This window comes from Desulfovibrio sp. MES5, from assembly GCF_002237645.1.
Lineage (GTDB): Bacteria > Desulfobacterota > Desulfovibrionia > Desulfovibrionales > Desulfovibrionaceae > Desulfovibrio.
Genome location: NZ_MJUZ01000011.1, coordinates 172,852 through 230,522, shown reverse-complemented (window position 1 = coordinate 230,522; position 57,671 = coordinate 172,852). Strand labels below are relative to the sequence as shown.

Annotated in this window: 43 protein-coding genes and 1 riboswitch (2 of these 44 only partly in view); of the genes, 28 read left to right on the top strand and 15 right to left on the bottom strand. The window is 60.8% G+C overall.

Features of this window, described 5'->3' with window-relative positions; translation table 11 throughout:
• From BCS36_RS04325 to BCS36_RS04300, 6 genes are all read right to left on the bottom strand, one after another.
• On the bottom strand, positions 1-750 hold the 5' portion of the coding sequence (locus BCS36_RS04325; RefSeq protein WP_291301680.1) for a zinc metalloprotease HtpX. It extends 114 nt beyond the left edge of the window; 750 of the gene's 864 nt are visible here — the first part of the coding sequence; the start codon lies at positions 748-750; its stop codon lies beyond the left edge, outside the window.
• Between the two features lie 372 nt (positions 751-1,122).
• Entirely contained in the window at positions 1,123-3,048 is a 1,926-nt protein-coding gene (gene asnB / locus BCS36_RS04320) for an asparagine synthase (glutamine-hydrolyzing) (RefSeq protein WP_291301679.1), read from the bottom strand.
• Entirely contained in the window at positions 3,036-4,535 is a 1,500-nt protein-coding gene (locus BCS36_RS04315; protein ID WP_291301678.1) for a glycosyltransferase family 4 protein, read from the bottom strand. Before BCS36_RS04315 ends, asnB begins: the two co-directional genes overlap by 13 nt.
• Positions 4,536-4,627: 92 nt before the next feature.
• Complete coding sequence (locus BCS36_RS04310; RefSeq protein WP_291301677.1) at positions 4,628-5,665, bottom strand: glycosyl transferase family 1; 1,038 nt, start codon at positions 5,663-5,665, stop codon at positions 4,628-4,630.
• Positions 5,662-7,053: a glycosyltransferase gene (locus tag BCS36_RS04305; protein WP_291301676.1), complete on the bottom strand. Its 1,392-nt coding sequence runs from the start codon at positions 7,051-7,053 to the stop codon at positions 5,662-5,664. The genes BCS36_RS04310 and BCS36_RS04305 overlap by 4 nt, the downstream gene beginning before the upstream one ends.
• A gap of 57 nt (positions 7,054-7,110) precedes the next feature.
• Entirely contained in the window at positions 7,111-8,430 is a 1,320-nt protein-coding gene (locus tag BCS36_RS04300) for an aminotransferase class I/II-fold pyridoxal phosphate-dependent enzyme (protein WP_291301675.1), read from the bottom strand.
• 353 nt (positions 8,431-8,783) lie between these two features.
• Between BCS36_RS04300 and BCS36_RS04295 the strand changes: the two genes are divergently transcribed.
• The 10 genes from BCS36_RS04295 to BCS36_RS04250 all read left to right on the top strand — a co-directional run bounded on the left by BCS36_RS04295 (position 8,784) and on the right by BCS36_RS04250 (position 25,118).
• Entirely contained in the window at positions 8,784-13,223 is a 4,440-nt protein-coding gene (locus BCS36_RS04295; protein ID WP_291301674.1) for an acyltransferase domain-containing protein, read from the top strand.
• A gap of 123 nt (positions 13,224-13,346) precedes the next feature.
• The gene (locus BCS36_RS04290) at positions 13,347-14,753 is read left to right on the top strand and encodes a TolC family protein (RefSeq protein ID WP_291301673.1); all 1,407 of its coding nucleotides are present in this window, start codon (positions 13,347-13,349) and stop codon (positions 14,751-14,753) included.
• Positions 14,753-15,715 carry an efflux RND transporter periplasmic adaptor subunit gene (locus BCS36_RS04285; RefSeq protein ID WP_291301672.1) on the top strand — a complete coding sequence of 321 codons (963 nt, stop codon included), beginning with the start codon at positions 14,753-14,755 and terminating at the stop codon, positions 15,713-15,715. The genes BCS36_RS04290 and BCS36_RS04285 overlap by 1 nt, the downstream gene beginning before the upstream one ends.
• A gap of 9 nt (positions 15,716-15,724) precedes the next feature.
• The gene (locus BCS36_RS04280; protein WP_291301671.1) at positions 15,725-17,164 is read left to right on the top strand and encodes an oligosaccharide flippase family protein; all 1,440 of its coding nucleotides are present in this window, start codon (positions 15,725-15,727) and stop codon (positions 17,162-17,164) included.
• A 234-nt stretch (positions 17,165-17,398) separates the two neighbouring features.
• Positions 17,399-17,770 carry a 30S ribosomal protein S12 gene (rpsL, locus tag BCS36_RS04275; protein ID WP_012625691.1) on the top strand — a complete coding sequence of 124 codons (372 nt, stop codon included), beginning with the start codon at positions 17,399-17,401 and terminating at the stop codon, positions 17,768-17,770.
• A gap of 114 nt (positions 17,771-17,884) precedes the next feature.
• The gene (gene rpsG / locus BCS36_RS04270; protein ID WP_179980039.1) at positions 17,885-18,355 is read left to right on the top strand and encodes a 30S ribosomal protein S7; all 471 of its coding nucleotides are present in this window, start codon (positions 17,885-17,887) and stop codon (positions 18,353-18,355) included.
• Positions 18,356-18,458: 103 nt separating this feature from the next.
• Positions 18,459-20,537 (top strand): elongation factor G, encoded by a 2,079-nt coding sequence (fusA, locus tag BCS36_RS04265; protein WP_291301739.1) that lies wholly within the window; start codon positions 18,459-18,461, stop codon positions 20,535-20,537.
• A 471-nt stretch (positions 20,538-21,008) separates the two neighbouring features.
• Positions 21,009-22,196 carry a bifunctional glutamate N-acetyltransferase/amino-acid acetyltransferase ArgJ gene (gene argJ / locus BCS36_RS04260; RefSeq protein WP_291301670.1) on the top strand — a complete coding sequence of 396 codons (1,188 nt, stop codon included), beginning with the start codon at positions 21,009-21,011 and terminating at the stop codon, positions 22,194-22,196.
• A gap of 1,435 nt (positions 22,197-23,631) precedes the next feature.
• Positions 23,632-24,630, top strand: coding sequence for a 4Fe-4S dicluster domain-containing protein (locus tag BCS36_RS04255; RefSeq protein WP_291301669.1), 999 nt, complete (start codon positions 23,632-23,634; stop codon positions 24,628-24,630).
• Entirely contained in the window at positions 24,627-25,118 is a 492-nt protein-coding gene (locus BCS36_RS04250) for a FeS-binding protein (RefSeq protein WP_291301668.1), read from the top strand. The genes BCS36_RS04255 and BCS36_RS04250 overlap by 4 nt, the downstream gene beginning before the upstream one ends.
• Before the next feature lie 190 nt (positions 25,119-25,308).
• On the opposite strand, the gene BCS36_RS04245 is transcribed toward BCS36_RS04250, so the two are convergent.
• On the bottom strand, positions 25,309-25,653 hold the full coding sequence (locus tag BCS36_RS04245; protein WP_291301667.1) for a multidrug efflux SMR transporter: 345 nt from the start codon (positions 25,651-25,653) through the stop codon (positions 25,309-25,311).
• Positions 25,654-26,077: 424 nt separating this feature from the next.
• Positions 26,078-28,744, bottom strand: a complete 2,667-nt coding sequence (locus tag BCS36_RS04240) for a valine--tRNA ligase (protein WP_291301666.1) — start codon at positions 28,742-28,744, stop codon at positions 26,078-26,080.
• 38 nt (positions 28,745-28,782) lie between these two features.
• Between BCS36_RS04240 and BCS36_RS04235 the strand changes: the two genes are divergently transcribed.
• The 6 genes from BCS36_RS04235 (at position 28,783) to BCS36_RS04210 (ending at position 35,100) form a co-directional block, all read left to right on the top strand.
• Positions 28,783-30,372, top strand: coding sequence for a BPL-N domain-containing protein (locus tag BCS36_RS04235; protein WP_291301665.1), 1,590 nt, complete (start codon positions 28,783-28,785; stop codon positions 30,370-30,372).
• 465 nt (positions 30,373-30,837) lie between these two features.
• On the top strand, positions 30,838-31,530 hold the full coding sequence (lipB, locus tag BCS36_RS04230; RefSeq protein WP_291301664.1) for a lipoyl(octanoyl) transferase LipB: 693 nt from the start codon (positions 30,838-30,840) through the stop codon (positions 31,528-31,530).
• A gap of 11 nt (positions 31,531-31,541) precedes the next feature.
• The gene (lipA, locus tag BCS36_RS04225; RefSeq protein ID WP_291301663.1) at positions 31,542-32,429 is read left to right on the top strand and encodes a lipoyl synthase; all 888 of its coding nucleotides are present in this window, start codon (positions 31,542-31,544) and stop codon (positions 32,427-32,429) included.
• Positions 32,430-32,876: 447 nt separating this feature from the next.
• A riboswitch (Fluoride riboswitch) is annotated at positions 32,877-32,935 on the top strand.
• A 245-nt stretch (positions 32,936-33,180) separates the two neighbouring features.
• Entirely contained in the window at positions 33,181-33,570 is a 390-nt protein-coding gene (gene crcB, locus BCS36_RS04220; RefSeq protein ID WP_291301662.1) for a fluoride efflux transporter CrcB, read from the top strand.
• A gap of 9 nt (positions 33,571-33,579) precedes the next feature.
• A complete protein-coding gene (locus BCS36_RS04215) occupies positions 33,580-33,897 on the top strand; it encodes a DUF190 domain-containing protein (protein WP_291301661.1) in 318 nt (105 codons plus the stop codon).
• A gap of 27 nt (positions 33,898-33,924) precedes the next feature.
• Entirely contained in the window at positions 33,925-35,100 is a 1,176-nt protein-coding gene (locus tag BCS36_RS04210) for an MFS transporter (RefSeq protein WP_291301660.1), read from the top strand.
• Positions 35,101-35,305: 205 nt separating this feature from the next.
• Here BCS36_RS04210 and BCS36_RS04205 read toward each other — a convergent pair whose 3' ends face one another.
• Both BCS36_RS04205 and BCS36_RS04200 read right to left on the bottom strand, forming a co-directional pair.
• Positions 35,306-36,496, bottom strand: a complete 1,191-nt coding sequence (locus tag BCS36_RS04205) for a mandelate racemase/muconate lactonizing enzyme family protein (protein WP_291301659.1) — start codon at positions 36,494-36,496, stop codon at positions 35,306-35,308.
• Positions 36,497-36,517: 21 nt separating this feature from the next.
• The gene (locus BCS36_RS04200; RefSeq protein ID WP_291301658.1) at positions 36,518-37,726 is read right to left on the bottom strand and encodes an MFS transporter; all 1,209 of its coding nucleotides are present in this window, start codon (positions 37,724-37,726) and stop codon (positions 36,518-36,520) included.
• Positions 37,727-38,038: 312 nt separating this feature from the next.
• Here BCS36_RS04200 and BCS36_RS04195 point away from each other — a divergent pair, with 312 nt between their 5' ends.
• A complete protein-coding gene (locus tag BCS36_RS04195; RefSeq protein ID WP_291301657.1) occupies positions 38,039-38,998 on the top strand; it encodes a LysR family transcriptional regulator in 960 nt (319 codons plus the stop codon).
• A gap of 310 nt (positions 38,999-39,308) precedes the next feature.
• Here BCS36_RS04195 and BCS36_RS04190 read toward each other — a convergent pair whose 3' ends face one another.
• Positions 39,309-40,292, bottom strand: coding sequence for an AEC family transporter (locus BCS36_RS04190; protein WP_291301656.1), 984 nt, complete (start codon positions 40,290-40,292; stop codon positions 39,309-39,311).
• Here BCS36_RS04190 and BCS36_RS04185 point away from each other — a divergent pair.
• Positions 40,284-40,460, top strand: coding sequence for a hypothetical protein (locus BCS36_RS04185; RefSeq protein ID WP_291301655.1), 177 nt, complete (start codon positions 40,284-40,286; stop codon positions 40,458-40,460). The genes BCS36_RS04190 and BCS36_RS04185 overlap by 9 nt on opposite strands.
• A gap of 260 nt (positions 40,461-40,720) precedes the next feature.
• Here the strand turns inward: BCS36_RS04185 and BCS36_RS04180 are convergent, their stop codons facing one another.
• From BCS36_RS04180 to BCS36_RS04170, 3 genes are all read right to left on the bottom strand, one after another.
• Positions 40,721-40,873: a hypothetical protein gene (locus tag BCS36_RS04180; RefSeq protein WP_291301654.1), complete on the bottom strand. Its 153-nt coding sequence runs from the start codon at positions 40,871-40,873 to the stop codon at positions 40,721-40,723.
• 40 nt (positions 40,874-40,913) lie between these two features.
• A complete protein-coding gene (locus tag BCS36_RS04175; protein WP_291301653.1) occupies positions 40,914-41,516 on the bottom strand; it encodes an OmpH family outer membrane protein in 603 nt (200 codons plus the stop codon).
• A gap of 329 nt (positions 41,517-41,845) precedes the next feature.
• A complete protein-coding gene (locus BCS36_RS04170) occupies positions 41,846-42,919 on the bottom strand; it encodes a transglycosylase SLT domain-containing protein (RefSeq protein WP_291301652.1) in 1,074 nt (357 codons plus the stop codon).
• 462 nt (positions 42,920-43,381) lie between these two features.
• On the opposite strand from BCS36_RS04170, the gene BCS36_RS04165 reads away from it, so the two are divergent.
• The 7 genes from BCS36_RS04165 (at position 43,382) to BCS36_RS04135 (ending at position 54,546) form a co-directional block, all read left to right on the top strand.
• Entirely contained in the window at positions 43,382-44,533 is a 1,152-nt protein-coding gene (locus BCS36_RS04165) for a hypothetical protein (RefSeq protein ID WP_291301651.1), read from the top strand.
• A 1-nt stretch (position 44,534) separates the two neighbouring features.
• Positions 44,535-46,709 (top strand): SulP family inorganic anion transporter, encoded by a 2,175-nt coding sequence (locus tag BCS36_RS04160; protein WP_291301650.1) that lies wholly within the window; start codon positions 44,535-44,537, stop codon positions 46,707-46,709.
• Positions 46,710-47,144: 435 nt separating this feature from the next.
• Positions 47,145-48,140, top strand: a complete 996-nt coding sequence (locus BCS36_RS04155) for a tRNA-dihydrouridine synthase (protein WP_291301649.1) — start codon at positions 47,145-47,147, stop codon at positions 48,138-48,140.
• Positions 48,141-48,424: 284 nt separating this feature from the next.
• The gene (gene ispH / locus BCS36_RS04150; RefSeq protein ID WP_291301648.1) at positions 48,425-49,291 is read left to right on the top strand and encodes a 4-hydroxy-3-methylbut-2-enyl diphosphate reductase; all 867 of its coding nucleotides are present in this window, start codon (positions 48,425-48,427) and stop codon (positions 49,289-49,291) included.
• 36 nt (positions 49,292-49,327) lie between these two features.
• Positions 49,328-50,356, top strand: coding sequence for a chemotaxis protein (locus tag BCS36_RS04145; protein ID WP_291301647.1), 1,029 nt, complete (start codon positions 49,328-49,330; stop codon positions 50,354-50,356).
• 335 nt (positions 50,357-50,691) lie between these two features.
• Positions 50,692-52,665 carry a selenocysteine-specific translation elongation factor gene (selB, locus tag BCS36_RS04140; protein WP_291301646.1) on the top strand — a complete coding sequence of 658 codons (1,974 nt, stop codon included), beginning with the start codon at positions 50,692-50,694 and terminating at the stop codon, positions 52,663-52,665.
• Positions 52,666-52,836: 171 nt separating this feature from the next.
• Complete coding sequence (locus BCS36_RS04135) at positions 52,837-54,546, top strand: FAD-dependent oxidoreductase (RefSeq protein ID WP_291301645.1); 1,710 nt, start codon at positions 52,837-52,839, stop codon at positions 54,544-54,546.
• 451 nt (positions 54,547-54,997) lie between these two features.
• Here BCS36_RS04135 and BCS36_RS04130 read toward each other — a convergent pair whose 3' ends face one another.
• Positions 54,998-55,435 carry an MbtF gene (locus BCS36_RS04130; protein ID WP_291301644.1) on the bottom strand — a complete coding sequence of 146 codons (438 nt, stop codon included), beginning with the start codon at positions 55,433-55,435 and terminating at the stop codon, positions 54,998-55,000.
• A gap of 88 nt (positions 55,436-55,523) precedes the next feature.
• On the opposite strand from BCS36_RS04130, the gene BCS36_RS04125 reads away from it, so the two are divergent.
• From BCS36_RS04125 to BCS36_RS04115, 3 genes are all read left to right on the top strand, one after another.
• The gene (locus BCS36_RS04125) at positions 55,524-56,720 is read left to right on the top strand and encodes a pyridoxal phosphate-dependent aminotransferase (RefSeq protein WP_291301643.1); all 1,197 of its coding nucleotides are present in this window, start codon (positions 55,524-55,526) and stop codon (positions 56,718-56,720) included.
• Between the two features lie 329 nt (positions 56,721-57,049).
• The gene (locus tag BCS36_RS04120) at positions 57,050-57,457 is read left to right on the top strand and encodes a rhodanese-like domain-containing protein (protein WP_291301642.1); all 408 of its coding nucleotides are present in this window, start codon (positions 57,050-57,052) and stop codon (positions 57,455-57,457) included.
• A gap of 87 nt (positions 57,458-57,544) precedes the next feature.
• On the top strand, positions 57,545-57,671 hold the start of the coding sequence (locus tag BCS36_RS04115; RefSeq protein WP_291301641.1) for a flagellar hook protein FlgE. Its footprint extends 1,370 nt past the window's final position; only the first 127 of its 1,497 coding nucleotides appear in the window; it begins with the start codon at positions 57,545-57,547; its stop codon lies off the right edge, out of view.

The following is a 57,671-nucleotide window of genomic DNA, read 5'->3' as shown; positions in this document are numbered from 1 at the left end:
CATCTGCTCTGTGCTGGGGTTGCCCTCGCGCATGGGTATGCGCCCGCTGGCCGCCCCGAGTTTGGCCAGAGCGCCAGCCAGCGCCAAAGGCTGACCGCAAAGCTCTGCCCCGGTGTCGTCAGCCAGGTATTCCCGCGAGCGCGAAATGGCCATCTGCACAAGACCGGCCGCCATCGGGGCCAGCAAGGCCATGGCCAGCGCCGCGATGGGATTGACCCCGCCGCCTTCGCCGTCACGATTGCCGCCGCCGAATATGGCCGTGAACTGAAAAATATTGGCCATGGTCACAATGGCCGAAGCCATGACCCCGGCGATGGTCTGAATAAGAATGTCGCGGTTGACGATGTGCCCCATCTCATGGGCCACCACGCCGCGCAGTTCTTCGGGCGACAGAAGGCGCAAAATGCCCTCGGTCACGGCCACCACCGCATGTTCGGGATTGCGCCCGGTGGCAAAGGCATTGGGAGCCTCTTCGGGCACGACACAGACGCGGGGCTTGGGAACGCCTGCGTTGTGAGCCAATTCCTCAACAATTTTATGCAAATATGGAGCTTCTTCCGGCGCAAGCTCACGCGCACGGTACATAGAAAGCACGATTTTGTCCGAGTACCAATAGCTGCCCACGTTCATGAGCAGGGCCATGCCAAAGGCTATGATAACGCCCGTGCGCCCGCCAAGCAGGCCGCCAAGCACTATGATGATGCCCGAAAGCAAACCCAGAAGAAGAACTGTCTTGATCTGGCTGGTCATGCGTACTCCTCGATATGCGAATGTTGCGGGTCGTTAAGACCCTGCAGCATAATATAAGCATTGGCCCTGCAGCTGGCAAGAAGGCTTTGCCCTGTTTGCGCCTGCAGGCTTTTCCGCATCACGCTGCACGCACACGAAAAGTCCTTTCCGCGCACGCGTCAAGCCGTGCATGCCTTACCCGTGAATGCCCTTACTCGTGAATGCCCTGCGAAAAGCAGCGCGGCCCAGGCGCGGGCTACCGCTTCGAACACGCTTTCAGTGGTTGCAGCAGCAAGCCTTGGCGCGCAACAGCACGGGTGCGCCACGCATAGTCTTGCACGGCCAAGGCCCGTTCACGAGGCCGCAGGGGCAATGCCCCGTTGCAATGGTCCATTACGCAGCGGGACGCTGGCGCGCCTGCCGCCACAACTGAAAGACCAGCAGGGTCCACAAAGGTTTGCGCAAATCGGCTCTGCCGGAAATGTGCTCGTCCATGAGGGCGCGCACGGCGGCAGGATTGAAGATGCCCTGGGCCTTGAGGCTGTCCGGGCTGAGCAGGTCTTCCATGAGGGGACGCATGCGCCCGCGCAACCACTCCGCCACGGGGATCTGAAACCCCCGCTTGTTGCGGTACAGTATCTCGCGGGGCAAAAGATTTGCAAAGGCCCGCTTGAGCAGCCACTTGCGCTTGAATCCGTGCAGCTTGCGATCCACGGGCAGGCGCGCGGCGAATTCGGCCACGTCCTTGTCCAAAAAGGGCGCGCGCACTTCAAGGCCGTGCAGCATGGAGCAGCGGTCCACCTTGACCAAAATGTCGTCCAGCATGAACTGGTGCGCGTAGACGTAGAACGCCCGCGCCAAAGGCGTGGCCGCGCTGTAAGGCTGCCAGTGCTCAAAGTGCTCGCGCGTGGGCGCGAAGAGGCGCTCCGGCGAAAGAAAGCCCGGCGCTTGCGCCTTGAAGGCTCCGGTCAGAATTTCGGCCTGCATATCGGGGGTAAAGGCGGTGAGCATGGTCTGCACCCGCTGCCAGGCCGGGGCCTGGGCCGCCCGCAGAAACGTGGCCACAGCCAGACGCGGATTGATATACCCTGCCGAGGAAGGCAGGCGGCGGGCCAGGGGCTCCACAACCTTGCGCCGCACCAGCGCGGGCAGGGCGTTGTACCATTCCGCCACCTTGAAGCCGATGTAGTGCTCGTATCCGGCCCACAGTTCGTCCGCGCCGTCGCCGCCAAGGGCCACGGTGACTTTTTCCCGCGTCACGCCCGAAAGCAGCCAGGTGGGCGCTACCGAGGCATCGGCCATGGGCACGTCCATTTTGCTGACAATGCCGGGCAGGTTGTCGGCGCACTCTTCGGCGGAAAGCACGCGCTCATGGTGGTCAGTGCCAAAAGCTTCGGCCACTATGCGGGCATAGCGCGATTCGTCATAGCTGGCTTCGCTGAAGCCGATGGAAAACGTCTTTATGGGCGTGGGGGACTGCCGCGCCATAAGCCCGGCCACAATGGACGAATCAATGCCGCCCGAAAGAAAAACGCCCAGGGGCACGTCGCTGACCATGCGCCGACGCACAGCGCGCGCCATCAGAAACTGCAATTCCTCGCCAAGCTGATCCGGGTTGCGCCTGTCGCTCTCGTCGGGCATGGGCATGTCCCAGTAGCGGCCCGTACGCAGGACGCCGCCCTCCAGCAGCAGCCAGTGCGCGGGAGGCAGGCTTTCCACCTCGCCATAGATGGTCTGCGGCGTGGGCACATATTCATAGGCCAGGTAGCGCATGACAGCTTCGGGCTGCATGGTCAGGCTCAGGCCGGGAATTTTTTCAAGCGCCGTCAGTTCAGAGGCAAAATGCAGCCTGCCCTGCTGCACGGTATAGAAAAAGGGCTTTTTGCCAAAAGGATCGCGCGCGCAGAAAAGGCGCTGCTTGTGGGCATCCCACAGAGCAAAGGCGAACATGCCGTTGAAGCGGGACAGGCACTCCACGCCCCACTGGCGGTAGCCTTCCAGTATGACCTCGGTGTCGGAGCTGGTGCAAAAGCGCGCGCCATTGGCGGCAAGTTCCTGCTTGAGTTCCGCGAAATTATAGATCTCTCCGTTGAATACGACCGTATAGCGCCCGTCGACGCTGTGCATGGGCTGGCCGCCCGTGCCGAGGTCAATGATGGAAAGACGCCGGTGCCCCAGGCAGACAGGGCCTTGCAACCACTGCCCCTCGCCGTCCGGCCCCCGGTGGGCGATGCAATCGGTCATGGCCTTGACCCAGTGCTGAGCCTGAGGGTCAAGAGGCGAAGCGTCCAGTTGGCAAATACCGGCTATTCCACACATGTTTCTTTCCAACACCTGTAATTATTGGTGAAAATACGCGCCAAACGGTCATTGTTGGCTTCAGGGTCAAACATCCGGGCCGCCAGCAGCCTGCCGTTGCGGGCAAGGCCAGCCGCCAGGGCCGAATCATTGGCCAGCATTTCGACAGCGCCAGCCAGGGCTTCGGCATCGTGCTGCGGTACAGCAAGCCCCGTCTTGCCGTGCCGGACTACCTCGGGCAGCGCGTTGACCGTGGTGCTGACCACGGGCAGGCCGTAGGCCAGAGCCTCGATGACGGTGTTGGGGATGCCGTCGCGACGGCCCGAAGCGTGCACCACGCAGGGCGCTACAAAAATATCGTGGTCTTTGAGCAGCCGGGGCAGTTCATTGTGAGAAATGAGGCCGGGCATGCTCACACGGGCTTCAAGCCCCAGATCCTTACGCAAGCGCGTCAGTTCGGCCTGCATGCAGCCAAGCCCCATCACGGTGCCGCCGCCCCCCGCCAGAGTCAGGGTGAAGTCCAGCCCCCTGTCCTGCAGCAAGCCGCACGCCTGGAGCAGCACGTCAAAACCCTTGGTGACGTCAAACCTGCCCAGAGCCAGCAGACGCACTGGCCGCGCCATGGGCACAGGCGATGGCGAGGGAGAAACCACCTCCAACTGCGGGAAGGAATGGGCAACGTCGCTGAAATCGCAGGAGGCCGGAGAAGCCTGCCCCGCCAAAGATGCCCCGCGCTCTTCCTGCCCAGCCTGCCTTGGCTGTTCTGTCTGCCCTGCCTGCCCTGTCTGGTCAGCCTGGTCAGCCTGGTCAGCCACGGATACGTCTTCAAGAGGCGGCAGGGTCAGGCCGTTGTAAACGAGTTCCACCTTACCCTTGGCCTGGCCCCGGTCAAAGCTTTCAATACGCGCCTTGTCCGCGCCGTTGTTGGCGCGCACCAAAAAGGCCGCATCGAGTTTTGCGCCCAGATCCGGGTCTGCCGGTTCAAGATTGTCGCCCCGTGCGCAGGTGGCGAACGGCAATCCGGCAATACTGCCCGCAACCCAGGCGGCGGTGGCCGTGCCGCGCGGCCAGGGCGCGTAGATCATGTCAATGCCGGCTTCAGTGAATTGCCGCGCCAGGTAGACTCCCGCGCAAAAAGCCCAGAGGTTCTCGCCCATGGTTTCAATGCAGCGCCAGCGGCGAAACATGGTGCGCCTGAAAAGACGCCCCAGACGCAGAGGGTGGGTAAACAACTGACGCATCACTTCGGCCAGAATGGTGAAGATGGCCCGCGAGCCCAAAGTGTGGGTCCGCCGCGCCGCCATCCGCATTTCTGTGGAACAGTGCCGCAGGTTGGCTCCATACAAACTGTAGACAGAGACGGGAAGACGCTTTCTGAGCCCCTGTACCTCACGAAAAATAAAGGGCTGCGTGAACAGAGGGTACCACAATAGTACGCAGGCTACGTGTGGCAGACCGGGTTCAAATGGCTGCTGGGTGACCGGCTCACTCGTCTTGCTTTCTGTCATTGCTCACTCCTGAGCGTCCGCGAAGGGGCAAACCCACCGATTATACCTTGAATTACCAATAGTTGACCGGACAGTACTATAAAAGATGCCGGCTATGGAGCTTCTTGGGGCGGGTACGCCCAATCGCCGCGCCCCGCAGTGTTGCCGCGCAGCAGCTCTGCACTGTCGGGAGCCCGAGGCCCCAGCGTTTCCCGCAACTGGTCCATGGTCAGACTGCGCACCTCCCAGCGGGATGTGAGCCAGTCCGTCCATGCCAAAATCTTGTTCATGAGCCTGTCCACAGCTGCTGCGTCAGGCAGATGGGGCGCGCCGCCCGGCATCATTTCCGACGAGTGCCAGGTAAGCGACAATACCTGCCCGCCCCTGGCGGCAAAAAGTCTGGTAACAGCCTGCATGGCCCACAGGGGATGATAGACGGGCAGCAGGCTCAGCGCGCCCCAGTTCTTGAATCCCGGACGCAAGCCGGGAGCCGCCCGACGCACCAGGCCCGGCAAGGGGCGCACAAGAGGCGTTACGCTGAGCGGAACCTCGAAAATGCGCTCCTGCCCGACAGTCACCCAGTAGGGGTTGCGGGGAGCGTCGAAATGATCCGGCCCGGCCAGGGGCGTGGCCCCGCAGTGCAGAGGGCGCACCGAGGCGTCCACCCGTATTCCGGCCTGCGCCAGTATGGGCCAGAGGTTTTTGTGCAGATCCCAGCGGCCCATGCGAAACGACGTCAGCGGCGCGGACTGAAAATCCCTGCCCGCGGCCATAAGGCTTGCAAGCTTGGCGGCCATGAGCGGCGCTGGCACGGCGGCGGCGGGCACGCTTGCGGCATTGTCGGCCAGATCGGCGTCGGCCCCAGGGCCGTCAAGCGTCAGGGGGGGCGTATTCCAGTGATGCAGGTGCGCGCCTATTTCTGCCCCGTGCCTGTCGCGCATCTGCGCCAGCACATGCCGGGAAGCCGTATCGGACAAAACGCTGTGCGCGCAGAACAGTGTGGGCCGTATCCCCCGCTCGCACAGGGGGGCAAGCCGTTCCAGGCTGGCGGTATTGGCCGTCGAGAAGCCCCGGCGCGCGTACCGGCCGCCAAATAGCCCCTCTTCCTCCACGTCCAGGCTGACGGCAAGGTAGAGCACAGGGCGGCTCATACTTCCTCTTTTTCCGCGTCTGCGCCGGCCATGCCGGGGATTTTTTGCTGTTGGCCCCCGGCGGCACCGGCGGTATCGGCAACACTGGCGGCTTCGGCAGAACCCGCAGCCCCGGCGCATTGGTCCACATACAGCTCATAGACTGTCGTGATATTGCGCGTGGGATCAAAAAGTTTTTCAACGTGAACCCGCCCCGCCTCGGCCATGGCCATGGCGGCGTCCCTGTCGGCCACCATGCGGCGCACCGCATTGGCCAGGGCGCGGGGGTCGCGTTGCGGCACCAGCAGGCCGGTTTCGCCGTCTATGACCACCTCGGCAATGCCGCACACATCGGTGGCGATAACAGGCATGCGGTGCGAAAGCGCTTCCATTATGACGTTGGGGATGCCGTCGCGGTCGCCATTGGTGTGCACCACGCTGGGCATGATGAGCATATCGTGGTCCAGCATGAATCCGCAGATTTTATCATGCGGAATAAAGCCAGGCATGTCCACTACCTGAGTGAGGTCCAGGTCATCACGCATCTTGACGAGCTTGTGGTGCCAGTTGCCGTCGCCCACCAAGGTCAGGGTCACGGGCACCTTTTCACGCCGCAGACGCGCCATTGCCATGAGCAATTCAGGAAAGCCCTTGGTGCGCGCAAAGCGGCCCACGGCCAAAAGGCGGTAGGGAGGCTGCATGGGCATGGCGCACTGGCCGCGCGGACGGAAGGTAAGGCTGTTGTAGATGGCGTGCACCTTGTCTGCGGCATCGGGGGGACAAAACCCGCGCAGCCACTGCACATTGGTGCGATTGTTGGTGCGGATGAACAGCGCGTCGCGCGATTTTTCCTTGAGCAGGCCGTCTTCAGGATAGATGTCTCCGGCGCGGCCGGTAAAGGCAAAGGGAATGCCAGTCACCCGCGAGGCCACCCAGGCGGCTGTGGCCGGGCCGTTTGCCCAGGCCGCATGAATGAGCTGCACGCCATCCTCGCGGCACTTTTCGGCCAGAACAAAGCCCGCCAGAAAGCACCAGATATTTTCGCCCACCGCTTCAAGGTTGCGCATGCGGCGAAAAAGCCCTTCGCGCATGAGCTTCCACGTAGCCCCGGGCCGCTGGCGCAGGGCGCGCACAAAAGCGGCCAGTATGCTGCCGGCGGCCCTGATGCCCATACGGCCCACGGGGCCGTCATAGGCGCGCATTTCTTCGCTGCAGCCCTTGAGGTTTTCGCCATACATGCTGTAGGCGAATACGCGCATTCCCCGCTTTCGAAGCTGCACGACCTCGCGAAAAATAAATGTCTCTGAAGACAGGGGAAACCAGAGAAGCACATAGGCAACAATCGGCGGCACGGTCTGCTGGCCGCTTGTTGCGCCCGCTTCTGTGGCAGAGCCGCTGGTTAAAGGCATATCAGTCTCCGCAATAAACGAGAGCCGGGCCTGATGGCCCGGCCCGGAGTGCTTTTTTTATTCGCCCAGGGTTTCTTCGGCGTGTTCGCTTTTGTACTTTTCAACAATGGCCTGTGCCTTGGGAATTTCTTCCTTCACTGCGTCCAGGGCCTGACGGATGTGTTCTTCGGTGTGAGCGGCGGAAAGGAAGAAGCGCAGCCTGTCGGTGCCTTCTTTGACCGCCGGAAAGGTGATGGGCATAACGTAGATGCCGCGCTTGAAAAGCGCATTGGACAAAAAGCCCGCCACCATAGGATCGCCCACCATCACAGGCACGATGGCATAGCCCTGGGCCGAGCCCGTATCCAGACCGATGCTGGCGGCATATTCCACAAAGAACTGCGAGATTCTCTGCAGTTTGTGCACCCGTTCGGGTTCACGCAACATGATCTCCAGAGCCTTGTGGCAGGCGACGGCAATAACGGGCGGCATGCCGACGCTGAACACAAAGCCCGGCGAGCCGTACTTCAAAAATTCCACCAGCTCGTGCTTGCCCGCGATAAAACCGCCGCAACCGCACATGGACTTGGAGAGCGTGCTCATCCACATATCCACTTCGCTGGCGTCGATGCCGAAATATTCGTGCGCGCCGCGCCCGGTCTTGCCGAGCACGCCCAGCGAGTGGGCTTCATCCACCAGCAGCATGCAGTCATACTGCTTTTTCAGCTGGATGATGCGGGGCAGGTCGGGGATATTGCCGTCCATGCTGAACAGGCCTTCGGTGACGATGATGGCCCGTTTGTGCTCGGCGCGCTTGGCCTTGAGCATTTCTTCAAGGGCGTCGCAGTCATTGTGATTGTAAGAGTAGCGCGCGGCGTGCGAAAGGCGTGCGCCCTGCACCAGGGAGTTGTGGGCCAGGCCGTCATGAAAGATGGCGTCGCGGTGGCCCAGCAGAAAGCCGAGGGTGGACACGTTGGTGGCATGGCCGCTCACGTAGACGATGCAGTCTTCCACGCCGTACAGGTCGGCAAAGGCGCGCTCAAGTTCGCGGTGGGGCGGGCGCTCGCCGCCCACAAGGCGGCTGGCTCCGGCCGATGTGCCATACACGGTGGCAGCGCGGGTAACGGCCTCGGTTATTTCCGGATGGGCGTTAATGTCCAGATAGTCGTAGGTGGAAAAATTCAGATATTCCTTGCCGCCTATGAGCGTGGTGGCCTTGGCCGCCCGTTCGTGGCAGAGGAAAAGAGGATTTTCCATCCCCATCTTGGCTCCCATCTCCACAAGCCGGTCAAAGGCGAGCTTGGAACGCATGCGGCTGAAACCGCCTGCGGAGCTTTCTGCGGCGGCAGCAGGTGACGCCGCCTCTTGGCCAGCCTGACAGGAATGGTCGTTCTTCATGCCGTATCCTCTTAAAATTTGTCCAAAAAAAATGCACCGGCCCGCAACCGACAGCAAGCGGCCGAGCAGAGGGCGCAACTTTGTAAGGAGCCAGTATAGCTAAACCGTCAACCTATGGCAAGTGCGGAATGCCTATTGCCTGCCAGCACGACACGGTGACGCCCCGGGGCCTGCTTTCACCATCATGCCAGCCGGTTGGATGCGTCGAGAGAGCCCCACAGCCGCTGCCGCCGGGGCTTATTTTCCGCCCGACTTCTGGACAAGAGGATCGATATACTCTAACATACTGCTCTTAACCAACCCTCATTATGGCTTGGCCATTTGACCAACCCCGCGCCACAGGCCCCAAATTTATGCAGCAAGACCCTGCCCCAGCTTACGGCACTTCGCCAGACAAGGCCAGTACGCCAGACAGCGCCGTTCTTGAAGACGGACTGCTTGTGGCGTCGCCTCCAAGCATCACGCTTTCCTGCCCCGGCGCTGAAAATCCGGCAGAATCCGGCGCCTCTTCCGGTCAGGTGTGCGCTCAGACGCTGATCCGGCACTGCCTTGACTGGCTCAAGCTTGTGGAAAACCCGGGCCCCGTCATGCTCTGCCTGTACTGGAACGAATCCGCCACCCCCTCCGCTCTGGCCCAGTCTCTGAGCCTTGCCCTGGAAGGACTGCAAAACTTGTGGCGCCTCGGGCCGGTACGCCTGCAATTTGAATCTTTTCATCCCGCGCACCTCAGGGAATGCGAAAGGCTGCTGCGCGCGGCCCGTGGCACGGGCTCGGAGGCAAACGCCATCTATCCGTGCATGAACGGCAGCGCCCCGCAGCCCGACACTATGGGCGTCAGCATGCCGCAGTGCCCCGATTACTACGCTTCCGACGCAGACCGCGCCTTGGGCGATGAACAATCCATGCGTCCGCAGGCAGGGCGCGTGCCTACCATTCTTCTGCTGGATTTTCAGACAGACGATTCGCTCCAGTTGCAGTGCCAGCCGCTTCTGTTGAGCCTGCCTGCCCCCACGCCTCCGTGCTGCGACACGCTCAGGTGCCGCAAAAACCCCCTGCAGCAAAAGTCTGATCGCCCCAACGCAAACGCCACGCCAGCGCTCTGGCAGCCCGGCGGGCTCACTGCGGGCGCGGGCCAGATCTCTGTTTCCAGCCCCGCCGCCCCGGAAGGCCAGGACCCGCAGGGAGAACTCATTCTGGACGGCGTGCGTTACGCGAATTTGCCCCAGGACGGTCTGATGTGGCGCATGGGGGCCACCAATCCGCTTTGGCGGCACGAACTGCTGGCCGTGCCGCACAATCCCTCCCCCACTGACCTGGCCCGCTTTGAAGGGCGCGGCGTCTGGCTCTCGCCGGAAGCAGATGCCCCGCCCCTTGCCGTCATGTGCTGCGGCCTCGGTTCTGTATGGCCCGGCATGGGCCGCGAACTGTACGACAATTTCCCTGTGGCCCGCGCCGCAATGGACCGTATCGCCGCGGTGGCCGACTGGGATGTGCTCGGCCTTATGGATGAAAAGGACGCTGAAAAAGTCAGCCTCACGCGCTGGCAGTCGCCCTACCTTTTCATGCTCGAGTTTGCGCAGTGGAGCGTTCTTTCCTCCCTCGGGCTGCGGCCCTCGCTGTTCTGCGGGCACAGCCTGGGCGAGCTGATCGGCCTGTGCCTCTGCGGCATCTACGAGCCGGAAGTGGCCTGGTACATACTTGACACCCGCGCCGTGCACATGTCCGAACTGGAGGCAGCCGCCACGCGCGAGACCGGCATGATGGCCGTGCACGCCAGCGCAGAAATCATTGACGAGACGCGCGCCGCATGGCCCGCCCTGTACGTTTCCAACTACAATACTCCCCAGCAGTTCATCCTGAGCGGGCCGCGCGAAGTCCTGATGGATGCCCGCAAAAGCCTGCGCAAGCGGCGCATACCGGCCATCATGCTCAACGTGAGCCTGGCCTTCCACCACCCGAGCATGCGCATGCTGCGCGACCTTTCGCTGCGACGCCTCAATGCGCTTGAAATGCACCCGCCGCGCATTCCCATAATGAGCTGCATCACCACGAATTTTTATCCTGACGACCAGCCGTCCATCAGCCGCCACATCGCCGATCTGGATGAAAATTCCGTGCGCTGGACCGAATGCGTACACGCGGCATGGCGCAGAGACGGCATACGCCACTTTCTGGAGCTGGGCCCGCAGGACACGCTTTGCGGCCTGGTCAAGGACAATGAGCCGCGCGCGTTCTGCCTGTCTGCCGGGCGCAAGGGCAAGGAAGTGGAAGGCATGCGCCAGACGTGCGCGCGCCTGTACGCGCTCGGGTATTTGAGCAAAAAGGCCATCAACGCCCGCATCTCCGATATTCGCCAGGGCAAGGACGCAGTCGTGGCTGCGCATATGCCGCTGCCGTACTGCGGCCTTGTCCCCGTGGACTCGCAGGATTGCGGGCCGGATTGCGGGCCTGACAGCAGCCCGGGCACCGGCCCCGACTGCGGCCCCGGCTGCGTGAAAATTTGCGACGCCAACAGCGGCACGCCCTGCCCCACGGCGGCACCGGAAGCTTCACCGACACCTGTGGCGGCTCCCGCCGTTGCGCCCACGCCTGGGGGTGCGCCCGAATCCGCCAATGCCGCCGACTCCGTATCGTCAGCGGCAGCCCTGCGCGTGGTTCTGGACGTGCTGGCCCGCGCCAGCGGCCGCTCGGTGGAAGACATGCGGCCAGACCTGGACCTGCGCTACGACCTGGCCCTGCGTTCCAGCCGTTTTCCGCTCATCATTCAGGAAGTGGAAAAGGCGCTGGATATCACCGTCAACTTTGAAGACCTGCTGCAAGTGTCCACAGTGGGCGACCTTGCGCGTATTCTTGGCGCGTCCGGCATTGGCGAAACGAAGGAATCCGATACGTCCGAGGCCGTCCGTCAGGCCGGTGTCCGCCAGAAGGCGCTTGTGCGGGCCTGCGCCCCGCTGTGCCGCTTCACTCCGCTGCACCGGAGCGCCCAGATCGAAAGCAGGGGAAAAGGCGAAAATGCCGGTCCGTTCCCCAAGTCGCTGCCGCTGGACCCCTGCGGCCAGGGCCTGCCCATCCGGCGGGGAGATATTCTGGCCCTGCTGTTCTTTGAGTCAGCCCTGCTGCCCTCACTCATGAATGGTCTTGCCCCACTGGGCTGCGTGCTGGCCGTGCCGCGCGCGCAGGTTGAGGCATGCGCGCCGCTGGCCAAAGCTGGCGCGCGTATTGTGCCGCTCAACCTTGAAACGCGTATTCCGCGCGACGCCCCCGAGGCCCAGACCCTGGCGGAGGAAGTCGCCACCGCCCTGACAAGCCTGGCAAACAGCGAGGGCCGGGTAGACGGCCTGATCTTCGCGCCTGGCGGCCACTACGGCAGAGAAGAACAGGATGCCGCTCCGCTCCTTTCACCCGTTTCCTTTGCCGCCGTCGGCATGCCCAAACTGCTGGCCGCAGCCATGCGGGCAACCCAGATACACGGCCTGCGCTACGCATGCCTGTGCAGTCTGCTGCAGCCCACGTTGGAAAACCTGTACTGCGACAGCCCGCTGGAAAAACGATTTGATGAACTTGGAGAAGAGGCGGGCGTGGGCGCCCGCACCATACGCCTGCTGGAAAGAAGCCTGCGCGCCGGTCTGAATGACTGGGGCGACATGATGGCCCGCGAACTTCTGAGGGGCACCTCACGCCACGTTTTGTGGGTGCGGCCCACAACCCTGCCCGGCTTTGCCGCATCCGCCGCAGGCCTTCGGGCCGCGCCTGCCGCTGTCCACGGGCATGCGGCCAGGAACGAAGCCGCGCCGCAGGGGCTCATCATTCAGGAAAGGCCGCGCCTGTATCCCCTGGTTTTCCCCGATCCGCACCCTCCCTACCGCGCTACCTCCACCCTTTTTCAGGGCGGCTGCCACTATTCGCGCTTTGCCGACACGGCCCTCGCCCTGCACGGCGGTCAGCCGGGCAACGCGTCGGGCGACACGCCCTGGTTGCCCACGAGCCGGGCTCTGGCGGCCCTGCTGGAAGCCTCCAGCCTGTGGCTGCCCTGGCTGACGGTCACCGGCTTTTTAGACCTGCGCTTTTTTGATCCTCCCTTGCTGCCGCCGGGCATTACCCGTGAATGCCGCGCTACAGTGGAGGCGGAACCCTGGCTCATGCAGGACGGCGTCATGGCGCGCATGTGCCGGAGTACGCTGGACGTTAGGGAGCTCACGCCCAACGGCAGACACATTGAGCGCTACACGCCGGTGGCTGCGGGCATGACCATGCTGGCCGCCGCCAACGGGCTGGTGCCGCCCATGTGGGCGCATGGAGAAGACGCGCCTGAAGGCGTAACGCAGCATACTGTTAATACTGATGTTTTTTACAACGTACTGGGTTTCGGCCAACCCTGGCGCATGTTACAGGACTTTACCGTGCTGCCCAATCACAAGTATGCCGCGTGGTTGGATCAACGGCATACAGCCATTGCCCCCGATGGCAATAAAGGCTATACTGACGTCCTGAATGTGGTGGAGGGAATGGTGCAGTCCGCCTGGCTGGCTATTGCCCGGGGTACCGGCAAAGCCGAAATGGACGCAGGGGCGGTTGCCGCCGCCATTGCGCGCTGGCGCTTGCATGCGGCGGGATTCATTCGCTTTGGCAGCGAAAGGGGCAAGGGACCATGGCGTATAATGCTGCGTCGTTCCTGGTCCGATCCTGCGTTGTTGCGCTTTGACGGCCAGGCCGCTGACGAACAGGGCCGCGTCTTTCTCACGCTCCACCATCTTGAATTTAACAGGCGGGACACCGGGGCCGCCGCGCTTTAGCGCGTCTCCGCCACTGCAATAGCGACTATACCAACGCGCCGAGCGCGAGACTGCAAAGGGTGCCTGATGCCGCATATTATACGTACTCTCTCAGCGCGTGCATATCTGCCGCTGCTGCTTGTCATGACCTTGTTTTTCTCAGCATGCGCCTCCAATAAGGCTGGGCTCAAATCCCCGGAACTTCCGGCCAAGCACTGGCTGGAAGAAGCGCCCGGCGTGCCGGTGGAAAACAAGACAAAGCTTGAGGCCGCTGTGCCCAACCTCTACGATCCCAGCAAGGTCTTCACCTTTGAAGACTGCGTCTTCCTGACCATCCAGCAGTCGCCCCTGCTGGTCAACAGCGCCGTGGATCTGGAAATCAAGCGGGTGGCCCTTACCGACGCCGTCTGGAAGTACCTGCCCGAACCCCGCATGACCATGCAGGTGACCAACAACCTCACCCGCAACAACATGGACAACAAGGACACTCCCGGCGACTACGGCCGCACCAAGCTTTCCGTGGGTTTCTACGCGGCCTTTCCCAACCCTGTGGCCACCTATTTTGAGCATCAGGTGCAGAAGGCCATGGTCAACCTGGCCATTTCCACGCACCGCAAGGCCGTGGGCGAAGCTATCTACAAGATTGCCCAGGCCTACCTGCAACTGCAGGCGCAGAAAAAAATCGTAAAAGTACAAAAAGACCTGCTGCCCATCGGCAAGGAACTGGTCTCCTACTGGCAGCAGGTGGAAGCCGTGGACGGCCGCCAGGGCGTTTCCCTCAATCTGGCCATGCAGCACCAGCGCGAGCTTGAGCTTATGGTGGAACAGACCAAGATGAAGGAAACCATGCAGCTTACCCAGCTGAAAATTCTTGCGGGCGTGGATCCGCAGCAAAGGCTTGACGTGGACACCGCCAACGCGGACGAAATCCTCAGGGGCTTCAACGGACGCGGCCTCAAGTGGGACGACCGTTGGAACACCACTGAAGACGACCTGCTGCTGCGCGGCCAGATAAAGCTGGGCGATTACAACATCATGGTCGCCTGGGCCCAGTACATTCCCAACATGAGCATCAGCGTCAACAACAACCCGCCTTCGGGGCAATACCAGCCCGCCAGCGGCACTGAAGACACCTTCCTGCACCTGAACTTCGACTTCCCCCTGCTGGACTGGGGCCGCCGTTACCGTGGCGTGCAGACCGCCCGCATGGTGAAGGCCCAGGCCTTCCACGACATGGCCCGCAAACGCACGGACTATTCCAACAAATGGCTGCAGACAGAACAGAACATGGCCCTGGCCGAAACCGAGCTCAAACTTGCGCGTACGCGCTTTGACACGGCGGCCATGCAGTACAAGGAAGCCCACATTTCCTTCAACGAAGGCATCGCGGAGCTTCCCGCCGTGGCCGACAAGCAGGAAGCCATGGTGCAGGCCCAGATCGCCTTTATCCGGGCCGAACTTGCCTGTGAACTGGCCCAGCTTGAATGGATGTACCTTGCCACCTCGCTTCAGGAACGTTTCCTCGGTCTGCCCGCCAAGGAGGTGCTGTAATGGCGCGCTCTTCCCGCACCAGCTCCGCACGCTCAGTCCATCGGTTCCGCAAGGGGGCGCTGGGCCTGGCATCGGCCCTTATGCTCGTCCTGACTTTCACCGTGTCGGCCTTTGCAGCGGACGCCCCGAAATCAGGCGGGACCATTCTTACAGGCAAGGTGGTGACCACGGTCATCCGCGCCATACCCATGCCGTTTAACGCTGTGGTGGATTCCGTGCTGGTCAAGCCAGGGGATCCCGTTGACGAAGGCGCGCCCCTTATGCGCTACCACCTGCATGAAGATGCGGAGCGCGCTGTGCAGCGCGAAGTGATGCAAGGGGCCAGCACGGAAAGCCTCAACAGCCAGGTGCTGGACCTTGAACGCCGGCTGGCGGAAACCATTGCCCAGCGCAACAAGGCGCGCCAGCTCGCGGCGTCGGGCCTCGGCTCGCGTCAGGCTTCGAGCCGTCTTGAGGAGGACGTGACCTCCCTGCAACGGCGCATCGAACTCACCCGCATCACCATCAAAAAGGCCGAAGACAGCTTTAACATTCGCCTCAAGGAACTGAGCAGCTACTACGGGCAGGAAATCAAGGAAGGGGCAATTCTGCCCGAAACCCTGACCCTGACCTCGCCCCTCAAGGGCTATGTGCTGTCCCTGGACGCCACGCTCAACCCAGGCACCCTGCTCCCCGCTGGCAGCGCCCCCATCAAGGTGGGACAGCTTAATCCCGTGCTTATCCAGGTGCCGGTGTATGAAGCCGAGGTCAGCGGCATTTCTGAAGGCGACAGCGTCGCGGTGGAAATACCCTCGCTTGGCAACAAGACATTTACGGGCACGGTAACTGAAATATCATGGGTTTCTAATGATATGAATGTTGCCAACCCCTCGTACTACACGGTGGAAATCACCGTGCCCAACCCGGAGTTGGAACTCAAGCCCGGCTTCAAGGCTGTTGTGCGTTTCGGGGGCAGCAGGTAAAGCCCCCACATGAAGCTCAAGAGCATTCCCCGCAGGCTCGGCTACATTCTGGGCGCGCAATGGACGCGCGACCTGGCATGGGCAGCCTTTACCATTTTGCTGGCCCGCCGCAGCCCCGACATTATGGGGCAGGTGGTCTTGGCGCTTACCTTTGGCTATCTGGTAAAAACCATTGCCGATGTGGGCCTCAACGACTTTCTGCTGTCCACCTTTGCGCGGCGTGAAGGCCGCCCCCGCGCCCTGCTGGGCGAAGTGACCTGGCTCAAACTCACGGTGCTGGTGCTGGCTCTGGCCGTCACCTGGCTTGTCACCGGCTGGCAGAACTACAGCCCGGAACTGCGCCTCATCGTCCTGTGCATTGCCGCAGGACTTGGGCTTGACGGCGTCAGCGACTCCTTTTTTGCGCTGTGCCAGGCCCGTGGCCGTCAGGATGTGGAAATGCGCATCCGCGTGCCTTCGGCGCTCATCGGCATCGGCTTTGGCATCACCTGCGTGGTCATGGGCGCGCCGCCCATACTCATTGCCCTGTACAAACCCATTGAATCCATATTGTGCGTCGTGTTCGCGCTGGCCGCCCTGGGGCGCAACCCTCTTGCGGGCGTGGGCCGGGAGGGGATGCTTGACCTTGCCCGACAGATGAAGCACGGCCTCATCTTCACCTGCATGGCGGCCTGCGCCATGTTCTACAACAAGATCAACGTCATTTTTCTCAAGCAGTACGGCGGCAACGCCGATGTGGGCGGCTACGGCGTGGCCTGGGAAACCGTAGAAGGCCTGTCGGTTCTGGTATCCAGCGCCCTGCTCGGCAAGGTTATCTTTCCGCTGCTGGCAAAATTCTGGCAGAACGACAGAAACGCCTTCCGCCAACTTGCCGGACAGACGGCCCGCTCCCTGTGGGCGGCAGCCCTGCCCGTCATTTTTCTTATCTGCGTTGAGAGCGACAGGTTTTTGCCCCTTGTTTACGGCCACAACTATGAAAGCGCTGTTCGCGCCCAGCAGCTGCTTACCCCCTGCCTGGCCACGGCCTTTCTGCACAACCTCGCCGCCTACGCCATGATCGGCATGCGCCGCCACCGCCTGCTGCTGCTCTTCTATGTCAGCGGACTCATACTCAACATTGTCTGCTGTCTTACGCTTATTCCAGCCAATCCGCTGGATGGGGCGGCGCTTTCCCTGACCATTACCAAGGTATGGGTCGCCATCCTTACCGTGGGCTTTTTCCAGTGGACAGCCCGCCCCATGAGCCCAGGGCAATGGTTGCTCATGCTGGCCACCGCCGCCTCAAGCGTGGTTCTGTGGTGGGGCGTCGGCACAGTTGCTCCGCGCGAGCTCGCCGAAGGCGCAGGCCTCATCCCTCTGCTGGCCCTGTTCTGGCGGTGGCGGCCCCCGCCCCCCTTTGAAAAAGGCAAGGACGAACCGCCGCAGGCCCAAACCACGGGCACTTCGTAAGCCATCACAGCACAACGGGCAGACCATAATTTTTGCAAATATTCGTGGTCAAAGTTTGTCCGCCTGCGCGCATGCGGCGGCAACAGACCGCAAACACATATTTTTTCTGGCATGTCAGAGAAAAAGCCCGGCGTTTCCAATGCCGGGGCGCTATTGACAGTTTTTTGCTGGCAGGCTATGACCTGTCCTCTTTAAGGTTTTAGTTCAGAGTAATATCCAATATGGAGAGAAAGAATGCCCACTATTAACCAGCTTATCCGCATTGAGCGGAAGGCCGTGCTGAAACGCAAAAAGACCCCCGCCCTGCAGGCCTGCCCGCAGCGTCGTGGCGTGTGCACCCGCGTTTACACCACCACCCCTAAAAAGCCTAACTCCGCTCTGCGTAAGGTTGCCCGTGTGCGCCTGACCAACGGCATTGAAGTGACGGCTTACATCCCCGGTGAAGGTCACAACCTTCAGGAACACTCTGTGGTTATCATCCGCGGCGGTCGTGTAAAAGACTTGCCCGGCGTGCGTTACCACATCGTGCGCGGCACCCTGGATACCTCCGGTGTGGCCGATCGTCGCAAGAGCCGTTCCAAGTACGGCGCCAAACGCCCCAAATAAGGTTTTATCAATTGTACGGCGTGCGCCATGCGGCGCGCCAGGCTGCCCGTCATTACGGAGCGCCGGCGCGTTGCGGGGTTGGTGACGTCGAAACCCGCATGAAGGAGAAACCCCATGCCCCGTAAAGGTCCTGTTCCCAAAAGGGAAGTGCTGCCCGATCCGATTTACTCCAGCCGTCTCGTCACCAAGGTCGTGAACCGGCTCATGTATGACGGCAAGAAGGGCGCCGCTGAAAAGATTTTCTACAGCGCTTTGGAAACCCTGGCCGAAAAGACCAGCGAAGATCCCATGCGCGCCTTTGAAAAGGCTCTGGATAATGTGAAGCCCCACATGGAAGTCAAGGCTCGCCGTGTTGGCGGCGCGACTTACCAGGTGCCTATGGAAGTGCGCCCCGAACGCCAGGTTTCCCTGTCCATTCGCTGGCTTATCAACTATGCTCGTTCCCGCGGCGAAAAAGGCATGACCGCCAAGCTTTCCGCTGAACTGCTGGATGCTTTCAATGGGCGCGGTGGCGCGGTGAAAAAACGCGAAGATACCCACCGCATGGCTGATGCCAACAAGGCCTTCTCGCATTACCGCTGGTAAGAGGCCGTCCCGATTTTCTCATGAATGTATCCCGACGCCGCATCCGTAAGGAAGCGGCGTCGGTTTTGCACCACACCGCATCCGCAGTATGGAGGAAAACCCTGTGTCCCGCACCGTTCCTGTAAATAAACAGCGCAATATAGGCATCATGGCTCATATTGACGCCGGCAAAACGACCACCACCGAGCGCATTCTATTTTATACCGGCGTTAACCATAAGATTGGCGAAACGCACGAAGGCCAGGCCACCATGGACTGGATGGAGCAGGAACAGGAGCGTGGCATCACCATTACCTCCGCTGCCACCACCTGCTTCTGGAAAGACTGCCGCATCAATATCATCGACACCCCCGGCCACGTGGACTTCACCATTGAAGTTGAGCGCTCCCTGCGCGTGCTCGACGGCGCGGTCTGCGTGTTCGACGCCGTCGCCGGCGTTGAGCCCCAGTCTGAAACAGTGTGGCGTCAGGCCGACCGCTACCACGTGCCCCGCATCTGCTTTGTGAACAAGATGGACCGCATCGGCGCCAACTTCTTCCGCTGCGTGGGCATGATTCACGACCGCCTGGGCGCCAAGGCCGTGCCCCTGCAGCTGCCCATCGGCGCTGAAGACAAGTTTGAAGGCGTTGTGGACCTCGTGACCGGCAAGGCCATCCGCTTTGACAAGAGCACCAAGGGCGCCGAGTTCCTCATTGAGGACGTGCCCGCCGACATGATGGAACTTTACGAAGAAAAGCATCATGAAATGGTGGAAGCCGTCGCCGAAGAAGACGAAGTGCTGCTCGAAAAGTACCTCAGCGGCGAAAACCTGACGGAAGCGGAAATCATGTCCTGCATCCGCAAGGCCACCATTGCCCGCACCATCGTGCCCGTCATGTGTGGTTCCGCCTTCCGCAACATGGGCGTGCAGCCCCTGCTTGACGCCGTGGTGGAATACCTGCCTTCGCCCGTGGACATCCCGCCCATGCCCGGCCACGTGCCCGGCAAGGAAGATGAAGTCATCGAATGCAGCTGCGACGACAAGGAACCCCTTGCCGGTCTTGTGTTCAAGCTTTTCTCCGACCCCTTCATCGGTCACCTGTCCTTCTTCCGCATTTATTCCGGCTTCCTTGAATCCGGCATGACCGTGTTCAACGCCAACACCAGCAAGCGCGAGCGCATCGGCCGCATCCTCAAGATGCACGCCAACAAGCGTGAAGACGTGAAATGGGCTGGCGCGGGCGACATCGTGGCTCTGGTGGGCCTTAAAAACGCCTCCACCGGCGACACCCTGTGCGACGAAAAGCGCCCGGTCATTCTGGAATCGCTGAACATTCCCGAGCCGGTCATTGAAGTGGCCATTGAGCCCAAGACCAAGCCCGACCGCGACGCTCTTTCCGCCGCCCTCAACAAGCTGGCCAAGGAAGACCCCTCGTTCCGCGTCAAGGGCGACGAAGAAACCAACCAGACCCTTATCGCCGGCATGGGCGAACTGCACCTGGAAATCATCGTTGACCGTCTGACCCGTGAATTCGGCGTCAACGCCAACGTGGGCAAGCCCCAGGTCGCCTACCGCGAAACCATTTCCAAGCCCTCCAAGTCCGACCTCAAGCACGCCAAGCAGTCCGGCGGTCGCGGCCAGTACGGCCACGTCGTTATCGAGGTCGAACCCAACCCGGGCAACGGGTATGAGTTCATCAACGGCATCACCGGCGGCGTTATTCCCAAGGAATACATCCCCGCGGTGGACAAGGGCATCACCGACGCCCTGAAGTCCGGCGTCATGGCCGGCTTCCCCGTGGTGGACGTGAAGGTAAAGCTGGTCTTCGGTTCCTACCATGAAGTGGACTCTTCGGAACAGGCCTTCTACGTGGCTGGCTCCATGGCCATCAAGGACGCCATGCACAAGGCTGGCCCCGTGCTGCTCGAGCCCATCATGGACGTGGAAGTGGTGACCCCCGAAGAATACCTCGGCGACGTCATGGGCGACCTCAATGGCCGCCGTGGCCGCGTGCAGAGCATGGAAGCCCGCGCTGGCGGCGCGCAGAGCGTGCGCGCCCAGGTGCCGCTGTCCTCCATGTTCGGCTATGCCACTGACCTGCGTTCGCGCACTCAGGGCCGCGCCACCTTCACCATGCAGTTCGACCATTACGAAAAGGTGCCCCAGGCCATTTCTGACGAAATTCAGAAGAGCAGAACATAGGCATCAGACGGGTCGGCGCTGCAAAGCGCCGACCCGCACCCTTCATGCCAGGGGCGGCCTTGCCGCCTGATGGCAGATGAAGACAGGGGAAGGACATCTGGCGAACAGGCGAGATTCCTTCCCCTTGGTTTTGGTGCTCTCTCTTTTGCGGCAAAAACGCCGAGGGACGCCATAAACTCGTTGATCACCGGCATGTTCAGTGCAAAAATGCTCTCGGCAGCGGGCGGCTTACGACCTCTGCACGCTTGGGCAGATGCGCAGTAAGAATATGCCCTCCCACTGCTTGGGCACGGCCGTTACGGCGAGGGTCCGCGCAGGAAGACTTACGCTTCTGCCATCCCGGCAAGCGCCTGCTTACGCAGACGCCAGGGCAATTTCAGGGCGAAATTGCCCCAACATGCACCTTGCTTCCGCAAGCCCGGTATTGTGCGCCTGGCACAACTGCGGACGACATACTTTCAGGAGAGCGCCATGCAGAACGATTTGCCTAAGGGGTTCAGGGCAGGGGCCGCAGCAGCCGGGTTCAAGAAAGCCGGTCGGGACGATCTCGGTCTTATTGTTTCCGACACTCCCGCTGTGCTGGCAGGCATGTTTACCCAGAATCTTTTCAAGGCCGCACCGGTACTGGTTTGTCAGGAAATTCTGACCCGCTCGGGCACGGCGCGGGCAGTGCTTGCCAACGCAGGCCAGGCCAATGCCTGCACCGGCGATGAAGGCCTTGCCAACTGCCGCGCGACCCAGGCCATGGTGGCCGGGCTGACGGGCATTGACGCCGATGAAATTCTGCCGCTGTCCACCGGCGTGGTGGGCGCGCACCTCAAGATGGACCGCTGGCTTGACGCCGTGCCTGCGCTGGTGAAAAGCCTGGGCACGCGCGATGCCGAGGGTTTCACCCGCTCCTTTATGACCACGGACGCCTTCCCCAAATTCGCCACGCGCGAAGTCACGCTTACGGGAGGCACGGTGCGCCTCACGGTCATGGCCAAGGGCGCGGGCATGATCTGCCCCAATATGGCCACCATGCTCTGCGTCGCCCTTACGGATGCGCGCGTGGAACGCAAGCCCTGGCAAGCCATGTTCAGCCGCGCGGTGAACAAAACGTTCAACCGCGTGAGCGTCGACGGCGACACCTCCACCAACGACACCATTCTCGGACTTGCCAACGGCGCTTCCGGCGTCACCGCCGAGAGCGCGGCGGATATGGGCCTGCTTGAAGAGGCGCTTACCGCCATTCTGGCCCAGGTTTCCTACATGCTGGTCAAGGATGGCGAAGGCGCGCACAAGGTTATCCATATTATGGTGACAGGCGCGGCCAATGATGCCGATGCGGAACTGGTGGCTCGCAGCGTGGGACATTCGCAGCTGGTAAAAACCGCCATCTACGGCGGCGACGCCAACTGGGGCCGTATAGTGACTGCGGTGGGCTACAGCGGCGCAAAGTTCGATCCGGCCAAGGTCAGCATGAAACTCTGCGGCATTGAGCGCTTCCGGAAGGGCTGCCCTGTGAATGACGATCAGGAAGACGCGCTGGCCGAACTGCTCAAGGGCAAGGACGTGCAGGTGGACATTGAACTTGGCAACGGCAATGGCGCATACAGCTTCAAGGCGTCGGACCTGGGGCACGAATACGTGACCTTGAATTCTGACTACCGTTCCTAGATCAAATGGCCTTTACAGCGTTTGGCATTTCAAGTTGTCATTCTGCTGAAAATGCGTTTTTTGGCTGGATCCACGCCATGTGCGGAGCGCTGCTCTCTTGCGCAGCGTTAGCGCACTGCAACTTTGGATAAATTTAAACTCTAAAAATAGCCTGCAGCACGTTGCTCACCTTCCTGGCTGCGGAGCTCAGGGTTTTCTGGCAAGGCCGGGTGTGGCCGCAAAATTTATCGTGTCGCGTCCATACCGGCAGACAGCTGCTCTTTGCATGAGTGGGTATATGTTTCGGCGTATGCCCACTCATGCTGTCTGCATAAGGCTTTCTTACGTGCCGCCGGGTTGTGGTCGGCAAGGCCCGGTTCGCGTGTGCTTTGGCCCCAGTTCACGCAGGAATTGCAAACTCCCAGGAGCCTGTAGCGCGACCCGCTATCTGTCAAAATTCGTTCTGCCTTATGCCGCGCGAGACATACAAGGGTATGGCAAACCATAATAATTCTTCGCTGATTCCGCTGTTTCAGCAGGAAGAATGGCGGCTTTTCCATTTTCTGCCTGTGCACAGGCTCACGCCATATCCGGCTGCCACCTTGGCCGCCGGTTCGTGTTGCACCCCCACAGCGTTTTTTCTCGGCTGCGTACCGTCAGTTTGGCATTCCTGCGTCTGCCTGGCCTTTCCCCAGTCGGCTTGCTGTCAGTTTGCTGTCAGTTTGCTGCTGGGTGGCAATTCCAGCCTTGCTGTTTTTGGGGGGGGCTAACAACCTGACGGCGCATCACTTCTGAGGCAAAGCGGCTTGAAGAATGTGCATTGGCAAACGGTACGCCGCGCCCGACAGCCCCAGCGCATCGGGCGTCTGCCCGTGCTGCGGGTTGAGCGTTACGCTACAAGAATATGCTGATAACCTGCGACTGTACGGCGCACGCATGCGGCACGCCGCTCCCGGCGCGTTGGCAGTGGCCCCGCTTCTGCCAACGCGCCCTCGCGCGCTCAAGGCAGATTCATAAAATTTTCAGGCGGGTATGGCGCTTTTTGAGCAGAAGCCCCCCTGCCTTGCATTGACTTGAGCCTCGGGCAGCGCGTAGGCTGCAAATGAGCGCACGTGCCAGGGGCTGAGAAGATCAGCCGTGGCGCACAGCAGTTTGAATCCCTTCAGCGGATGCGCAAGACATACGCCTGATGAAGATATGCGCCCGATGAAGATATACGCCTGATGCGCAAGCGCCCCCCGCTGCCGCAACGGTATGCGCTCTGAACCACTCGACAGACAATGCAGGCGATGACGCCGCTGCCTCTGGAACCGCTGTCGCCATTCACGCCTTCTTCATACTGCGGCTTCCGCCAAACCGTTTGCGACGCCAGGCCGCCGCGCATCTGTTGTCAGACAACGCGGCGCATACCTGTGAACGTCCGCATCCTCAACGGTAAGAAACTTCAGGTGATTTCATGCCAAGCGATCTTTTTTTACAACGCAGACGGCTTCTCAAAGGGCTGACTTCAGCAGGCGCTGCCGCCAGTCTGGCGCTGGCCGGGCCGAGGCCCGCGCAGGCCATGTCGTTGCGCTTGTCTTCCGGCGGTGTTGACTGCTGCACGGTCATTGATGTGGACAAATGCACGGGCTGCGGGGCCTGCGTTGCAGCCTGCCGTGCGCGTAACCTTTCACGCCTGCCCGTGCCGAAACGCCCCATCCCCGAACCGGTGCCCTCCTGGGTGCCCATCAGCGACTGGTCAACACGCCAGCACATAAACAACCGCCTTACGCCCTACAACTGGATATACATCCAGAGCTGCAACCTGCCCGCCGCTAACGGCATTCGCCGGGTTTTCATGCCCCGCCGGTGCCTGCATTGTCTGAACCCGCAGTGCGTGAGTCTGTGCCCATCGGGCGCGGCCCGCCAAAGCCCCCAGGGCGCTGCCTACATTGATGAAAACATCTGTTTTGGCGACGGCCCCTGCCAGAGGGCCTGCCCGTGGCTGATTCCCCAGCGCCAGTCAGGGGTGGGGCCGTACCTCAAGTTTTCCCCCCGCTATGTTGGCTACGGTCTGGTTTTCAAGTGCGACTTCTGCCATGAACTGCTTGCCCAGGGCCAGCCCCCCGCCTGCGTCGCCGCCTGCCCTGCCGGAGCCCAGAGCTTCGGCATCAGGGACGAGATGGTTGCCCACGCGCAGGAAATGGCCGAGCAGAAAAAAGGGGAGCTTTTTGGGCTCAGGGAAAACGGCGGCACCAATACCATTTACGTCTCGTCCATTCCCTTCCGTGATATTGAGGCTGCCATGCTGCAACAGGAGCAGGTGGGTTTTGGCAGACCCAGCCTGCGCCCGGCCGGAGCCAGTATGGAAAAAGAAAACAGCCTTATCGACATCGTGTTGGCCGCGCCTTTGGCAGGGGCGGCCCTGGCTTCGCTGCGGCTTTTACGCGACAGACTCAAAGGGCGAAAGTCATGATGCGATCACAAAGAAAACCCACGCAACTGTTTTCAGGCATATTCTGTTTTTTCTGGACAACGGCCCTGTTGACCGCCGTGCTCTCCGGGCTGTCGCATCTGCCCTTTGCCGTCCGCTACGGACTTGTGCAGACGGACGCGCGCTCAACCATATGGCACTACTATGCGGCGGCTGTGCTGCTCATGCTCGGCACGTATGCCGTCATTATCTGGTGGTTCAGGGGCAGAGGGGTATTTTCCTTCACACGCTGTGGAGCCATCCGCACGGGCCTGCTGGTCATGCTTTCCCTCTCGGGCCTGGCCCTCATGCTGCACAATCTGCCCGATGCGGCCCTTTTTGGACGTGTCTACACGGCCATAAAGTTCTGTCACCTTTTCAGCGCCTTGCTGCTCGTGCCCATTCTTCTGATGCAGGGAGCTCTGTGGCTTGCCGGAAAACCCAGCGCGCTTAAAGCCTGCACCACTGAAAATGGGCGGCCTTCCTCATAACCGCGCTGCGGCCTCTGGCGCAGTTTCACCTGAAAAAGCTTTTGGGGCGGGGCTCTTTTGCAAAAGAGTCCCGCCCCAAAAGCTTTTTCAGGCCAGATTGCCTTTGAAATGCATCACAATTCAAGGCTGTCATTTTGCCGAAAAATACGACTTTCGGCTGAATTCACGCCACGTTGCGGCGCGCTGCACTCTAATGCGGCATGGACCCTGAAAACACATGTATGACCAGAACCCCCGCCACAATGAGGCCAAGGCCAAGGCAGGCGGCCATGTCCAGCGTTTGCCCGAACAGGGCAAAGCCTATGACCGAAACAAGAACAATGCCTATTCCGCTCCAGATGCCGTATGAGATGCCCATGGGCACAATCCTGAGCACCTGGGACAGCAGATAGAACGAAACGCCGTAGCCGACCAGAGCGGCCACCGAAGGTACAATCCGGCTCATGCCGTTGGACTGCTTGAGACAGGCAGTGGCCGCCACCTCAAGCAGGATGGCGCTGCCCAGTTGCACATAGGCTATACTGGCGGGACTCATACTTTCCTCGTTCACAGGCAGAATCTGCCACGAACATGGTTACAACATGTTGACAATTAACAGTCTTTTCATCCAGAACAAATCATCATTGCGGCGCTGCGCTGCCCGAAAGCCCTGCCTCCGGAGCCCCCCGCCTCAAACCAGAAAAACCTTTATCCCACACTAAACAATAAAAGTTTCAGGGGGTGGGGGCGTGGGGGAGGGACCCTTTTGCAAAAGGGTCCCTCCCCCACAAAACATTTCAGACAGCACGCTCCTGACATTGGAGACAACCTGCGCGACCTGCACAATCTGCGCGAGCCGCGCAACTTGGGCCGCCAGCGCGGCCAGGCGCGAAAAAGGGATTTTCATCCTGCCCGCCCCGCGAAACGCGCGGAAGACAGCGCTGAAAACCCCTTTTTTACAGCGCGTTACGCTGTCGCGATTATTCCTCGTTCAAAGCCTCGGCAAAACGCGCGCGCAGCGCGACCATCTTGGCCTTGGCGTCCAGCAGCTTTCCGGCGCGTTCGCGTTCACGTTCCACAACGTCGGCGGGCGCGCGGCTCACAAAGCTTTCATTGCTGAGCTTCATGTTGACGCCCACAACGTCTTTTTCAAGCTTGGCCAGTTCCTTGTCCAGACGGGCCAGTTCGCCATTGAGGTCCACAGCGCCGCGCAGGGGCACGATGACCTGGCAGCCTTCGACCACGGCAGAGGCCGAAGCCTTGGGCGCGGACACGTCAATGCCCACGGTGAGGTCTTCCAGGCGGGCCAGGGTCAGCATGAGATCGCGGTTTTCTTCCAGCAGGTTCTGCTGGTCGACATCCACCGGATGCAGCATAAGGCTGACGCGGTGCGAGGGGCTGATGCCAAGTTCCGCCTTGATGGTGCGCACGGCCACGATGATGCCCTGAACAAGCTCCATACGCGCGGCCTCGTCGGGACGCACGCAGGCCGGGCGCGGGGCCGGGTACAGTTCGCGGGCCAGGTCTGTGGCTTTTTCACCGGCGGATACGGGCAAGGCGGCCCAGATCTCGGCGGTGACAAAGGGCATGATGGGGTGCAGCAGCAACAGCGTTTCGCGCAGCGCCAGCCACAGCACATACTGTGCGGCGGCCTTGCGCTGTTCGTCTTCGCTGTACATATCGGGCTTGATCAGTTCCAGGTACCAGTCGCAGAACTCGTTCCACAAAAACTTGTAGCCAAGCTGGGCCGCATCGTTGAAGCGGTACTCGGTAAGGGCCTGATCCATTTCCTGCTTAACCGTCTCAAGCCTGTGCAGCAGCCACTGGTGGTGCAAACCCTGAATGCCGCCAAGGTCCACAGGGGCCGGGGCTTCTTCAGGCAGGTTCATAAGGGCGAAGCGCGCCGCATTCCAGAGCTTGTTGACAAAATGGCGGTAGCCTTCGATGCGCTCTTCAGAAAGACGGATGTCGCGCCCCATGGCGGCAAAGGCCGTGAGGGTGAAGCGCAGGGAGTCACAGCCGTATTTGTCGATCATTTCCAGCGGATTGATCACATTGCCCGTAGACTTGGACATCTTGCGGCCGGAAGCATCGCGCACCAGCGCGTGCAGGTACACGTCGGCAAAGGGCGGCTTGCCCATAAAGTGGATGCCCATCATCATCATGCGGGCCACCCAGAAGAACAGGATGTCAAAACCTGTCACCAGCACGGACGTGGGGTACCAGCGGTGCAGTTCCTTGGTGTCGGAGGGCCAGCCCATGGTGGAGAAAGGCCAGAGCGCGGACGAGAACCAGGTGTCCAGCACGTCCTCGTCCTGCTTGAGATTGGCGCTGGCGCAGTGGGGGCAGACATCCGGCGCTTCTTCGGCCACGATAAGCTGGCCGCAGGCCTCGCAGGTCCAGGCCGGGATGCGGTGACCCCACCAGATCTGACGGCTGATGCACCAGTCCCGGATGTTGTCCAGCCAGTGATAGTAGGTCTTGAGCCAGTTTTCAGGCAGGATGCGGGTCATGTCGGGCACGGCGTCGCGCGCGGCGGGGGCCATCTTAGTGGCGGCCACAAACCACTGGGTGGAGACGTGCGGTTCCACCACCGTATGGCAGCGGTAGCAGTGGCCCACGGCGTGATCCAGCTCCTCAATGCCCACAAGCTGACCGGCGGCCTCAATGTCGGCCACGATCTTTTCGCGGCAGGCTTCCTTGGTCAGGCCTGCATAAATGCCAGCCTCGGCCTTCATGATGCCGTTTTCGTCAACGGCCTGAATAAAGAGCAGGTCGTGTTTTTTGCCGAGCATCCAGTCGTTGTGGTCGTGGCTGGGCGTCACCTTGAGCGCGCCTGTGCCGAACTCGCGGTCCACATAGGCGTCGGCGATAACGGGAATCTCGCGCCCGAGCACCGGCACAAGGGCCGTTTTGCCTATCATGTCGGCATAGCGCTCGTCTTCGGGATGCACGCAGATGGCCGTGTCGCCGGGAATGGTTTCAGGGCGCGTGGTGGCGATGGTGATGGAGCCGGAGCCGTCTTTGAGAAGATAGCGCACCTTCCAGAGCTTGCCCCTGCTCTGCTCGTGTTCCACTTCGTCATCGGCCAGGGCCGTATGGCAACGGGAGCACCAGTTGATGATATAGTCGCCCTTGTAAATGAGGTCTTCATTATAGAGCTGCACAAAAACTTTGCGCACAGCGGCGGAAAGACCTTCGTCCATAGTGAAGCGCAGGCGCGACCAGTCCACCGAAGCGCCGAGGGCGCGGATCTGGTCAAGAATGCGGTGGCCGTAATCTTCGCGCCATTCCCACACACGCTCGATAAAGGCTTCGCGCCCCAGGTCCTTGCGACCCCTGCCTTCCTTGGCCAGTGCGCGCTCAACCACGTTTTGCGTGGCAATGCCCGCGTGGTCGGTGCCGGGCACCCAGAGCACGTTTTTGCCCTTCTGGCGAGCATGACGGCAGAGCACGTCAATGAGCGTGACGTTGAGGGCGTGGCCGATGTGCAGCGCGCCGGTGACGTTGGGCGGGGGAATGACTATGGAATAAGGCTCGCCAGGGGCGTCCGGGTCAGGCGTGAAGGTCTTGTCTTCTTCCCAGTGTTTGCACCACCGGGCTTCCACGTCATGGGGCTCATAGCCCTTGGGGAGGGTATCCGCCATCTTGCATTCTCCGTAAAAGGCGGCAATAGTGCAGCACTATGCATGCTGCTCAGCCAATCTGTATTTTATGGGATTCGTCCCACATCTGGGGCCTCATGGCCTGGCGCGCTGTGCGCGCCATGGGACTGCCCTGCCGCCTGGTTAAGGGAAAAGAGATAGCCCAAGGCGTCCTTTTAGGCAAGCCGCAGCGTTTTTACGCTTCCGGCGCGGCCCAACAGTCTGCCGCCACAGACAAAAACGCGGCAGACCGCGCCGCCCTGCTGCTGGTCCCCGGCGGCAACGCCCGCCTCAAGGCAGCCGGACTGGGTGATGCGGGAAGAGCCGCCGTGCGCCAATGGATGGAAGCCGGCGGGAACTATCTGGGCTTCTGCGGCGGGGCCGGACTGGCCCTGAGCCATGCCGCGCCAAAGGATGGGCTGGGCATCTGCCCCTGGTCTCGTGCCGGATACCCCGAAAGGCTGCACCACCTTATTTCGGGCCATGCGCGGGTGCGCATGCTTGAAGGTGACGAATTTTCCTTTTGCCCGCAAGTACGCGGGCCTGGCGGTATGGCGGACTCCCCGGCGAATGCCGCGAGCGCCCCGGCGGGCGGCACGGCGGATGGCCCTGCCAATGGTACGGGCGGCCCAGATGGCGCAGGCGGCGCACAGGCGAATCCCTGTGAAGCGACCGACGCCGCAAACCCGCGCCGCGCCAGAGCGGCGGCCACAGCCGAAAAATCCGGCCAGTGCCCGAGCCCGCGCCAGAGCCAGCCGCAGCAGAACGCCCCCGGCAGCCCCAGCCTGCCCGTATGGTGGCCGGGACGCTTCGCCGCTGAAGAAGACACGCCCGTGCGGGTTCTGGCGTCCTACGACGCGCCCGACGCCGATTTCTGGCTGGCCGATCTGCCCTTGCAGAGCGTGCCGCCGCACATTTTCGAGCAGTGGCAGGCGCTGTACGGCGTCAACCTGTCGGCGGACTTTCTCAAGGGCCAGCCTCTTGTGGTCAGCGGCGACTACGGCCAGGGCCATTATGTGCTGAGCTACTCCCACCTGGAAACCCCGCACAGTCTGGACGCCAACGCATGGCTGGCCCAACTGCTGCGCCAGCTTACCGGGCTTTCGCCATCCCGCGCCGACGTGCCCCTGTGGCAATTGCGCCATCCCTGCCACGCCTGGCCGGAAGGCAGCCGCAGCGCCCCGCTGCTTGCGGCCCTGCGCCACATGCGCGGCCTGCTGGACCTGGCCGTGGAGCACCATCTTTTCTTTGCCCGCACCCACTGGCTGTGGGGCTGGCGCGCCGGTCTGCCGGGCGCGGCCTGCAACAACCTGCACGCAGCCCTGTGCACGGCTGCCAGCCTTGCGCCCTCCCCCGCCGCGCTGGCCTACTGGCGGGAAGTGGGGCCGCGCTTCAGCAAATTGGCCGACTTGTTCGCCGCCGGGGCCGAGGGCTACTTTCTGGCCTGCCGACTGGCCGAAACCCTCCATCCCACGCTGCCGGACGCCGTGGACAGACGCGGCCTGGACAACCAGCGGCAGGCGCTTTTTGGGCATCCTATGAGCGGCGGCGGCCTGATGGAAGAACTGCTGGACATCACGGAAGAGCTGATTTTTCTGTCGCAGGACGCGACCCCGTGCGACCTCCGCTAGGGCTGCGGTAATACGGCGGCAGTACGGCAGGCGCTTCTGCGTGGGCCGCGCTGTTGACCGCAAACATGCGCTCTCAGGCAGGCCATTTGCGGACTTGCGAACGGCGCGCGCAGCCCCGTTTTTTCCGGCAGGCCTGACCACGGAACGCCAGACAACGGCAGGCCTGGCCAGGACAGGATTCGACCCCGCAGGCTGGACAGTGTCGGCAACCCGGGCGTTCAGCGGCCAACGCGCCGCCCGTGCCCGCCCGTGCCCTGCCCGCGCCCTGCCGATATTCGGCCCGCGTTGTAGCCGTGTTCTGTCCGCACGTTGCCTGTGCCCTGGCACTGCCGTGCCCGCGCCATACCTGTCGCAGGCGATACAACGCAAGCCGGGCCAATGGCGTACGCTCCTGACTCAGGACTCTTCAGGCACAGAATTTCCCCGGCGCAGGATTTCTCAGACCCACAACCCCACGGCGTGAACATGTTGGCATTTGATCTTGACCGCATCGGCTATCTTGACGCATTCGCCCTGCAGGAGCGGGTACTGGCCTGGGTACAGGAAGGCGGTGACGATGTCCTGCTGGTGCTGGAACACCCGCCCACAGTGAGCATCGGCAAGAATTCCGGCGCGGAAAATGTGCCCCCCCATCTGGAATCCCTGTGCAAGGGCCATGTGGATGTGGTGCAGAGCACCAGAGGCGGCAATGTGACCTGCCATTTTCCCGGTCAGCTGGTGGCCTATCCCATCATTGACCTGAAAAAGCGCTCCGGCGGCATCCGTGCCTATGTGCATGACCTTGAAGAGGCCGCCATCCGCATGCTGACGCATTTTAACGTGACCGCCGCCCGGCGTGAGGGCTTCCCCGGCGTATGGACCGACGGCAGAAAAATCGCCTCCCTGGGCATTGCCGTAAAAAAATACGTGACCATGCACGGTCTGGCCCTTAACGTGGCCAAAGACCTTTCGCTTTTCAATTTTGTCACGCCCTGCGGGCTGGACGGCGTTTCCGCCACTTCCATTGCCAGAGAATCCGCGCAGGCCGCGCCGCCTATGGACGCGGTCAAACTGGCCTTTATCAGGGAGTTTCACGCCGTTTTTCACCCCGCCGCCAGCGGGGAGCCCCCCGTCATGCAGACGCGCGACAGCCTTATGACCCTGCTTCACAGCGTATAAAGGACGGAAACGTGAACAGCAAAACCACCGCCTCCCCCTGCTGCGGCGACGCCACGCAAAAGCCCCTGCGCATGCCCCCCTGGCTGCGCCGCCCCCTGGCCTCCGACAAGCGCTTTTTCACCACCACGGGCCTTGTGGACGACCTGGGCCTCTTCACCGTATGCAAGGCGGCCAACTGCCCCAACAGGCAGGAATGCTACTCTGCGGGCACGGCCACCTTTCTGATCCTGGGCGAAACGTGCACGCGCAACTGCCGCTTCTGCAACATCCACCCGGGCCAGACCCTTGCGCCAAGCCCCGACGAGCCGGAGCGCGTGGCCAAGGCGGCCCAGACTCTGGGCCTCAAGCACATCGTCATAACCTCGGTCACGCGGGACGATCTTGAGGACGGCGGCGCGGAGCATTTTGCCCGCACCATCGCCGCTGTCAGAAGCGCCTTGCCCACAAGCAGCATTGAGGTGCTCATTCCCGACTTTCAAGGGGATGAAGCCGCCCTGCGCACGGTCATGGCCGCCGCGCCCGACATCATCAATCATAATGTGGAAACGCATCCGGCCCTCTACAGCCGCGTTCGGCCCCAGGCCCGCTACGAACAGAGCCTGGAACTGCTGCGCCGCGTACACGCTGCGGGCGGCGTGGCCAAGAGCGGCCTTATGGTGGGCCTTGGCGAAACCGACGATCAGGTGCGTCAGGTGGTGGATGATCTGCACGCCGCTGGCTGCTCCATCATCACCATCGGCCAGTACCTGCCGCCCAGCAAGGAACACCACCCCCTCGACCGCTATGTGACCCCGGAACAGTTTGACGCCTACGCCGCGTACGGAAAATCCCTGGGCATTAAGCATGTGTTTTCCGCCCCGCTGGTGCGCAGCAGCTATCAGGCAGGCAGCTTTATTTAGTTTGTGGGGAAGAAGTGTTTTGTGGGAAAGAGCTTTGTGGGGGAGGGACCCTTTTGCAAAAGGGCCCCTCCCCCACGCCCCACCACCTAAAACTTTTATTTTCAGTATAGTACAAGGCTTTCTGATTCGAAGCGGGGGCCAGAGGCGAGGTTTAGAGCATTTTAACTTTGAAAAAGTGTAAATTCTCTAACGCTGCACAAAAGTGCAGCGCGCCACAACGTGGCGTGGATTCAGCCGAAAATCGCATTTTTCGGCTGAATGAATACTTTGAAATGTGAAGCATTTCAAAATTAATCTGCCCTCAGAGACGGCGCTATTCAGGCATCACGCGATATCAAAAGCACCATGCTCTCGCGTTGCGGGAACAGGCGCATGCCGCCAGCGAACATCCGCGCCACAGCGCTTGCGCCACCGGGGAATTGACATTTTGCGCCAAGCGAATAAGCTTGATTGAACGGGGATGGAGTTCCCCTTGAACCGCGTTCGCTGATAACTCCTGCCACTGCTTCGGCGTTGTCAGGTATTTTTTTGAGATAATCACGCCCAAGGGTGTGGTTATCTTTTTTTGCGCGTATTTTTTATGGGAGGATGCCATGCTGCACACAATGCCAACCCCTGGAACTTACGGAATATGCGGAGCCTGTATTCAGCACGTCTTGCCAGTAAGGCCGCCAGCAGGGGCCTGCGCAGGTAGTGTCCGACACGGGAGCGTCGCCTCGCCGAATCATGATGCCGGAAGGAGCGCCTGCATATGCTGAAATCCGTCATTGCCATAAGTCTGGGAGCGTCAGCAGGCTCGGTGCTGCGCTGGGGGCTGGGACTCATGCTCAACGCGCTGTTCCCGCCAATCCCTATGGGCACGCTTGCGGCCAACCTCATCGGCGGCTACTGCATAGGTCTGGCCGTCAGCTTTTTTGACTTTTTTCCGACTCTGCCCCCGGAATGGCGGCTCTTGTGCATCACCGGATTTCTGGGCGGGCTCACGACCTTTTCCACATTCTCCGCTGAAGTGACCGCTCTTTTGCAGCAGCAGCGCCTTGTCATGGCTGTGGGCGCCATCGGGCTGCACGTTTTCGGCTCCCTGCTGATGACGCTTCTGGGCATCGCCACGTTTGCCCTGCTCAAAAACCTGCATATTTAGGAGGTTCCCATGCAAGGCTATCAATTGACGTTCTTCACGCAGCAGACCCGCCTTCACGGCGCTCTCACCATTGCGGAATGGCTGACTGCAGAAGCCAAAAAGCTTGGCATCAGCGGCGTAACCGTAACTGCGGCGCAAAGCGGCTATGGCCGCGACGGCAAACTGCATTCCGCCCATTTTTTTGACCTCGCCGCGCAGCCTATGGAAGTCACTATGGCTGTCACCACAGAAAAATCAGACCTGCTGTTTGAAAAAATTGCCGCAGAGCGCCTCAAGATTTTTTATGTAAAGACGCCCATTGAATTCGGCGTCACTGGCGAAGAATAGCGCCGTTCACGCTGAGGAAACTGGCAAATGAAAAACGGAATTTTCAGCCTGCCGCGCAACATCTGGCTCATTGGCCTGATAAGCCTGTGCAATGACAGCGCGAGCGAGATGCTATACCCGGTCATTCCGCTCTACCTGTCTTCAGTACTGATGGCCGGGCCTCGCGCGCTTGGCGTCATCGAAGGGATAGCCGAGGCCACGGCAAGCCTGCTGAAGCTGTTTTCAGGCGTCATCATGGACCGCACCCGTACAGCAAAGCCCTGGATTATCCTGGGCTACAGCCTGGCCGGATTCGGCCGCCCCCTGATCGCCTTTGCCGGAAGCTGGGGCTGGCTTCTGCTTATCCGTTTTGCCGACAGGGTGGGCAAAGGCCTGCGAACTTCCCCACGGGACGCCCTGCTGGCCTCCTGTGCAGCGCCCGGCCAGCGCGGGCTGGCCTTTGGCCTGCATAGAGCCATGGATAATGCAGGAGCGGTTATCGGCCCGCTGTTGGCCTTCGTTCTGTTGTCGCGGGAGGTTCCGCTTGGGCATATCTTCTTGTGGGCCATAGTTCCCGCGCTCATCTGCCTTGTTCTTTCGCTGAAAATACGGGAAACCGCCCCTGCGACGCCCGCTCCAAAGCGCGTTAGCTTTGATTGGCGCCTGGGCGACATGCCGCCGGTATTCAAAAAATACCTTGTGGTTGTCGCCCTTTTTACGCTCGGCAATTCTTCAAACATGTTTCTGCTGCTTCGCGCCAAGGAAGTCGGAATGCCGTCAGAATATGTGCCGCTGCTTTGGGCGGCCGTGTCTGCGGTTGCCATGATTTTTTCCATCCCCCTGTCGGCACTGTCGGACAAGGTCGGACGCATCACGGTTTTGGTCTGCGGCTATACGGCATATGGCATATTTTACTTTGGAATCAGCGCCATAGAAAATAATACAGGCGTGCTTTTTCTCCTGTTTGGCTTCTACGGCCTGTTTATGGGCGCCACTGAAGGGGTCGAAAAAGCCCTGGTGGTTGATCTCGTGGCAGAAGGCCGCCGGGGAACGGCTTTTGGCTGGTTCAACCTGACGACCGGCCTGTTCCTTCTTCCCGCCTCGGTACTCTTTGGTTTTTTATACCAGGGCATATCGCCAATGTGCGCATTTCTGTTTTCAGGCTGCTGCGCCATTGCCGCAGCCTTGCTGCTTATATTTTTCGTGGCGAACAGGCGTCCATAACTGCCTCAATGCCTTTTTGCGCAAAACGTACGGTACTGACGGTTTTATTGGATTAAGCATAGCCAGCTGCATGATCGGCTAGTTCAAACAGACGCTTCGAGCCAGCGCAGGCAGGCAAAATCCAGATGGCGGCACAAATCCGGATGCCCGGCACGGGCGTAAGACCGTACCGGGCATCCAAAGAGCTGATGAAACAGGGGTGTCCTTATTTTACCGTCACCACAGTGGAAGCTGCCAGCGTCTCCTTGGTAAGTTCCTGACCAAGGCCGGGCAGTTCCGGCACCGAATACATGCCCTTTTCCGGCATATAGTTGTGTACGCAGGTGCTGGTATTGGGCTCCAGCAGGGCATACCGGTGCAGCTCGTGAATCATGAAGTTGGGAATGGCCGCCTCCATATGCAGAGCCGCCGCCGTGGAAATGGGGCCGCCACAAACGTGGATCTGCACCGTCACATCATAGATGTGGGCCATGTCGCAAATCTTTTTCACTTCTGAAATGCCGCCGCAGGTGCAGATATCCGGCTGGATGACGCTCAGCGAGCCGTCTTCAAAAAAGGGCCTGTAGCCCCAGCGCCAGTAGATACGCTCGCCTGCCGCCAGAGGAATGGCCACATTGTCTGAAATTTTCTTCATCTGCTTGGGGTTCAGGGGCATGGTAGGTTCTTCATAGTAAAGCACGCCCAGCTCTTCAATCATACGGCCAAACTGGATTGCCGGAGTGGTTGACGTAAAGGAATGCATTTCAACTATGATATCCACGTCCGGGCCTATGGCCTTGCGCATGGCCGCCAGCCTGTCGTATCCCCTGCGCAGGATGCGGTCGGGCAGAACGCCCTGAAGGTCCTGCTGGTTCCACTTGCCCTCGCCGTCCATAGCGATTACGTCCACCTTGATGGCGTCGTACCCTTCTTCCACGGCGATCAGCGCGGCCTCGGCATACTGTTCCGGTTCAACCAGCATGGCCTTGTCCTTGCCGCTGCCCCAGCCAAACTGAAGCTGACTGGCATAGGCGCGTATCTTGTCGCGGGTTTTGCCCCCAAGGAGCTGGTACAGGGGCACGTTGAGCGCCTTGCCCTTTATATCCCACAACGCGAGGTCGATGCCGCTCATGGCAGCGGAAAAAATGCCGCCGCCGCCCTGCCCCCAGAACGTTTTGCGCAGCATTTTTTCCCATATGGCTTCGCTGCGCATGGGGTCCATGCCCAGAAGCATCCCCGCCAGATCCCTGGCCACGCCGAAGCCCCCGGACGCGCCCACGCCATAGGCCAGCCCCACTTCGCCGTATCCGCTGATGCCTTCGTCTGTATTGATCCTTACAACCACCGGACGCCATTTGCTGGTTGCGGACTGAAAATCATTGGCAACATCAATAATATCAATGCTTGTAATCTTCATATACGTCTCCTGTGAACATCCTTAGTACTTTTGCAGGGCAAGAATGCCCGCTGCCACCGTGGCCGCCGCGCCAGTGAAGACAAGGCAGAGCAAACCGCCGCCATAGTGGCCGGTAGTGGAGATGAAAAAGCCGATCATGGCAGGGGCCAGCGAGGCCAGACCATTGGCCAGGCCGTTCATGATGCCCGACGCCGTGGACATTGAAGAGGTAGGGATTATGCCCTGAAGCAGGGTCCAGGCCACGGGCGTGCCCATGGTGCAGAAGGCCACGGCCAGAGCCAGCAGCACAGCGGACAAATACTTGTGTTCCGTGGTGGCCCCCAGATACACGCAGATGCCCGCGCAAAACATGGCTGCCATAAGAATGGGGGCGCTTCTGCCCACCTTGTCCGCCAAAACGCCGCTGAATACCTTGAATATGACGGAGAGCACGAAAGGCAGCGAGGCCAGCCAGCCCATTTCCTGCCAGCTGAAGTTTCTGGCGGTTTTGAGGTAGCTTGGCAGCCAGGTGATAAGTCCCCAGTACATGCACTGGAGGCAAAGGTACCAGAACACCAGCAGCCAGTAGCGGTAGTTGCCCACAAAGCCTTTCAGCCGTTCTTTGAGCGGGATGGCTTCGCCCTTGGGAGCGGGCGTGTCCTGACCCTCTTCAATCAGCGAAAGCTCGGCCTCATTGATGCTCCTGTGCTTCCGGGGCGTGTCCGCAGTGTGTCGCCAGAGCAGGTACAGCGGAATCAACCCCAAAACCAGACACACCCAGAAATTCGAGCGCCAGCCGAACGCGGCGATCAGGTAGGCAAAAAAAGGCATGGCTATGGCAGGAGCAACGGACTGGCCCACAACCCAGGCGGCATTGGCCCGTCCTCGTTCCTGCTTTGGAAACCAGTTTTTTACGAACACGCTTTGCAGCGGGTAGTACACGCCCTCGCCAATGCCGAGCAGTACCCGGCTGGCAATGATCAGCGTGAAGGTGGAGGCAATGCCGCCCATGAACAGTGATACCGTCCACAGCCCGATGCAGAGCATCATGGATTTGCGCGGGCCAAGATAGTCTCCAAGCGGCGACAGCAGTACGTTAGCCACACCGTACGCCGCCAGAAACACCGACATCATCATGCCGATCTGTACCGGAACGCCCTTGATGCCCATCTCAATCAAAAAGGGATCATTGGCGGCCAGCACCGAAACGTTGACTCTGTCCAGATAAGCGATAAATATACCAATGAACAAACAAAAAACAATGACAAAACGTTTTTTTGTAGGTATTTCCTGCTGTGACGCGCTATGTAAACCAGGCATCACTTCTGTGTTCATGGTTTTTCTCCCTCTGAGAATTTTGTTAATTGATAATGCGCATCAATTTTCTTCTAAATGAAGAATGGCACTCCATTTTACATAGACATTGTGAAGCATGCCGGCTTAACTTCCTTGAAATATGTCGTAGTATGCACTCTACGTACTATGCTGATACTGGTAAAATTGTTTTTACTTCTCGATTGATAACTTCAAGTTATCAATCGTCAAAAAACAAGAGGAAAATCAATGCAAATGACTTTGCGCCAGATAGAGGCTTTTCTCATGGTGGCCGACATGCGCAGCTTCACAGCCGCAGGAACGGCGCTTCATATAACTCAGAGCGCGGTCAGCAACCTCATCAAGGATCTGGAAGGGCAAGTGGGGGTGCCGCTTTTTGACAGAACGTCACGTTTTGTCTCCCTGTCGCCTGATGGCCGGGAGTTTTACGGGCTGGCGCAAAAGGCCTTTCATGAATTTCTGTTGATGGAAAAATACGCGGGCGACCTCTGCAGTCTGCGCGCCGGCCGCGTGCGCATCGTAGGAGCGCCGCTTATCGCCTGCACCCTGCTGCCTTTGCTGCTGGCGCACTTTACGCGGGCGCAGCCCAATATTCGCGTGGAGCTGGTGGACCAGCCCATGGCGCAGGTGCAGTCAAGCATCCAGCAGGGGGATGCGGAGGTCGGTTTTGGCCCGGCTCGCCATCAGGAAGCCGGAATAACCGCACAACATTTTTTCTCCACTCCGGTGAGCATGCTCTCGCGGCCTGACCACCCCCTGGCTGGCCGCTACAGCACCTGGGACGAGGTAAAAAAAGTGCCTATCATCGCTGTTGGCAGGGAGTCCGTCGGGTATATCGCAGCCGACGTAGGGCCACAGCCGCCGTTTCTTATCGGCCATGTGGTCAACCAGATGCCAACCGCGTTTGCCCTTGCCGCCTCGGGCTGCGGCGTGGCTCTTGCCGGGCGATTTTCGCTTCTGCTGGCCAGGGGATACGGGCTTACGGCCACATTGCTGCACGAACCGGTTTTACAGCGCAAGATGCAGCTGTACACCCCGGGGCTCCGCAAACTCTCTGACGCGGCGCGGGCCTTTGTCAGCTTTGCCAAGGCCTTTGTGCGCGCCCACGACCCCAACACCCTGGATTCCGAAGACATAGTCACCCTGGCCCCCGCACCGGACAACAGCGCGGACGCCCTCGGCCGCTGAGACGTTCTCGCCATAAACCTCTCTGAGATACGCCAGTACTGACCTCGCATTGACGCCCGTATTGACGCCCAGGTTGATCTCGCATTGACGCCCGCCGTGGACACGGCTTGCTCCCAGTCGGCCTTTCTTGATGCGAGCCGGGCCTGTTCCATCCCGTCAATGGGCTGTAAACAAAGAATGCCCGGCAAACCGGACATTCTTTGCAGAAACTCTGCGTCTCTTTGCATGCGTGCCGCCCGTGCAGCACCGACCTGACGTGCACGCCGCGCACGACGCATGCGTATTCTCAAAAGTTACCTGGGTCTGGCGCCTAAAGCATGCCCAGAGCGTGGAACAACCACACAAAGCCCGTGAGCGTCAGAATGCTCACGCCATTGGTCACCACGGCTGTGAGGGCGGCCTCTTCAGGCACGGCGCTGTAAACCTGGGCAATGACGCTGACCAGCAGGGCCGTCGCCGTAGCGCTGATAAGCACGGGAATAACCAGCCACAACCCCGTGACGCCCATGGCGTACAGGATGCCCCAACACAGCAGGGGATGCAGCACCAGCTTGCAGAAGATGAACCATGCCTGCCGAAGCGCCACCCCGCCCTGCGAGCGGCGGGTAGCAATGGCGAGCTTTTGCCGCAGATCAAGCCCCAGGGCCAGCAGCATGCAGGGAGCAGCCGTGTAGCCCACCAGACTTATGGCACGGTCCAGTGGTTCCCACAGGCCCAGTCGCGACAGGGAGAGCACCGCGCCCACCAGAGTGGCAAGCAGCAGGGGATTGCCCAGAATGAAGATGCGCACCAGGCTGCCGGCAAAGGTCAGCGGGCTGCCGCCTTTCCAGGCCAGAGAACCGGCCAGAACGTCAAGCCGGGCCTGCGCCAGAATAATGACTACATTGGGCGTGAGGATGGCGAGGCCCGCCACCAGCATGGCTTCGCTGTTGCCGGGCCAGAGGTTGGACACAATGGGCAGCCCCACAAAGGCCGCGTTGCAGGCCGAGCAGGAAAACCCGCTGATGACGGCGGGGCCGATTCCCCGGCGGCAGAACAGCTTGTCTCCCATATACCCAAGCACATAGACGAACAGCTGCGAGCCGATGAGCCCAAGCCAGAAGCCGCCCCTGGACAGGTCTTCGGGGCGTGCGCCGGCCAGCAGATGCAGGATGAGCAGCGGCAGGGCCACCTTGAGCACGTAGACGCCAAGCACCGGCCCGGCGTTTTCGGGTAAAACGTCGCGCGCCCTCAGCAGCGCGCCAAAGGCAATGACGCAAAAAACGGGGATAACTGCAAAAAGTGCATGAAACATATCAACTCTCAACCATTGCAATACGGTAATTTTTTGGAGCAGATCCATGCTGAATCTGCTCTGGCGTCTCATCTGGCAGACGCCAGCCACAAGGCGACGGACACAAACGCCTTTGTGCCGCCAAACGTTGGAACAAGGCCTTCAGCCCTCAGGGCCGACAAACTTTGAGCATATGCATTCTCAAGGGTTAGACCTCGCCCGTCACAGCGTCCGCTCGCGCAAGCAGGCGGCAGGGCCGCCTGCATCCGCAACGCGGCTGTCATGCTCCCCCCAAACGATTCCGTCAAGGGCGCGGGAGACTCGGCGGGCGATGGCTCAATCTACGTTTACGCCTTCACTGCGGGCAGCCATTCACGCGGCCGCCGGGGCATTGCAACACAACATGCCCAAAAGGCTGCGCTCCAGGGCGGGCACACTTCATATTTCCATCAGTACGCCGCCGCAAGCAGGGCCAGCATGCTCTTCATGCCGTGCCCTGTCCAGCCCAGCACAAAAACGTCACAATGTCCGGCTGGCTCCGGCAGCCCTTGCCGCGACGAAGCAAAACCCCCGATCCTGAGACCGGGGGTTTGCAATGTCACTGTCCGGTCTGCACCGGCAGTTCAAAAACGCGGTTCGCGCTTACTTTTTGTCAGTCTTGCCAGCGGGCTTGTCGGCGGGGGCGGCGGGCTTTTCCGCAGCCTTGTCGGCGGGCTTGGACGCTTCGGCGGCAGGGGCGGCAGCGGCATCGCCAGCGCCTTCGGGCGCCACAGGCTTGAAGTCCACCTTCTGCTTGTTCATGGCCGCGATGATATCGGCGGTCACGTCAGCCTTGGGGTCAAAAGAGGCCGCCGCTTCGGAACTGATGATAAGGGCATAACCCTTTTCAGTGCGGTACGCATTGACGATGCGCTGCATGGTGTCATACAGCACGTTGACCACGTTCTGCTGTTCCACCTGCATACGCTGCTGCGACATCATGTAGACTGTCTGCAGTTCTTTCTGGGCGTCAGCGTCATTGGCGTTCTTTTCAAGGCGTCCCTGAATGGCGTTCAGCTGTTCCTGCATCTCGGCCTGAAGAGCTTCAAGGTGTTTTACCCCGGCCTTTCCGGCTTCGCTGTCACGCATGATGCGCGTCATATCCACGACCGCCAGCTTGGACTGGGACGTGCCTTCGCCCTGTTGGCAGGCAATAAGCATCAGGCTCAGCAGCAGGGCCAGCGGCATAAAATAACGGATTCGCATGGTAATGGATACTCCTCTCAGAATTGCCGTGTTACGCTGAACAGCCCGCACGGCGGTGTTGCCAATGGTGTACGTTGTTTTTACAGCCACCTCAACCGTTTTTTCCCAACCAATCCCAGTTGGTGCATAAAACCCGGCAGGGGACGCTCCTCCGGCGCATGGCGGCAAATCAGGCACGCAGACGTTTACGGGCGCATGATTATTGCGGCGTTTCGTCCAAGTGACGGCCTGCCCGCACAAGCAGCCCGCAGCAGCGCCTTTTTTCGAGAAGCGTTTAGCGCGGCCCCCGGCTGTGCCTGAGCCCTGACGGCAGCGTCGCTCCCCGCTGCCTATTGCAGTGCGGCGTAGTGCCCCTTCATCCGCGCCACCTTGGCCACATAGGCGCGTGTTTCGGCCACGGGCAGGCGGTGGGTGAGGTCTTCATACAGTTCTTCGGCCGTCATGGCGTTGATGGCATCCAGGGCCTCCTCATTGGTTTTGCCAAAGAGGCGCAGAAAGCGGTTGGGCCCCATATTGTACGCCGCTACCGCGCAGTATTCGCGCGCGCGCGGATCATACACTCCGGCAAAATAGCGCGTGAGCAGGATATGAAGATAGGTGGTGCCGTAACGGATGTTGACCTCCGGCACGCTGAGTTCGTCAAAACTGATGTCGCCCGTATGCCCGTACAGATACTTGTGCACTTCGCCGCTGGCGGTATCCGGCAGTATCTGCATGAGCCCCATGGCCGATTTGTCGCTTACAAGGGTGGTTGAAAAGGAACTTTCGCTGTGGATGATGGCATATACCAGTTCGGTGCTGAGGTTGTACCGCCTGGCAAAATTTTCCACCAGCTGCTGATAACGTACGGCCCTGGCTGGCAGGCTGCCGTAAACAAGGTTGTCGTCATCCGCCAGCGCGCCGTCTTTTCCCATCCGCCCCGGACGCGCCCTGCCGTCCGCCCGAGGAATAAAGGGGCTGTACCCTTCCAACAGGGTTTCAGCGGCAAGCCAGCGCAGGGGCAGACCCCTGGCGTCCAGAGCGTCGCCATACTGCGGCGGCTGCACGGCCAGAAGAAAAGGCATGGAGAATCCGTCCAGCGCAAGCAGGGGGGCAAGCTGAACCAGGGAATCCTGACCTTCGGCAAAAAGCCCGTCCGGCTCCATCCCTGCGGGCCGGGGTGACACGGCGGTGGCGACTGCGGGCGAAGCCGCAAGGCGCAACGACCACAGGCGCGATCCGTTGCCCTGCGAAACAATGGGAGCAGGCATATCCTCAGGCCGCAGGCTGGCCACAACGAGGCTCACCCGGCGGCGCACCTCATACCCTTCCTTCTGCGGCACAAAGCCCGCCAAAAGCCCCAGGAGCAGCAACGCGCCGCCAAGGCAAGAGGCTATGATGAGAAGAGTTTTATGGGGCTTCATGAGTGTTCCTGTGATCTGCGGGCCTTGGCCTTGAACTTTTGGCGTGACTGACACAAAGGCCTCGGCGCGCGCTCCGGCGCGGCGACTCGGCCAAATCCTGCCCATGCCCGATATTTTCCGGCGCGTTGTTCACGTTGCCGGCGGGCGTCATTGCCATGCGCGACGCACAAACAACGTTGCGGGCCGCATTTTATCAAATGCAAATTCACTGCCACTCAAAAAATATGCTTAGTTTATAACAAGTTAAAGACAACAACAAAAACCCTGCGCCACAATGGTCAAAATAATGAATGCCGTTGACCTGCCGGGCATTCAGGAATATGCTTATTAGTCTGCGGCAAGTCCTGCCTTTTTTGTCTACAGGACTGCGGGCCATAAAAGCAGACCTGCCTCACAGTAAAAGAACATCAAGGCGGCTGTGGCGTGAAAGGCCGCAGCCTTTTATATTTCTCTAGCGCGGCCATGGCCGCCCTGCGGAAAACGGAGTACGCGGTGGCACAGCACACCAAAGAATATATCCGCGAGGAAATCATCCGGCTTCTGAAGTACGCTCCGCCAGAAATGCGCGTGGCCGTTCTTGCCCTGTTGCCCGCTACCAAGCGGACCCTCAACCAGGGCTACAGGCCCACCATGCGCGGCGTGCCGCTGCGCAGCTGGCGCTGCCTGCTGCACCTGCTGTCTTCCGTGGCGTCAATGCAGAGCGATACGGAAATGCTGCTGCGTGTTTCCAGCGACCTGCTCGCCATTGCCGACCGTATGGCCCCTCCCGGCGAAGTGCTGCGCCAGAGCGCCGAAATTCTTGTGCACGCCATGCATGCCGAGCTCTATGTCTGCCGCCTGCGCAACAGCAGGGGCGAGTGGGTGGCGCGCTCGGCCAACCATGTGAGCGGAAAATCCATTCCCATCGTGGCCCCCATGCTGGAAGAAAGCCTGCGTGAACACCCGGTCATGAACGCCATCCTGCAAAGGCACACGCGCTACGTTGTTTCCAACAACCTTCAGGCCCTTGAAAGGGGCGGCGACTCCTTTGATTGCGTCATCTACAAGGAGGGCTACCGCTCGCGCCTGGCCTTTGTGCTGCGTGAGCGCAATGACAAGCCCCCTTTTGGCCTTGTCATGCTGTACACCACAAGGGAGTACGGCTTCGAGACTTTTGACGAGCGCTTTCTGGGCAAGTGCGCGCGCCTTGTATCCCTCACCGTGGGCCGCCGCATAGCCGTCGCCCGCGACACCCTGGAAAAAGCCGCCGGCGCCATGGCCCACTATGGCAACAACGCCCTCAACATCATGCGCAACCAGGCGGAATACTGCGGCGAGCTCGTTGAGGATATCGACGCCAACCAGGCCCGCGCCCTGCGTCTTGCGCGGGAACTGATGGCGGAGTTTCCCGAAGATACGCGCGGCCGCATACTGGCCCTTGAGCTGGAGAACGCCCTCGCCCACGCCGACCTCACCGAACTCGCCGGGCATCTTGGCGGCGTGCTGGAAGGCACGCGGCGCATGACCCGCATCATCAATTCACTGAAAAAATCCGTAGAACGCCCGCGTCTCATGCATTACGCCTTGGGGCACGACGTTCTGCGTCTGGAAGACGACCTGCCAAGGGAGGATTAGCATGCGCCTCACGGGCATCTTTCCTTTTCTCGCCACGCTTAAAACATACTCCCCACGTGACTTCAGGGCGGACCTCATGGCCGCCATCACCGTCACGCCCATGGCCGTTCCCCAGGCCATGGCCTACGCCATCATTGCTGGAGTGCACCCGCAGTACGGCATATACGCCTGCATGCTGCCCGTGATCCTTGCGGCCCTGTGGGGGTCTTCGCGCTTCATGGCCGCCGGGCCCACCAACGCCATCTCCATGGTGATCTTTTCCACTATGGCCACGGTGAGCGTGGGCGGCGTACACATCATCAGCCTGCCCGAAGAAGTGCGCATGACCTATGTTTTCGGCCTGGCGCTCTTTTGCGGCCTCATACAGGTGGGCATGGGCCTGGCGCGGCTGGGCGACCTTGCCAACTTCATTTCCCATTCGGTCATGGTGGCCTTTACCACGGGCGCGGCCCTGCTTATCGGCATGGGCCAGGTCAAAACGGTTCTTGGCATACCCGGCCCCAAGAAGGCGGGCTTTTTCCACCAGATATTCGACGTGCTGCACGGCTTGCCGCAGGCCAACTACTGGTGCGTGGGGCTGGCGGCCCTGACCATAGTGCTGGCCATAAGCTTCAAGCGCATCTCCCGCCGCTTTCCCGCTTCGCTGGCCGCTCTGGCCGTTGTCACTGCCATTGCCTGGCATTTCAAGGTTGACCAGTACGGCGTCCGCCTTGTGGGAATCATCCCCAACGTCATTCCGCCTCTGTCAGTGCCCCCGGCCTTTGATCTCTCCGCCGTGCGTGATCTCTTCATGCCGGCCCTGGCGCTGGCCCTGCTGGGCACGGTGGAGTCCCTGGCCATCGGCAAGCAGCTTGCCAGCGTCAGGAACGACAGTTTCGACGGCAGTCAGGAACTCATAGGACAGGGGCTCGCCAACATGGCTGCGGGCGTCACCTCGGGCATACCGGGCTGCGGCTCGTTCACGCGCAGCGCGCTCATGGTCACATCGGGCGGCCGCACCCGCCTGGGCACAGTCTTTTCGGGCGTGCTGGCCCTGCCCATGCTCTTTGTGCTGGCCCCCTTCTTCGCGTGGCTGCCCCTGCCTGCCCTGGGCGGCATCCTGCTTATCATCGCCGCAGGCATGATAGACATTGAGGCCATACGCCTGTGCCTCGTGGCCACGCGCATTGACCGTATCGTGTTGTCAATGACCTTTGCGTCCACCCTTATTTTTGACCTTGAAAAGGCCATCTTCATCGGCGTGCTGCTGTCTCTGGTGCTCTTTATCTACAAGACCGCCCACCCGCGCGTGCGGCGGCTGCGCGCCAACGACCCGCTGCTGCGCGAAGCCCCTGCTGGACTGCCTGATGGCATTGCCGTCTATGTTATTGAGGGCACGCTTTTTTTCGGCGCCATCCACGAACTGGAACGCCAATTGTATGAAGAGGACGAAGAGCCAGCCCGCCTTGTGGTTCTGCACCTGTCCCGCGTTTTCTGGCTGGACGCTTCCGGGGCCCACGCCCTGTCGCAGTTCGTCGAACGCTGCTACTCACGCAGCATCCCTGTCATTCTTGTGGTGGGCAGCCGTTCCGTCAGGCGCATACTTGAACGCACGGGCATACTTGACCACCTCAGCAATGGTTTTGTCGCCGAAACCACCAATGAAGGTCTGCGTCAGGCCGTCGCCCTTCTGAACAGGGTTGCCTGCCGTGATGACGAGTGTGTCTACCCCGTGCCCGGCCTTGCGGTTCAGGGGGCTTCATCCGGCGCGGGAGCGCCCGGGCAGCCGGGAGCCATTTCAGGCCCTGCCCAGGAAGCGGACGCTGGCGCAGAGGACGCGTCGCCCGTTCTGGAAGCTACGGAGGCAGGGGCCGCAGCCAGCACAGCCCCCACCCAGCTTGACCAGGTGCCCCTGGACATCCATGATGTCGATAAGGCCAACGCGGCGCAGTCCCAGAGCAGCGCGGACGACGAAGCTTCCCCTGACGACGCCCCGACAGGGGCGGACGCTCCCGCCGCGACTGTTTCGGACAGCGGCGCGGCCCTTGCCGCTGAAGCGCAGGCCGAGCCCATGTCTGGTCAGGTTGCCGAAGCCAGCATAACCATTGTCGGCCCCCGCCCGCCTGCGGCCTTTCCCGGCCCGGACGAACTGCAAGGGCCGTCTGTGCCCGAAACGGACCCGACGACGCGAAAATAACAGAAGAACAGCGGCATACCGGCGCAGCCGGTGAAACCATGGCACGTTTGCAGAATATATCGGCAAGCGGTATCTGTGGCTTGCGCCCGCAGGCTTCGGCAGTGGCCGCACCTGCGGGGCGTGTCTGCAGGCTGTATCCGTGAGATGTGCCTGTGGGCTGCACCCGCTGGCGCGCTGTTTCGCAGCAGGCAGGCAGCTACCAGACCGGATTGCCTGTAAAAAGCTCCATATTTCGAGTTACGATTCTGCCGGGCAATGCGATTTTTGGCAGAATCCGCGCCATGTTGCGCGCGTGCGCTCTCGTGCAGGGGTAGAGCCTTTGCCCTTTTTCAAAGGTAAACGCCTCTGACTTTCGCAATGAATATTTTTTAAAGGCACGATGCCGCAAAGGCGCAGTGCCCCTAAACATCAGGCAACGATTTTCGAAGGATTCCCGTGAGCAAGGTCTTTTCTCTGCCCCCCTGCCCCTGCAACCCGCCAACCCTGCCCATGGGGCGTGAGCATCCCTGGCTGGCCCCCCTGGCCGGATACAGCGACCTGCCTTTCAGGTTGCTCTGCCGCGAATACGGAGCCGCCGTCTGCGTGACGGAAATGGTCAGCGCCAAGGGACTGGTCTATGAAAGCCCCGGCACCAACGAACTCTTGATGAGCCTGCCCGAAGACCAGCCGCTGGTGGTGCAGCTTTTCGGGGCCGAGGCCGCCTTTCTGGGCAGGGCCGTCACCTTGCTGCGCGAGGCCGGGTACGGCTGGTTTGACCTCAACATGGGCTGCTCGGTTTCAAAGGTGCTGCGTCAGGGCGCGGGCGCTGCCATGCTCGGCGATACGGGCAATATTCTTGAGGTGGCCCGCGCCATGCTGGCCGCCGCCGGGCCGGGCCGGGTGGGCTTCAAACTGCGCCTGGGCCTGGACGATGCGCGCCCCGTTTTGCCTGACCTGGCCCTGAGGCTAGAAGACGCCGGGGCTGGCTGGCTTGTGCTGCATCCGCGCACGGCCCGCCAGGGTTTTGGCGGCACGGCCCATTGGCAGGCTCTGGCCGATCTCGCCCCGCGCCTTTCCATCCCCCTCATGGCCAGCGGCGACCTGTTCACCGCCGACGACGGCATGGCCTGTCTTGCGCAGACAGGCGTTACCGGGCTCATGTACGCGCGCGGGGCCATGCATAACCCGGCCATTTTTGCCGATCACGCGGCCCTGTGCGCGGGCGGCCGCCCCCAGGCCCAGGACGCGGCAGGGCTCAAGGCCATGATCCTGCGGCATATGGAGCTTGCCCGGCTGCACTGCCCCGGCAATGCGGCCGTGTGGAAAATGCGCAGCGTGGTGCCGCGCTATGTGCGCGCCCTTCCCGGCGCGCGGGCGCTGCGGCAGGAACTTTGCCGCTGCTCAAGCTGGGAAGAGCTTGAAGAAGCGCTGGACAGATGCCTGACTGTTTGAGACGCTGCCCTTTACAGAATCGTCGTTTGTGACGGTCAGTTCCGTTTCGCCATTTAGAGCAGATGAACTTTGAGAATGTACATTCTCAAAGTTCAAGATAGGCCCGCTTTGGCGCTTAACCGCGCAAGTAAACAGCGCTTACGCCTTTGCGGCGGGCGTCTGCTCACGCATCCGCCAGAGCAATTTCAAACGGCAGCCGTTAGGCGATAAAGAAGCCTTACTGCTGACGACAGCATCGCTAGTGAAATTGCTCTAAGGGCGGCAATGGCACAGCAGGAGAAAACATGAAAGTTTGCCGCGCCAAAACAGCGGGTTTTTGCATGGGGGTCAGTCTGGCCCTGCAAAAGCTCAATTCCGCGCTGGAAGGATCTTCAGGTCGCTCCAGAAGCGCCGAGCCGGGCCGCATATGCACCCTTGGCCCCATTATCCACAATCCGCAGGTGCTGGCGGAGTACGAAGGCAGGGGCGTGGCCTGCGTCAACGAAGCTTCGCAGCTGCGGGCCGGGGACGTTGCCGTCATCCGCGCCCACGGCATCACCCGCCAGGTTGAGCGGCAGGTGTTTGAAAGCGGGGCCACAGTGGTGGACGCCACCTGCCCCAAGGTCAAAAAAGCGCAGCTTTCCATCGCCCGCGCCACCTCGGACGGGGCGACCCTGCTGCTGTTCGGCGAAGAGGACCACCCCGAAGTGCGCGGCCTCATTTCCTATGCCAGCGGCCCCGCCCACGTTTTCGGCAATGCCGAGGAACTGGCGGCCCTGCACCTGGACACGTCCGGCACCTACGTGCTTGCCTCGCAAACCACGCAGGATCGTGAAATTTTCACTGGCATACGCGAGACGCTTTCCTCCTCGCTCAAAAATCTTACTGTATTGTCTACTATTTGCGACGCGACCCGTGAAAGGCAGGAAGAAGCCAGGAACATTGCTTCCAGGGTAGATGTCATGGTAATTGTTGGGGGACGGCAAAGCGGCAATACGCGACGCCTGGCCGACGTAGCCGCCCTCAGCGGCATTGCCACCTATCATGTGGAAAGCGCAGAAGAGCTTGAAGCGGCCAATTTTGCAAATAAATCGCAGGCAGGCCTTACGGCGGGCGCATCCACGCCGAAAAGCCTTATAGACGCGGCCGAGGCATGGCTTTCGTCGCTCTAATGACCCGCTCGTGCGGCACGACCCTGGAGAGGCAGAATGTCCCAGTCCAATATCTTACTTGAAGCCGGCACCAACGAACTGGAAGTGGTCGAATTCTATCTGGATGAATTCGTGCCCCCGTCCGACGCCGCGCCGCAGACCGATGAAAACGGCCAGCCCGTTCCCGAGCCCTCCTATCGCGGCTACTACGGCGTCAACGTGGCCAAGGTGCTTGAAATCATCCGCATGCCCAAGGTCACCGAACTGCCCGAAGTGCAGCACCCGAGCGTGCTTGGCGCGTTCAACCTGCGTTCGCGCATCATTCCGCTGGTGGACCTGGCCATGTGGCTCGGCAAGACCCATCCTGCCAATGAAGAGCAGCCCAAAACCATTGTGACGGAATTCAACAACGTCACCACGGCCTTTATGGTGTCGGGCGTCAACCGCATCCACCGCATCAGCTGGGAACAGGTTGAACCGCCGAACAAATACGTGGCCGCTGTCTCCAACAACACGGTCATCGGCGTGGTCAAGCTTGAAGACCGCATCATCTTTCTGCTGGACCTCGAAAAAGTCGTGGCCAACCTCAATCCCAAGCTGGGCCTGCGCCTGGACGACCTTGGCAAGGACTGGAGCAACTCCGGCTACCGCGCCCTGGTGGCGGACGACTCCGCCCTTGTGCGCGAAATGCTGCGCGACCTGATGGAAAAGGCGGGCTTTACCGTAGAGGTCGTCTCCAACGGCCGCGCCGCCTGGGAACGGCTTGAGGACATCAAGCGCCGCTGCGAAGAGGGCGGCCAGCCCATTTCGGATTTTGTGCATGTGGTTGTGTCGGACATCGAAATGCCCGTCATGGACGGTCTCAATCTTACTCACCGCATCAAGACCGACCCCATGCTCAGCAAGCTGCCCGTGGTGCTGTTCTCTTCCCTCATCACGGACAAGCTGCGCCATAAGGGAGACAGCGTGGGGGCTGACGACCAGATATCCAAGCCCGAAGTTACACAGCTGGCCCGCCGCGCCCTGGCACTGATCAAGGCGCGGGAAGAAGCCGCCGCAACCGGCGCGGCTGTCCACAGGCAGTAAGAAACCTTTGCGGGCCGACCGCCCGGCGCTTCAGCGCCATTGTCGGCCTGCGTCAAAACACCCCGACCGACGGGGCCATCTCCATACACTACAGCGGGGCCTCGTGCCCCGCTTTTTTCGTCCCTGTCCCACGACGCTTCTGCCCTGCCTGAGCCAGGGTTTCTTGGGGCGGCATAGGCGTTTCGGGCTTTGCCGCATCGGGGTTTTCCCGGCGGCAGGGGCAACTCGACCTTGCCTGCGCCGGGGCTTTTTTGGGCACGAATCCACCTTTCCAGACATTTGCAAATGCCTGTTGCCACATGTTATCCTTGGGCAACAACTTCAGGGGGTGCCATATGGCAGTAGTGCTGGGCACAGCGGGTCACATCGACCACGGCAAAACGTCACTGGTTCGCGCTCTTACCGGCATTGACTGCGACAGGCTGGAAGAGGAAAAGCGCCGGGGAATCACCATCGAGCTTGGCTTTGCCTGGGTGGACATGCCCGACGGCGAAAGGCTGGGCATTGTGGACGTTCCCGGTCACGAACGCTTTGTAAAAAATATGGTGGCTGGCGCGGCAGGGGTGGACTTTGTCATGCTGGTTATCGCGGCGGACGAGGGCGTCATGCCCCAGACGCGCGAGCACCTTGAAATCTGCTCTCTGCTCGGCATCCGCAGCGGCTTTGTGGCCCTGACCAAGGCCGACATGGTGGAAGCCGACTGGCTGGACATGGTGACCGAGGACGTGCGCGGCTTTCTTGCGGGCACCTTCCTTGAGAGCGCGCCCATCTTTCCCGTATCGTCGACCACGGGCCTGGGCGTGGACGCCCTGCGCGCCCACGTTTTCCAGATGGCCAAGGATCTGCCCGCCCGCCGCCGCTGCGACATTTTCCGTCAGCCCGTGGACCGCGTGTTCAGCATGAAGGGATACGGCACGGTCATCACGGGCACTGTTGTTTCCGGCGCGGTCAAAGTGGGCGACGAACTGCGCTTCATGCCGCCCGACACCCCCACCAGGGCGCGCGGCCTGCAACGCCACAGCAAGAGCGTGGACGAAGTGCAGGCAGGCCAGCGCTGCGCCACCAACGTTCAGGGTCTTGAGGTGGGCGACATCGAACGGGGTCAGGTTCTGGCCCATCCCGGCGAGCTTTTCCCAAGCAAGCGCTGGCTCATGCGCCTCACCTGCCTTTCTTCCGCCCCGCGCGCCCTGCGGCAACGGGTGGAAATACATTTTCACCACGGCACGCTGGAATGCCCGGCGCGCGTGGTCTTCTGGGACAGAGACAAACTGGCCCCCGGAGAGACCGCCCTGGCGGAAGTACGCTTCAAGGACGAAATGGTGGGGATCTTTGGCGACCACTGCGTCGTGCGCGCCTATTCGCCCCTGCGTACCGTGGCCGGCGGCCTGCTTTTAAGCCCCCTGCCGCCTGATCTGCGCCGCAAGGACCCGCAGTTGCAGGCAAAGCTGGCCCTGCTGCAAAAACTGCCAGCACTGGACCAGGAAATTGAAACGGCCCCCACGGGCAAGGCCGGAGCCAAGGTCAGGGATGAAGCCAGAGCCGGACTTATTGATGCGGTGCTGACCCTGCGTGGAGCCGAAGGCGCGGACGAAGCCCGCCTGCGCGTGCTCACGGGCTTTCCCCGTGCGGCGCTGGAAGCGGGCCTGCAACTGCTTTCCGCCCGTGGTTCGGCCCTGTGCTGGGACAAGGAGGGGCGTCTCTGGATCGGCAAGCAGCCCTTTGAAGCCCTGCTGCAAGCCTGCCTGGCCCGCGGCGCTGAACTGCACCAGAAAGACCCGCTCAAGCCCGGGTTCACCCGTGGCGCTCTTTGCACGGGCTGGAGCAAGGCCCTGCCCCCGCGCCTTGTCCAACGCGTGCTGGACGCAGCTCTCAAGCAGGAGCTCCTCGCTCTTGAAGGCGAAGGCCTGCGCCTGGCCGGGCACAAAGTCAGCCTTGCTGCGGATCAGGCCGGATTGCGGCAAAAGCTGCTGGACGCCCACGCCACCGCGCAACTGACTCCGCCCAATCTTAAGGACGTGCTTGAAGAACTGGGCGTCAGCGCCAAGGAGGCCGCGCCCGTCATGCGTCTGCTCTGCGAAGAGGGAGCCCTTGTGAAAATCAAGGACGGCCTCTACTACCACGGCCCCGTGCTCAATGATATTCTGGAGCGTGTGCGCCGCTGGTTTGAAAGCAACGACAACCTTGATGTGGGCAGCCTCAAGGAGATCTTGGGCCTTTCACGCAAGTATCTGATTTCGCTTCTTGAATATATGGACAACGAACGTATCACCGTGCGCGTGGGCGACCAGCGTCGCTATCGCGGGCGCTGACAAGCCTCTGCCTGGAGGCGACGGCGGGCAACAAGCCTTTGCGCTTTTTGGCGGGCTGCTGAAACATCGTAAAAATATCGGCTTTCAGCTACTGTTCCTGTTGCGAACCATGCTTATTATACGTTAATAATGCTCATTTGCTCATAATACATTCAAGTAAGGAGCCCAGAAATGGCTGAAAAAATTCTGGTTGTGGGCGGCGTCGCCCTTGGCCCCAAGGCTGCGGCCCGGTGCAAACGCCTTATGCCTGATGCTGAAGTAACTATGGTGGATGAAAACGTCTTCATTTCTTACGGTGGTTGCGGTATCCCCTACTACGTGTCCGGCGAAATCCAGAACCTGAATGACCTGCGCTCCACGCCCTACCACACAGTGCGTGACGCGGAATTTTTCCGTGACATGAAGGGCATCACCGTTCGCACGCAAACGCGCGCCACGGCCATCGACCGCGCGGCCAAAACCCTTGCCGTCAAAAACGTGGTTACCGGGCAGGAAGAAAAACTGCCCTATGACAAACTGGTGCTGGCCACCGGCGCTACCCCCCGCGTGCCCCCTGTCGAGGGCAAAGACCTCAGGAACGTCCTTTCCCTCACCCGCCTTGAAGCCGCCGGAGCCATCCGCAGCGCCTGCGAAGAAGGCAAGATCACCGAGGCCGTCATTGTGGGCGGCGGTTTTATCGGCCTTGAAGCCGCCGTTGCGCTGGCCGACATGTGGGGCGTCAAGTGCAGCGTAGTGGAAATGGTGGACCAGATCCTGCCCGGCGTCCTTTCGAACTCCGTGGCCCAAATGGCCGCCCACGACTGCGTCACGCACAAGGTGGACGTTTACACCGGTGAAAAGGTCGTACGCCTTGAAGGCAAGGACGGCGCGGTGAGCAAGGTTGTCACCGACAAGCGCGAGCTCAATGCCCAGCTGGTCATTTTTGCCGCAGGCTTTATTCCCAACGGGCAGATCGCCAAGGACGCCGGGCTTGAAGTGGCCCCCTTTGGCGCCATTGTCGTCGACCAGCACATGCGCACCTCTGACCCGTCCATCTACGCTGGCGGCGACTGCGTGGCCATCAAGAACATCATCACCGACAAAATCGGCTACCTGCCTCTGGGCAGCATGGCCAACCGCCAGGGCCGCGTCATCGGCACCAACCTGGCTGGCGGCAATGCCAGCTTCCCTGGCTATGTGGGTTCCTGGGCCGTAAAGCTTTTTGGCCTTTCATTCTGCGGCGTGGGCCTTACCGTTGAGCGCGCCCGCAAGGAAGGCTTTGACGCCTTCAGCGTCAGCGTGGAGCAGTTCGACCATGCCCACTTCTATCCCGAAAAGGCCATGATGACGTTGGAACTGGTTGTGGATAAAGCCACCAGCCGCGTGCTTGGCATGCAGGGAGCCTGCGCCGACGGCGATTCCCTCAAGGCCCGCGTGGACGCCGTGGCCGCCGCGCTGCAATACTCCAAGCCCACTGTGGAGGACATCTCCAACCTTGAAATCGCCTACGCCCCGCCCTTTGCCTCGGCCATGGACGTGGTCAACGTGGTGGCCAACGTGGCCGACAATGTTCTGGCCGGGCGCTTTACCCCCGTCACTGGCGACAAGTTCATTGACCTGTGGAAGAACCGCAAAGAAAACCACGTGTTCTTCATTGACGCCCGGCCTGCCGCCGCTGGCCGCGCCATGCAGGAAAAACACCCCGACTGGCACGCCATCCCGCTGGAAGAGGTGGCCGCACGCGTCAACGAGGTGCCCAAAGACCGCCCTGTGGCCATTATCTGCAACACCGGCCTGCGCTCCTATGACAGCCTGCTTGTTCTGGCCCGTCACGGCGTCACCAATGTGGTGAACTCCACCGGCGGCATGCAGTCGGTCATCAAGATGGGCCTTTCTGTCTAGAGCACGCAGCCTCTTTTATTCATGGGCGAGGGACCCTTTTGCAAAAGGGTCGCCTCCCCCACACCCCCTCCCCCTAAAACCTTCACTGTATTTGGCGCATTATAAAATGCGTTCTGATTTGAAACTGGGGTGTTCGAGCATTTTACTTTGAAAAAGGTTGCATGCGCTCCCTCTGCCGAGAGTGCGGCGCGCCGCAACGCGACGTGGTTCGCCGAAAATTGCAGTTGTCGGCAGAATGACAACTTGAAATGTGAAGTATTTCAAAGCTCCTCTGATCTAATGGCCGCGCCTTCGAGGCAACGCATCAGCTCAAAGTTTATCCGCTCCAGAAGGGGCGTGTTCACAGGATATTGTCAATAAAATCAGCAAGAAAAAGAAAAACCCGGCCTTCGTTTGCACGAAGGCCGGGTTTTTCTTATATTTGGCGCGAACACAACTGTCCGCTATAGCGTTATTCCTGCGTAAAACGGTGCAGCCGCACCGCCAGAGGTTGCATGCTGCCCTTGTTCATGGCCGCGACCACAAAGGCGAAGTCCCTGGCCTGCCCGCTGGGGGGACAGGGGCCGCGGTAGTGGCGGGTCAGCCCGCCTTCGGGTATGATGCCGGTACCGTCATTGTTCCACGTGCCGCCACCAAGATAGAGTTCCTGGGAATCCCCGGTGTATTCCACCAGGCGCACATCATAGTAGTCCGTTCCGTTAGGAGCCTGATCTACCGTTATTTCAGGAGAAATACGCGAACAGCGGTGAACGTCGCGCAGATTTACCGTAACGCCCATACCGGCGGGCGCTTCCTGTGTTTCTTTGGCGGCGCAGGCCGGCAACAGCAGGGCCGCGCACAGCGCGGGCATCAGGACGCGCAGGGCTTTGCCGAAAATATCAAAACGCATCAGAGCCTCCAAATGACATTTGCTTTATGCAGCTTTTGGAAGCATAACCAATAGTCATGTTGAATACAACAACCACTGGGAGTCGTTTATGTCTATTCTTGCCGACAGCGTTACCGGCTATCTTGAACACGCATCCTGGATACGTCGCATGTTCGAAGCCGGGGGACAGCTTAAGGCCCGTTATGGCGCGGACAAGGTTTATGATTTCAGCCTCGGCAACCCCGACCTGCCCGCTCCGCCCGCTGTTGCCGATGGCCTGACAGCCTTTGCCCAACATGCGCGCGAACCCTTTGCCTTTGGCTACATGCCCAATGGCGGCTACCCCTGGGCGCGCGAAAAGCTGGCCGCGCACCTGAGCCAGGAGCAGGGCGCGCATATAACGGCGGAAGACGTCATTCTCGGTTGCGGCGCGGCAGGCATGCTCAACGCCTTTCTGCGCGCGGTGCTCAACCCCGGCGAAGAAATGCTCGCCTTTGCCCCGTACTTTGTGGAGTACGGCTTCTACGTCGCCAACCACGGCGGCGTGTTCAAGGCAGTGCCGAGCGTCAAGGACACCTTTGCTCCCGACCTGGACGCCCTTGAGGCCGCCATCAATGAAAAAACCCGCGTGGTGCTCATCAATTCGCCCCACAACCCCACGGGCGTCGTATACAGGCGTAAGGAAGTGGCGGCCATAGCCGACCTTCTGCTCAACAAGAGCCAGGAATTCGGCAGACCCATCTGGCTGGTGTCTGACGAGCCCTACCGCTTTCTGGCCTATGACGGCGTGGAAGTGCCTTCGGTGCTGCCCCTCTACCCCTATGCCGTGGCCATCAGTTCCTTTTCCAAGAGCCTCTCCCTGCCGGGCGAGCGCCTTGGCTATGCCGCTGTTTCCCCCTTATTGCCCAAGGAAGAAAAAGCCCAGCTCATGGCGGGCCTTACCCTTACCAACCGCATCCTCGGCTTCGTCAACCCGCCTGTGGTCGGCCAGCACATCATGGCCGCCGCCCTGGGCAGCCAGGTGGACCTTACGGTCTACGCCGCCCGCCGCAAGGCCATGGGCGAGGTGCTCAGCCAGGCTGGCTATGAATTCCAGATGCCCGCCGGAGCCTTTTACTTCTTCCCCAAAGCGCCCGGCGGCGACGATGTGGCCTTTGTAAACGCCCTGCTTGAAGAGCGCATTCTGGCTGTGCCAGGCACGGGCTTTGGCTGCCCCGGCCATTTCCGCCTGGCCTTCTGCGTGGACGAAAGCGTTATCCGCAACGCGGCAGAAGGCTTTGCCAAGGCCCGCGCCACCGTGAAATAACGTAGGCAAATAGCGTAGGCAAATAGCGCCCGCAGAATACGAAAAAGCGCCTCGTGCGCAAAAAGCCTTTGGGGGCAGCTTCAGCCTTCAGGAGGCACTGATTAAAGAGCCTCCTGGAAACGCGCAGTTATTTCGTTTGGCAAGGCGCGATCTTTTTTTGAAGCAGGAGTGGACTCTTCCGTCCTCGACTGTTTCAAAAAAAGTGAAGCAACGCCGCCAAACGGAATAAATCAGCGTTTCCTTCAAACTGAAGCTGCCCTGCCAACCCGCAACGACACTGCAACGGCACTTTCAAAATCACCCCTTTTCCAAGTCACACTGGAATTATCATGAAAAACACGCTTGACTTCATACCGCGCCACATTTTCCGCCTTTGGGTTCTGCTCATGCTTGTGCTGCTGGCGGTTCCCGCCCTGGCCAAGGATATCAGCGTGCAGGACGCCGCCGCCCTGCTGCAAAACCCGCCTGAAGGGCTGGTCATCGTGGACGTGCGCACTCCGGCGGAGTTTCGTGAGGGGCATCTGCCCGGCGCGGTGAATATGGACTACTTTGGCGGGCCGTTTGAATCGCAGATCCAAAGCCTGCCCAAAACCGCCCCTGTTCTGCTCTACTGCCGCACGGGCAACCGTTCGGGCAGCGCCTACGACACCATGACCAAGGCGGGCGTTGGGAATATTTTGCATATGAACGAAGGCATCATTGTGTGGCAAAAGCTTGGTCTGCCTTTGGAAAAATAATCTTTCACAGGCTGGCACGCTCTCTGCATCTTCAGGGGCGGGGAGGAATATTTTTCCTCCGCCGCCCCTATTTTTTTGGAGGCCAGCGTGAACTCGTCATTATATATAGGCGCCACCGGCATGAAAGGCCTGGCTGAGGGCATGAATGTTACCACCAATAACATCGCCAACATCAGCACCATAGGCTACAAGCAGCAGGGCATCCTTTTTTCCG

What these genes read in the sequence shown, in the direction of transcription:
- BCS36_RS04305 (WP_291301676.1), bottom strand. Translation starts at nt 7,053, where the DNA reads ATGCCTTTAACCAGCGGCTCTGCCACAGAAGCGGGCGCAACAAGCGGC.
- BCS36_RS04255 (WP_291301669.1), top strand. Translation starts at nt 23,632, where the DNA reads ATGCCAAGCGATCTTTTTTTACAACGCAGACGGCTTCTCAAAGGGCTG.
- BCS36_RS04210 (WP_291301660.1), top strand. Translation starts at nt 33,925, where the DNA reads ATGAAAAACGGAATTTTCAGCCTGCCGCGCAACATCTGGCTCATTGGC.
- BCS36_RS04300 (WP_291301675.1), bottom strand. Translation starts at nt 8,430, where the DNA reads ATGAAGAACGACCATTCCTGTCAGGCTGGCCAAGAGGCGGCGTCACCT.
- BCS36_RS04280 (WP_291301671.1), top strand. Translation starts at nt 15,725, where the DNA reads ATGAAGCTCAAGAGCATTCCCCGCAGGCTCGGCTACATTCTGGGCGCG.
- lipB (WP_291301664.1), top strand. Translation starts at nt 30,838, where the DNA reads ATGTTGGCATTTGATCTTGACCGCATCGGCTATCTTGACGCATTCGCC.
- BCS36_RS04285 (WP_291301672.1), top strand. Translation starts at nt 14,753, where the DNA reads ATGGCGCGCTCTTCCCGCACCAGCTCCGCACGCTCAGTCCATCGGTTC.
- BCS36_RS04240 (WP_291301666.1), bottom strand. Translation starts at nt 28,744, where the DNA reads ATGGCGGATACCCTCCCCAAGGGCTATGAGCCCCATGACGTGGAAGCC.
- BCS36_RS04290 (WP_291301673.1), top strand. Translation starts at nt 13,347, where the DNA reads ATGACCTTGTTTTTCTCAGCATGCGCCTCCAATAAGGCTGGGCTCAAA.
- BCS36_RS04250 (WP_291301668.1), top strand. Translation starts at nt 24,627, where the DNA reads ATGATGCGATCACAAAGAAAACCCACGCAACTGTTTTCAGGCATATTC.
- BCS36_RS04245 (WP_291301667.1), bottom strand. Translation starts at nt 25,653, where the DNA reads ATGAGTCCCGCCAGTATAGCCTATGTGCAACTGGGCAGCGCCATCCTG.
- BCS36_RS04160 (WP_291301650.1), top strand. Translation starts at nt 44,535, where the DNA reads ATGCGCCTCACGGGCATCTTTCCTTTTCTCGCCACGCTTAAAACATAC.
- BCS36_RS04175 (WP_291301653.1), bottom strand. Translation starts at nt 41,516, where the DNA reads ATGCGAATCCGTTATTTTATGCCGCTGGCCCTGCTGCTGAGCCTGATG.
- BCS36_RS04135 (WP_291301645.1), top strand. Translation starts at nt 52,837, where the DNA reads ATGGCTGAAAAAATTCTGGTTGTGGGCGGCGTCGCCCTTGGCCCCAAG.
- selB (WP_291301646.1), top strand. Translation starts at nt 50,692, where the DNA reads ATGGCAGTAGTGCTGGGCACAGCGGGTCACATCGACCACGGCAAAACG.
- BCS36_RS04165 (WP_291301651.1), top strand. Translation starts at nt 43,382, where the DNA reads ATGGCCGCCCTGCGGAAAACGGAGTACGCGGTGGCACAGCACACCAAA.
- asnB (WP_291301679.1), bottom strand. Translation starts at nt 3,048, where the DNA reads ATGTGTGGAATAGCCGGTATTTGCCAACTGGACGCTTCGCCTCTTGAC.
- BCS36_RS04215 (WP_291301661.1), top strand. Translation starts at nt 33,580, where the DNA reads ATGCAAGGCTATCAATTGACGTTCTTCACGCAGCAGACCCGCCTTCAC.
- BCS36_RS04235 (WP_291301665.1), top strand. Translation starts at nt 28,783, where the DNA reads ATGCATGCTGCTCAGCCAATCTGTATTTTATGGGATTCGTCCCACATC.
- BCS36_RS04310 (WP_291301677.1), bottom strand. Translation starts at nt 5,665, where the DNA reads ATGAGCCGCCCTGTGCTCTACCTTGCCGTCAGCCTGGACGTGGAGGAA.
- BCS36_RS04130 (WP_291301644.1), bottom strand. Translation starts at nt 55,435, where the DNA reads ATGCGTTTTGATATTTTCGGCAAAGCCCTGCGCGTCCTGATGCCCGCG.
- ispH (WP_291301648.1), top strand. Translation starts at nt 48,425, where the DNA reads ATGAAAGTTTGCCGCGCCAAAACAGCGGGTTTTTGCATGGGGGTCAGT.
- BCS36_RS04185 (WP_291301655.1), top strand. Translation starts at nt 40,284, where the DNA reads ATGAAACATATCAACTCTCAACCATTGCAATACGGTAATTTTTTGGAG.
- BCS36_RS04295 (WP_291301674.1), top strand. Translation starts at nt 8,784, where the DNA reads ATGCAGCAAGACCCTGCCCCAGCTTACGGCACTTCGCCAGACAAGGCC.
- BCS36_RS04145 (WP_291301647.1), top strand. Translation starts at nt 49,328, where the DNA reads ATGTCCCAGTCCAATATCTTACTTGAAGCCGGCACCAACGAACTGGAA.
- BCS36_RS04170 (WP_291301652.1), bottom strand. Translation starts at nt 42,919, where the DNA reads ATGAAGCCCCATAAAACTCTTCTCATCATAGCCTCTTGCCTTGGCGGC.
- BCS36_RS04195 (WP_291301657.1), top strand. Translation starts at nt 38,039, where the DNA reads ATGCAAATGACTTTGCGCCAGATAGAGGCTTTTCTCATGGTGGCCGAC.
- argJ (WP_291301670.1), top strand. Translation starts at nt 21,009, where the DNA reads ATGCAGAACGATTTGCCTAAGGGGTTCAGGGCAGGGGCCGCAGCAGCC.
- BCS36_RS04190 (WP_291301656.1), bottom strand. Translation starts at nt 40,292, where the DNA reads ATGTTTCATGCACTTTTTGCAGTTATCCCCGTTTTTTGCGTCATTGCC.
- rpsG (WP_179980039.1), top strand. Translation starts at nt 17,885, where the DNA reads ATGCCCCGTAAAGGTCCTGTTCCCAAAAGGGAAGTGCTGCCCGATCCG.
- BCS36_RS04120 (WP_291301642.1), top strand. Translation starts at nt 57,050, where the DNA reads ATGAAAAACACGCTTGACTTCATACCGCGCCACATTTTCCGCCTTTGG.
- BCS36_RS04205 (WP_291301659.1), bottom strand. Translation starts at nt 36,496, where the DNA reads ATGAAGATTACAAGCATTGATATTATTGATGTTGCCAATGATTTTCAG.
- BCS36_RS04315 (WP_291301678.1), bottom strand. Translation starts at nt 4,535, where the DNA reads ATGACAGAAAGCAAGACGAGTGAGCCGGTCACCCAGCAGCCATTTGAA.
- crcB (WP_291301662.1), top strand. Translation starts at nt 33,181, where the DNA reads ATGCTGAAATCCGTCATTGCCATAAGTCTGGGAGCGTCAGCAGGCTCG.
- BCS36_RS04125 (WP_291301643.1), top strand. Translation starts at nt 55,524, where the DNA reads ATGTCTATTCTTGCCGACAGCGTTACCGGCTATCTTGAACACGCATCC.
- rpsL (WP_012625691.1), top strand. Translation starts at nt 17,399, where the DNA reads ATGCCCACTATTAACCAGCTTATCCGCATTGAGCGGAAGGCCGTGCTG.